Below are 56,027 nucleotides of genomic sequence, written 5' to 3' on the forward strand. Positions count from 1 at the left end.
GTACGGGACGCGCACGGAGGCGCGTACGGGCGGCCGGGCCGCCGTGGGTCAGTAGCCCTGGGCGGCGCCGTACTGCTGCGCGTACTGCTGCTGTCCCGGCGGCTGGGCGGACTGCTGAGGGACGGCGCGGCGGGCACCGCCCTGCTCGGTCAGGCTGATCTGCCCGGCCTTGATGGTCGCGAGGCGCGGTGCGCGGCGGGCGATGGACGAGTCGTGGGTGACCATGATGAAGGTCAGCCCGTACTCGTGCCACAGCCCTTCGAGCAGGCCCATGATGTCGTCGCGGGTGCCCTCGTCGAGGTTGCCGGTCGGCTCGTCGGCGAGCAGCACCTTCGGCTTCTTGACCAGGGCGCGGGCGATGGCGACCCGCTGCTGCTGACCGCCGGACAGCTCGGTCGGGACGTGCGTGAGCCGTTCGCCGAGACCGACCGAGCGAAGCGCCTCGGCGGCCCGCTCGCGCCGCTCGGCGGGCTTCACACCGAGGGGGACGAGGGCGGTCTCGACGTTCTCCTGCGCGGTCAGCGTCGGGATGAGGTTGAACGACTGGAAGATGATGCCGATCTTCTCGGCCCGCAGCCGGGTCAGCTTGGCCTCGCTGATGGAGGCGAGGTCCACGCCGTCCAGTTCGACGCTGCCGGAGGTCGGCCGGTCGAGACCGCCGATCATCTGGAGCAGCGTCGACTTGCCGCCGCCGGTGGGGCCCTGGATGACGAGCTGGTCGCCGTCCTCGATGGCGAGGTCGACGCCGCGCAGCGCCTCGACCGTCTCCTTGCCCCGCGTGTAGCGCTTGGTGACGCCGGTGAGCTTGTACATGAGGTTCTCCGAGGATGAAGGGGTGGGGCGCCGCGGCCCGGGGGAGTGGACGCGGCGCCCCGGCTCTGGGGGTGTGGCCCGGGGACGGGTTACGAGACGCTGCGGAGCGCGTCCGCCGGGCGCATCCGGGAGGCACGCCAGCCGCCCATGGCGCCGGCGATCAGACCGCCCGTGATGGCCAGGCCCGCGGCGAGCGCGATGGTGGTCACCGAGACCGGCGCGGTGAGCGCGATGTCGATGGTGTTCTTGGCCGCGGAGGCCGCCTGCCCGGGGCCGCCGCCACCGGGGCCGCCGCCCATGCCGCCACCGCCGCCGGTGGAGCCGAGCTCCGCCGTCAGCTTCGGGCTGATCGCGGTGACGGTGTAGGCCGCGCCGAGACCGAGGGCGATGCCGAGCACGCCGCCGAGCAGACCGTTCACGATGGACTCGCCGACGACCTGCCGGGTGACCTTGCGGGACGGCCAGCCGAGGGCCTTCAGGGTGCCGAACTCGCGCACCCGGCGGGAGACGGCGGAGGAGGTGAGCAGCGCCGCGACCAGGAACGCGGCGACGAGGACCGCGATGGACAGCCACTTGCCGACGCTGGTGGCGAGGTTCGAGGCGGTGGACAGGGAGCCGGAGACGGTGTCCGCGAGGTCGGCGGAGGTGGTGACCGTCGTCCCGGAGATGTTCTTCTGGATGGTCGCCTTGACCGTGTCGATCTGCTTCGAGTCGGTGGCCTTGACGTAGATCGTGGTGACCTTGTTCTTGGCGTCACCGAGCGTCTGGGCCTGCTTCAGGGGCAGGTAGACGTCGGTGGTCGACTCGCTGCTGTCGGGCGTCGCGATGCCGATGACCGTGTACTTGGTGCCGGAGATCTTGAAGGTCTTGCCGACCGTGTACTTGTTCTCCTTGGCGTACGACTTGCTGAGCACCGCGACCTTCGCGGAGGTCTGCGCGGCCGTGAACGTCTTGCCCGTGGTGATCTTCGAGGTGGCCAGCGGTCCGAGGTCCTGCTGGGTCACGTCGACGCCCGCGACGGAGTACGAGTTCACGTCGAAGGAGGCGCCGCCGCCCTGCACCTGCGGCGCAGCGGTGCTGCCGCCGCTCTGGCCGCCGGGTCCGCCCTGCTGGCCGGAGTCCGACGTCGAGGACTTCGCCTTGCCCTGGGTGAAGGAACCGTCGACCTTGGTGACGTTCAGGCTCAGCGCGCCCACCGCGCTCGACACGCCCTTCTGGGCCGCGACCTGGGTGACCAGCGAGGACTTCAGGGACTGTCCGCCCTGGGTCATCACCCGGTCCGAGCTCTGTGTCTTGCTGCTGTCCGACTTGGCGTCGAAGTCGAACTTCGGCCGGCCGGAGGAGTTGCCCGTCGGTGCCGTCTGGGCCTTGGTGACCGTCATGTCCGTGCCGAGCCCGTACAGCGACTTCAGGACCTTGTCCTGTGCCTGCTGCATGCCGGCCGACACCGAGTTGACGGTGATGACCAGCGCGATACCGAGCGCCAGACCCAGGGCGATCACCAGCGCCGCCTTCTTGCGCCGGCTCAGCTCACGCTTGAGATAGATGCCAAACATCCCGTTCCTCAAAGGTTCTTGGCGCCCGCTGTGGGCGCGGCCACAAGCTATGAAGGAACCTTTGAGTCGGGCTGAGTATGGGATGTGTGAGGGCTGAGAATCCGGACCCCGGAATCAGAATTGCGTCAGACAGCCGATTCCTAAGCTCTCAAGGGCTCATTGCCAGGAAATGCCTGTTGAGTGGCGCCTTGGTGGAGACGGGCGGGCCCGTTCTCCGGGCATCTCCCCGTGGGATCGCGGAGGGTGTCGAGGGGCGGGCCCGTGTCTTCGCGGGCCGTTTTACCGCCGCTTGAGACTCGGCGTTCCTTCTCTTTAGCACCCCGCTGTCGGGCTTCCCGGTCAGGCTTTGTACGGTCCCGGGATGCGTGATTCTTCCGGGCTTTCCCGCCGTGCCGCTCTGGGCCTCGCCGCCGCCGTACCCCTCGCCGCCGCGACGGCCACGACCGCGCACGCCGCGACGACGATCGGCGGGGCGCGGCTGGCCCGCTCCGGAGTCCAGGTGAGCGGCGCGTCGGGGCTGCCCAAGCGGCTAACCGCCCGCGCCTGGCTGGTCGCGGACCACACGAGCGGCGAGGTGCTCGCCTCGTACAACGCGCACCGGCGTCTCGCACCCGCCTCCACCCTCAAGATGCTCTTCGCGGACACCGTGCTGAAGAGGTTCGACCGCGCCCAGACGTACAAGGTGACCGACGCAGACCTCGCCGATGTCCCCGCGGGCTCCAGCCTCGTAGGCGTGAAGCCCGGCATCACCTACACCGTCGAGCAGCTGTGGCAGGGCGTCTTCCTGCGCTCCGGCAACGACGCGGTGCACGTGCTCAGCCACATGAACGGCGGTGTCGCGGCGACGGTCGCCGAGATGCAGGCCCTGGCGAAGGATCTGCAGGCCCTGGACACGCGGGTGGTCAGTCCCGACGGCTTCGACCACAAGGGCCAGCTGTCGTCCGCGTACGACCTGACCCTCTTCGCCCGTCACGGCCTCGCGAACCCCGACTTCCGCGGCTACTGCTCCACGAAGACCGCGGACTTCCCGGCCGGAGGCAAGAAGACCTTCCAGATCCAGAACACCGACCGTCTGCTGACGGGCGCGTGGGGCCTGGGGACGTACGACGGCCTCATAGGGGTGAAGAACGGTTACACCAGCCACGCCGGCAACACCTTCACCGGTGCGGCGACCCGCGGCGGACGGACCCTCCTCGTGACGGTGATGCACCCGAAGAGCGGTGGCAACGGCGTCTACGAGGAGACGGCCCAGCTGCTCGACTGGGGTTTCAAGAACGCGGCGGACGCCGAGCCGGTCGGCACGCTGGTCGATCCGCTCAGCGAGGGCGGCGCGAGCGCGGCGCCCACGCGGAAGGCGGCGAAGGCCGCGGCGGGAGCTCCGGCGGCGCCCGCGACGGCGGACGGCTCGTCGTGGGGGCTGGTCGGTGGGGCCGGGGGAGCGGTCGCGCTCCTCGTGGGCGGCGCGCTGGTGCTGCGCAACCGCAGGCGCCGGACGGCCGAGGAGCCGGTCGAGGAGCCCGTCGAGGAGTCGACCGAGTAGTCGGCCGAGGCGGAAGGCAGCCGTCGGCGGCGATGACGGGGGCAGCCTCTCCGCGGTCCGGTGCACACCCCGCGGTCCCGCGCGAGGTCCGCCCCCACCCGGGCCGCGGAGCGACTGCCACCTCCCCCCTCGGTGTGGACCGTGGTCGTACCGAAGTCTTGTGCTCCAAGTGTGAAGCTCTGATGGGGGAGATGCTGAGCATAAGCGCACTAACGGCTTATATGGTCCGGAGGGTCAGCTTCCGTTTGTGCAGGTTGAGCCGTTGACCAGTTCTTGGTGAACCACGGGGGCCCGCCGTACGTATGTCTCAGCCGCGCCCGACATAGGGCATGGCGGTCGCCAGTACGGTCGCGAACTGCACGTTCGCCTCCAGCGGCAGCTCGGCCATGTGCCGCACCGTGCGCGCCACATCGGCCACATCCATCACCGGTTCGACCGCCAGTTCGCCGTTCGCCTGGAGCGTTCCGGTCCGCATCCGCTCGGTCATCTCGGTGGCCGCGTTCCCGATGTCGATCTGGCCGCAGGCGATCCGGTACGGACGCCCGTCCAGGGACAGCGACTTGGTCAGGCCCGTCAGCGCGTGCTTGGTCGCGGTGTACGCGATCGACCGGGGGCGGGGCGTGTGGGCCGAGATCGAGCCGTTGTTGATGATCCGGCCGCCCTGCGGGTCCTGCTCCTTCATCTGCCGGTACGCCGCCTGCGCGCACAGGAACGCGCCGTTCAGGTTGGTGTCGACGACGTGCCGCCAGGCCTCGTACGGCAGGTCCTCGACCGGCACGCCGCCCGGCCCGAACGTCCCGGCGTTGTTGAACAGCAGGTCGAGCCGCCCGAACCGGTCGTGCGCGGCGGCGAAGAGGGCGGCCACCTCGTCGGGGCGCGAGACATCCGCGCGCACGGCGATCGAGGGCCCCTCGGGTACGAGGGCCGCCGTCTCCTCCAGGGTCTCGGTCCGGCGTCCGGCCAGCGCCACCGACCAGCCGGTGCGCAGTAGTTCGGCGGCCACCGCGCGGCCGATGCCGGAGCCCGCCCCGGTCACCACCGCGATCTTCGTCTGCAGGGGATGCATGGCGTTCATGGGCCCGCAGCGTACGGGAGGGGACCTCGGCGGATCCGGCGCGCGACCTCGGCGAGTCCGGCGTCCGGGCTCGGCGATCCGGCGTCCGTGCTCGACGGATTCGGGGTCCGGACCCGGCGGATCCGGCGTCCGGAACTCATCCATCCGTCATCAGAGTGTTGTGTACGCGCCAAGCTGGCGTCGACCCTGGCCACTCCAATGCCTCGTACGACCACCGTCAGGGGAGGGCCAGATGACACCCGCAGCCCACGACCATCCGTCGCAGCACGCCCCCGAACTCCGCGCCGTCGCCCGTCACATCGGGCGCCGCCGTTTTCTCACCGCCACCGGCGCGGCCGCCGCGCTCGCCTTCGCCGTCGACCTGCCGGCCGCGGGCGTGGCGAGCGCCGCCGAACTCGACGCGGCGAAGATCACCGACGACCCCTTCACGCTCGGCGTCGCGTCCGGCGACCCGCTGCCCGGCTCCGTGCTCCTGTGGACCCGGCTCGCGCCCGCCCCCTACCAGGCCGACAGCGGTCTGCCCGCCGAACGCGTCACCGTGCACTGGGAGCTGGCGCACGACGACCGCTTCCGCAAGGTCGTCAGACGCGGTACGGCCACCGCGCACCCCGAGTTCCACCACGCCGTGCACGTCGAGGTCGACCACCTCGACGCGGACCGGGTCTTCTACTACCGCTTCCGGGCGGGCAGTTGGGTCAGCGAGACGGGCCGTACGCGTACCGCGCCCACGCCGGGCGCCCGTGTGTCCGCCCTCAAGCTTGCCGCCGTCTCCTGCCAGGCCTACCACGACGGGTACTTCACGGCGTACGGCCATCTCGCCGAGGAGGACGTCGACATCGTCCTCCACCTCGGGGACTACCTGTACGAGTACGCCGTCAACTCGGTCGGCGGCGCCCGGAAGTACACCGACCGGACGCTTCCCGACCTCTTCAACCACGAGACGGTGACGCTGGAGGACTACCGGCTGCGGTACGCCCTCTACAAGTCCGACCCCGATCTGCGGGCCGCCCACGCCGCGCACCCCTTCGCCGTCACCTGGGACGACCACGAGACCGAGAACAACTACGCCGACGACATCGACGAGAACGGCGGCCCGCCCGAGGAGTTCCTGCTGCGCCGCGCCGCCGCCTACCGCGCGTACTGGGAGAACCAGCCGCTGCGCCGCCCGCAGCTCCCGCACGGACCGGACGCCCAGTTGTACCGCCGGCTGCGCTGGGGCCGGCTCGCGCAGTTCGACATCCTCGACACCCGCCAGTACCGCTCCAACCAGGCCTACGGCGACGGGTCGCACATCCCCGGGCCCGAGTCGGACGACCCGGCGCGCACCATCACCGGGCCGACACAGGAGCGCTGGCTGATCGACGGCTGGCGCCGCTCACGGGCGCTGTGGAACGTCGTACCGCAGCAAGTCACCTTCTCCCAGCGCAAGCTGGACCTGAACCCGGTCGCCAAGGTCTCCATGGACGCCTGGGACGGCTACCGGGCCTCGCGGCAACGCGTTCTGGCGGGCGCCAAGGCCACCGGGATCGAGAACCTGATGGTGCTCACCGGCGACGTGCACGTGGGGTACGCCTTCGACATCCTGGACGACTTCGACGACCCCGCGTCGGCCACGCTCGGCACGGAGATCGTCGCCACGTCCATCGCGAGCGGCAAGGACGGCGCCGACAAACCCGCGAACTGGGCCACCTACACGCAGGCCAACCCCCACCTGAAGTTCTACAACGGGCGGCGCGGCTATGTGACCGTCGACCTGGGGCGGGAGGCGGCCCGGGCCGACTTCAGGACGGTGTCCGCGGTGACGACCCCGGGGGCGCCCGTCACCACGGCCGCGTCCTTCGTGACCGAGGCCGGGAACCAGGGGCTCGAACCGGCCTGACGTCCTACGCGTCCGCCTCGCCGGGATAGCGGACGCCGATACGGTCCCGGATCGTGTCGAGCGTCCGCATCACGGCGAGGGTTCCGTCGAGCGGGACGAGCGGGGACTCTCTCTCGCCGGCGCGCAGGGCCCGCATCACCTCGGCGGCCTCGTGCTTGAGGCTGTTGCGGGCGCCCGACGCCGGGTCGGCGCGGAACGTCTCGGGCTCGCGGCCGTCGCGGTGCAGGACGAAGTGGTCCGGGAAGAAGAAGCCGTCGGGGATGTCGATGCGGCCCGCGGAGCCGGTGACGGAGGCGGCGACGGGGGTGCCGCCGTTGATGGAGCAGTGCACCGAAGCAAGAGCGCCGCTCTCGAAGGAGAGCAGCGCACCCGTCTGGAGATCGACGCCCTCGTCGGAGAGCACCGCTCTCGCGACGATGTCGGAGGGCTCCCCGAGCAGCAGTTGTGCGAACGACACCGGATAGACGCCGAGATCGAGCAGCGCACCGCCGCCCTGCGCCGGGTCCCGCAGCCGGTGCGAGGGCGGGAACGGCCCGGCGAGACCGAAGTCGGCCTGCACCGTGCGCACCTCACCGATCACGCCGTCGTCGACGAGCGCCTTCAGCCGCCCGACCAGCGGATTGCAGTACATCCACATGGCCTCCATCAGGAAGCGGTCGTGCCGACGCGCGAGCGCGACCAGCTCCTCGGCCTCCCGCGAGTTCAGCGTGAACGCCTTCTCGCACAGCACATGGCGCCCCGCCTCCAGGCACATCCCGGCCGCCACCCGGTGCGCCGAGTGCGGCGTGGCGACGTACACGATGTCGACGTCCTCGTCCGCGGCGAGCGACGCCCAGTCCCCGTACGCCCGTGCGATCCCGAACCGCTCCGCGAACGCCTTCGCCGAGGCCTCCGTCCGCGAGGCGACGGCCACCACCTCGGCGTCCGGCATGTCCACGAGATCCGCCGTGAACGCCGCGGCGATCCCGCCGGTCGCAAGAATTCCCCACCGCACGCGTTCGCGCTCGCCCGTCATACCTGCCCCTTGATCTGTGACCCGAACACGCTGTTCGAGCTGAGAGCATAGGGTGCGCATCTTTCGGAGAGGGGGGCACATGCCCGAGCGTGGCCGCACCACGCGGGACCAGGAAGGCCCGCGAGGGCACATACCGAACGCGGGAGCCGCGGACACCGCACCCGTGGTCGCCGAAGCCACGCCGCCGGCCGCCGAACCGGTGTCCGGCACCGCACCGCGACCGCCCGCCGGCCCCGGCGCCCCGGGCCGCACCGGACTCCTCGTCACGCTGATCCTCGGCGGGCTCACCGCAACACCCCCGCTCGCGATGGACATGTACCTCCCCTCGCTGCCGGAGGTCACCGGATCGCTGCACGCCTCCGCCGCCACCGTGCAGCTCACGCTCACCGCGTGCCTCGCCGGCATGGCGTTCGGACAGCTCGTCGTGGGGCCGATGAGCGACAAGTGGGGCCGCAGGCGCCCGTTGCTCGCCGGACTCGCCGTCTACGTCGTCGCGACCGTGCTGTGCGCCCTCGCGCCCACCGTCGAACTCCTCGTGGCCTTCCGCCTCGCGCAGGGCCTCGCGGGCGCGGCCGGGATCGTGATCGCCCGCGCCGTCGTCCGTGACCTGTACGACGGCGTGGCGATGGCCCGCTTCTTCTCCACCCTCATGCTGATCTCCGGTGTCGCCCCGGTCGTCGCGCCGCTCATCGGCGGACAGATCCTGCGCGTCACCGACTGGCGGGGCGTGTTCGTGGTCCTCACCGCGGTCGGTATCGCGCTGACCGTCGTCGTCTGGGCGAAGCTGCCCGAGACGCTCCGGCCCGCGCAACGGCACAGCGGCGGCGTCGGCGAGGCACTGCGCGCCATGCGCGGACTGCTCGCCGACCGGGTCTTCGCCGGTTACATGCTCGCGGGCGGCTTCTCCTTCGCGGCCCTGTTCGCCTACATCTCGGCCTCCCCGTTCGTGATCCAGGACCTTTACGGCGCCTCCCCGCAGACCTTCAGTCTGCTCTTCGGCGTGAACTCCGTCGGCCTGGTGATCGCCGGCCAGATCAACGGCAAGCTGCTGGTCGGCCGGGTCGCCCTCGAAAAGGTCCTCGCCACCGGCCTCACGCTCGTCGTCCTCGCCTCGACCGCGCTGCTGCTCATGTCCACCGGCGTCCTCGGCACGGTCGGGCTCGCTCCGGTGGCCGCCGCGCTGTTCGTGCTGATGTCCGCCATGGGCCTCGCCCTGCCCAACACCCAGGCGCTCGCCCTCATGCGCGTGCGGCACGCGGCCGGTTCCGCCTCCGCGCTGCTCGGCACCTCCTCCTTCCTCATCGGCGCGATCGCCTCGCCCCTCGTCGGTGTCGCCGGAGAGCACACCGCGGTCCCGATGGCCGTCGTCCAACTGGCGGCGGCACTGGTAGCCGTCGCCTGCTTCGTGGGACTGTGCCGTCCGCGGCGGACGGGACGCACATCGGACGGAAAGGCGGCGGACAGCTGAGCGCACCAAGACTGCGGACCGGCACACCGGAACGGGCCGGACTCGACACCGGAGAACTGCGGCGACTGGTCCACGAGGTCCGCGCCCTCACGCGCGGCGCCGACCCCTGGGCGGCGGGCGTGGTGCTGGTAGCGGGCCGGGGACCGGTCATCGCCGTCGAGGAGGCGGCGGGGTGGGCGGTGCGCTACGCGGCCTACGACCAGGAGACCGGCGCCGGTGCCGAGCTGCCGCCGGGCGCGCGTGTGCCGGCGAGCGTGCACACGCCCTTCGACCTGGCCTCCCTCACCAAGCTGTTCACGGCGGTCGCCGCGGTGCAGCAGCTGGAGCGCGGCACGCTGGGCGTCGACGCACGGGTCGGCGCGTATCTGCCGGAGTTCCGCGCGGCCCGCGAGCACGGCATCACCGTACGGCAGCTGCTCACCCACACCTCCGGGCTGCGCCCCGAACTCCCGCTGTACGACTGCCCGGACGACGCGGCCCGGCTGGCGCTGCTGCGGGCGGAGGCGCCCTCGTCAGAACCGGGCGTGTACCTGTACTCCGACGTCAACCTGCTCCTCCTGCAGTACGTGCTGGAACGCGTCACCGGCCGGGCGCTCGACGTCCTCGTCCGGGACGGCATCACCCGCCCGCTCGGGATGAACGCCACCACCTTCGGACCCTGCCCCGGCGCGGCGGCCACGGAGGACCAGCGGCGGCCGTGGGCCAAGGCGGACCGGGGCATGCTGCGGGGCGTGGTGCACGACGAGAACGCCTGGGCGCTCGGCGGGGTGGCCGGTCACGCCGGGCTCTTCTCCACCGCGCGCGATCTGGCCGTGTTCTGCCGCACCCTGCTCGCGGGCGGCTCGTACGGCCCCGCCCGCATCCTCGGCCCCGACTTCGTCGAACTCCTCCTCACCCCGCCCGGCCTCGGATTCGCCCTCGACCAGCCCTGGTTCATGGGCACCCTCGCGGGCCACGGGGCGGCCGGCCACACCGGGTTCACCGGCACCTCCCTGGTCCTGGACCCGGCGACGGACACGTTCCTGGTGCTGCTCGCCAACACGGTCCACCCGCGGCGCCGCCCGGCGGACAACGCGCCCCGGGCGGCAGCGGCCACCCGGCTGCGGCGGGCGGTGCGGGGTACGTGAGGGAACGCCTCGGCGGCGCGGGTGGTGCGGGGCACCTGAGAGAATCGGGCCGTGAACGCCCCCGTACCCCCCGCCGACACCCTGCGCGGCGCCCTCGCCGGGCTCCTCGACGGCCTGCCGCCGAAGGCCGCCGCGCAGGCGGTCGAGCGGCTGATCGTGAACTACCGGGGGACCACCCCGACCCATACGCCGATCCTCCGGGACCGCTCGGACGTGGCGGCGTACGCCGCGTACCGCATGCCCGCGACGTTCGAGGCGGTGCGCGCGGCGCTGGAGGCGTTCGCGGACGCGGTGCCCGGCTGGGTGCCGGGGAGCCATGTGGACGTCGGCGGTGGCACCGGCGCGGCCACCTGGGCGGTGAACGCGACCTGGGAGGGCGCCCGCCCGGTGACCGTGCTCGACTGGGCCGAGCCCGCCCTCGCACTCGGCCGGGAGATCGCCGCCGCCAACCCGGAGCTGAAGGACGCCGAGTGGCGCCGCTCTCGTATCGGAGCGGCGCTCACCATCGAGAGCACTGATCTCGTCACGGTCTCCTACGTCCTCGGCGAACTCACCGACGCCGACCGCGCCTCGGTCGTGGACGCCGCCGCGAGCGCCGCCCGGGCCGTCGTGATCATCGAGCCCGGTACCCCCGACGGCTACACCCGGGTCCTCGCCGCCCGCGACCGCCTGATCGGTGCCGGCTTCCACATCGCCGCGCCCTGCCCGCACAGCGCGGCCTGCCCCATCGTTCCCGGGCAGGACTGGTGCCACTTCTCCGCGCGCGTCGCCCGTTCCTCCCTGCACCGCCAGGTCAAGGGCGGATCCCTGCCCTACGAGGACGAGAAGTTCAGCTACGTCGCCGCGACCCGCTTCCCGCCCGCCCCGGCGCCCACCCGCATCGTGCGCAAGCCGCAGATCCGCAAGGGGCAGGTCCTTCTCGACCTGTGCGAGCCGGACGAGGCACTGCGCCGCGAGACGGTGACCAAGCGCCACGGCCCGCTGTACAGGGCGGCCCGCGACGCGGACTGGGGCGACGCCTGGCCGCCGCCCGAGGACAACCCCTAGGTCCCGGCTGTAGGTCCCGGCCCGGCCGCCCGTCAGGTCCCTGCCCGGCCGCGCAGCTCCTGCGTGCAGCACTTCACGCTTCCGCCGCCCTTCAGGAGCTCGCCGAGGTCGACGCCGACCGGCACGAAGCCGCGCTCCCGGAGCGGGTCGAACAGGCCCGTCGCCTCCTGCGGCAGCAGCACGTGCAGGCCGTCCGAGACCGCGTTGAGGCCCAGCGCCGCGGCGTCCTCGGCCGCGGCGGTCAGCGCGTCCGGGAACAGCCGGCGCAGCACCTCGCGGCTGCCGGGGGAGAACGCCGGCGGGTAGTACATGACCTCGTCCGCCGTGTCGTCGAGGACGGCGAGAGCCGTGTCCAGGTGGTAGTACCGCGGGTCGACCAGGTCCAGGCCGATCACCGGACGGCCGAAGAACTCCTGTGCCTCCCCGTGCGAGAGCGGGCTCGCGCGAAAGCCGCGGCCCGCGAGCAGGTACGACCCCGTGATCACGAAGTCGCCCTCTCCCTCGTTGATGTGCGCGGGTTCGCGGATCTCCGAGAACCCGCGGGCGCGGAACCACTCCAGGTGCGCCGTCGCCTCCGGCTCACGCTCCCGGTAGGCGAAACGGGCACCCAGTACCCGGCCGTCCACGACCGTCGCTCCGTTCGCCGCGAAGACCATGTCCGGCAGGCCCGGGCGGGGCGTGAGTTCCTCGACCGTGTGGCCGAGGGAGCGGTAGCGGTCGCGGAGGTCCTCCCACTGGGCGAGGGCGAGCGGCACGTCGACCGGCTTGGCGGGGTCCATCCACGGATTGATCGCGTACGTGACGTCGAAGTGCGCCGGCGGGCACATGAGGTAGCGACGGGGCGTGGCACGGCGGAGAGGGTGCAAGGAAGGCTCCTTACGCAACCGCAGGGGCAGTTGATGCTCATGGTGCGGTGCGCGGCGCCCCGGGAGCGGGAGGCGAACGGGCCGTGTCCACCGGAGGGACGGTGCCCCGACGGAGGCGAGACGCACCGTATCGCCGCCCTGGTAGGTTTCCCGCATGGCCGAGAAGCCCAGCTCCCTCCCCGATTCCAGCCGCCGCAGCGAGAAGTCCCGGCGCGCGATCCACACCGCGGCCCTCGCCCTCGTCGGCGAGGTCGGCTACCCGAGGACCACGATCGAGGGCATCGCCGCCCGGGCCGGAGTCGGGAAGCAGACGATCTACCGGTGGTGGTCGTCGAAGGCCGAGGTGCTGCTGGACGCCTTCATGGACCTCGGGGAGCAGGCCGCGCGGGCGGCGGGGCAGGAGCCCGATGAGATCCCGGACACGGGCGACCTGGCCGCCGATCTGAAGCTGGTGCTGCGCGCCACCGTCGACGAGCTGCTCGACCCCGCCTTCGAGGTGCCCGCCCGCGCGCTGGCCGCCGAGGGCCTCGTGAACGAGCGGCTCGGCGCCGAGTTCGTCGCCAGGCTGCTGGAACCCCAGCTCCAGCTGTACGTACGGCGGCTGCGTTCGGCGCAGACCAAGGGCGACGTACGCCGGGACGTCGACCCCCGGATCGCCCTGGAGCTGTTCGTCTCCCCGCTCGCCCAGCGCTGGCTCCAGCGCACGGCCCCGATCTCGTACGACTACACGGACACGCTCGTCGACTACGCCCTGCACGGTCTCGCTCCGCGCTGAGGGTGAAGAAATCTCCTCACATCATGCAATAACACCTGATCAGGGTCAGGGGAACGCATCGTCCCACCTACCCCGGTTGTCGGCTCCGGCCACCTGGGGCGCAGGATGGTGGGACCATGGGGCAAGGACGAGTGCACTACGGCGAGGCGAGGGGATAGATGAGCGCAGACTTCGGACGCCGCTCCGGCACGCAGGGCAGGATCTCCCGGTGGCTGCGCGGCCGCCGGCCGAAGGCCCCCGCGGAGACGTCCGAAAGCGGGCGTGAGGCCCTGCTGCTCGCCGCCGCCGCGGCCGGTCTGCCGCTCGCGCAGGCCGCGTACCCCTCCGGCTACCGCTGTTCCTGTGACCGCGTCGGCTGTCCCACCCCCGCGCGCCACCCCGTCTCCTTCGCCTGGCAGACGCAGTCGACGACCGACCGCGCGCAGATCGAGCGCTGGGCCCGGCACCAGCCGAAGGCGAACTTCATCACCGCGACCGGCCTGGTGCACGACGTCCTCGACGTGCCGCTGGACGCCGGGCGCGAGGCGCTGGAGCGGATGCTGGCCTCCGACATCGAGGTCGGACCGGTCGCGGAGACCGGTGACGGCCGCATGCTCTTCTTCACCCTCACCCGCGGTACGCCCGAGGAGGAGGACGAGTGGTGGCCCTGTGAGCTGGACTGCCACCCCGAGACGATGGACGAGCACCCCGGTTTCCGCTGGCACTGCCGCGGCTCGTACGTCCTCGTGCCGCCGGCCCAGCTGCCCGGCGGTCTGAGCGTGGACTGGGTGCGCGGCCCCGAGCACCCGCTGCCGGACCCGCTCACCCTCCTGGAGATCCTCACCGACGAGTGCGCCATCTACGCCGGGGAGAACGGCGCGGACCAGCTCGCCGCCTGGCCCCACCGGGGCTGACAACCCGCCCGGCCGCGGCCCGAGCGGCCGGTGTGGGTGCGTGCCGGAGCAGGTGCGCGCCCGTGTGGGTGCGCGCGCCGGACTACTCGCCCTCCGCTCCCGTCAGCCCTTCGATCCGTCCGAGGACGGACACCTTCCGGGCCGAACCCTTCGCCGGGTCCAGGACGGCCTGGTTGGAGACGAACTCCAGGGTGAGGGACTGCTTGATCTCACCGGTCGTCAGGGCCCGGACGTCCGCGGCGGGGGTGGGAATCCCGGTGCCCGCCGCGGCGGTCTGCTTCTCGAAGCGGTGCGTGGCGAAGAAGACCAGCGCCCCGCCGTCCGCGGTGCGCAGACCCACCGGCGCGTAGTCGCCCGAGTTCAGCGGCTCGTCGATGTACTGCCTGGCGAGGCCCGGCTTGCTGGCGAACTTCTCGCGCTGGGCCCGCCACTGCGAAGTGTGGACGCCCGCGGCGAAGGTGGTGCCGCCGGCTTTCAGATAGGTCGCGTACGACCGGCCGAGCTTCGCCGGCTCGATCGCGAGCGCCGCGTCGTCGGCCGTGACCGGCCGTGCCCAGCCGCCCTCGTCCTTCGCGAACTCCGGTACGTCACCGGCCCCGAGAACCGTCAGATACGAGGCCTGCCAGACCTCGTCGGCGCTGCCCCGGGTGAAGACCAGCAGCCAACGGCTGCCCGGCACACCCTTGTTGGCCGCCGTGTTCGCCACGAACCAGCGCGGCCAGGCCGCCTTCGCGGGGATCGAGAACTCGGGGTCGCTGAACTCCAGCGGTGAATGCGCGGGATTCCCGGCCGGGTGGTTCGTGTGCCCGGCCTTCAGCTTGGCGCCGTCGATGTCCGCGAGCGGACCGGTCACCCGGTCCGCGTCCTGCGAACGGTCGTACGTCTTGTCGGCCTTGTTGTAGGAGGCGGTGAAGTCCTTGAGCGCGCGGGCGGCTTCGGCGCGGGTCGCCGACGGCACGACCTCTCGCTCGCCGTGCACGACCACGCAGCCGCTCACCGCCAGGGACAGGACGGTCATCGTCCCCGTCGCCAGCGTGAAACGGCCGAGACTACGAGGCCTTCGTGGGCTGCGACCCGTGTGATCCCTGCTCATCAGGTGCCTTCACCTTCCCCTTCCCGGAGGCGAACCCTACCGGGGCGAGGAAGATCGTGAGCGTCGGGACCAAGTACAGCGCCCACACCGTGACCTGAAGGACGGTCGGGTCGGGCTGGAAGTTGAAGACGCCCTTCAGCAGGGTGCCGTACCAACTGGTGGGGTCGATCGTGTTGCTGATGTCGAAGGCGAGGTTCGTCAGGCCGGGGACGAAGTCGGCTTCCTGGAGGTCGTGGACGCCGTACGCGAGGACGCCCGCGGCGACGACGACCAGCATGCCGCCGGTCCAGGTGAAGAACTTGGCGAGGTTGATCTTCAGGGCGCCGCGGTAGAAGAGCCAGCCGAGGAGGACCGCGCTGGCCAGGCCCAGCGCCACGCCGATCAGCGGGCGGGGCGTGCCGTCGCTGGCCGCGTGCACCGACGCCCAGACGAACAGGGCCGTCTCCAGGCCTTCGCGGCCGACCGCCAGGAACGCCGTCGCGACCAGCGCGCCGGTTCCCATGGCGAGGGCCGCGTCCAGCCTGCCGTGCAGCTCGGACTTCAGGTGCCGGGCGGTGCGCCGCATCCAGAAGACCATCCAGGTGACCAGGCCCACGGCGAGGACCGACAGCGAACCGCCGAGCGCCTCCTGCGCCTGGAACGTCATCTCCTGGGAGCCGAATTCGAGCGCGCAGCCGAAACCGAGTGCCACGGCGATCGCGACGCCGATGCCGATCCAGATCGGCCTCAGGGCGTCCCTGCGGTCCGTCTTCACCAGGTAGGCGATGAGGATGCAGACGACGAGGCTGGCTTCGAGGCCCTCGCGCAGACCGATCAGGTAGTTGCTGAACACGGCTACGCCTCCTTGGAGAACAGCGCGCGGCCCCACCAGTCGTCCTTGTCGCGGACGCCGGGCGGTACGGCGAAGACCGCCGAACTCACGTGCTGGATGTACTCGTTGAGCGCGTCGGTACGCGACAGGTTGCGCTGCACGGGGATGAACCCCTTGCGCACGTCACGCTGGTAGGCGAGGAAGAACAGGCCCGCTTCGAGACGGCCGAGACCGTCCGTGCCGTCCGTGAAGGAGTAGCCGCGGCGCAGGATCGTCACCCCGTGGTTGGCGTCGGGGTGCGCGAGCCGGACGTGGGCGTCGGGCTTCATCGCCTTCAGGAACGGCTCGTCGCGCTCCTTGGCCTTGCCGACGGGGGCGCCCTCGCCCTTGTCGCGGCCGAAGATGTCCTCCTGCTCCTGCAGGGGAGTGCGGTCCCACGTCTCGATGTTCATCCGGATGCGCCGGGCGACGAGGTAGGAACCGCCGGTCATCCAGGACGAGTTCCCGTCGACGTCCTTGCCGTCGACCCACACGAACTTCTTGAGCCGCGCGGTCTCGGTGCCCGCGATGTTGCGGGTGCCGTCCTTGAAGCCCATCAGGTTGCGCGGGGTCTGCGCGTCCGGTGTCGTCGACGACGTCTTGCCGAAGCCGAGCTGCGACCAGCGGACGGCGACCTTGCCGAAGCCGATCCGGGCCAGGTTGCGGATGGCGTGCACCGCGACCTGGGGGTCGTCCGCGCAGGCCTGGATGCACAGGTCGCCGTTGCTGCGGGCCTGGTCCAGGTTGTCGCCCGGGAACTTCGGCAGGTCGACGAGCGCCTCCGGCCGCCGGTCCGCCAGGTCGAACTTCTCGAACAGCGAGGGCCCGAAGCCGATCGTCAGCGTCAGCCGGGAGGGCTTGAGCCCCAGGGCCTCTCCGGTGTCGTCCGGCGGCGCCTCGGCCAGACCGCCGTACGCGCCCTCACCGACCGGGTGTCCGGCGGTCATCCGGGCGGCCGCCTGCGTCCAGTCCTTGAGCAGCTGGACGAACGCGGCCCGGTCGTCGGTCTTCACGTCGAACGCGGCGAAGTGCAGCCGGTCCTGCACCGCTGTCGCGATGCCCGCCTGGTGCGTGCCGTGGAAGGCGACAGCGGCGCCGGTCTCGGCCGCGGCCGGGTCGACGTCGTTTCCGGTACGGGTCATCGCGACGCCGCCGCCGGCCGCGGCGGCACCGAGCGCGAGCCCGGCACCGCCCCAGCCGATCAACGAACGCCGGGACGGCGCGGAGCCGGTGCCGGAGGGCTTGGCGGCCTGCGTGCCGTCGGTGCTGTCCGTACCCACGGTGCTGTCCGTGGCGTGCGTGGTGTCCGTGGTGTCCTGGGATTCCGTCATGGCGTTGCTCCTACTTCACGACGGCGGCGGCGAGCTTGGACAGGGGCTCGGCGAGCGCGTTGACCGCGTCGCTGAGCTCCTTGCGGTCGGCCTTGCCGACCTTGTCGTACGAGGTGAACTCGTACGAGGTCTTGTCCGTGCGGTACTTGTCGAGCAGCGTGTTCAGCGCGGCGAACTCCTTGTCGAGCTCCGTCGTCAGCGCGGCGTCGTTCTCCGCGGCGACCGGCTTGAGCAGCTCGTACGCCTTCTGCGCGCCCTCGACGTTGCCCTTGAAGTCACTGAGGTCGGTGTGCGAGTAACGGTCCTCCTCGCCGGTGACCTTGCCGCTTGCGACCTCGTCCAGCAGTTCCTTGGCGCCGTTGGCCATGGAGGTCGGGGTGATCTCGGCCTTGCCGACGCGCTCCTGCCAGTCGGTCAGGTCGGTGATCAGCTGGTCGGCGAGCTGCTTCTCGCGGTCGCCGATCTTCTTGTCCTGCCAGAGGGACTTCTCCAGGCGGTGCCAGCCGGTCCAGTCCGTGGCCGGGTCCTGGCCGTCCTCCAGGCCGTCCTCGCGGACGTCGACCTTCGGGTCGATGTCGCCGAAGGACTCGGCGACGGGCTCGGTGCGCTCCCAGCCGAGCCGCGAGTCCGCGAACTCCTTCTTCGCGGCCTCGATGTCGCCGGCCTTCACGGCCTTGGCGAACGCCTCGGCCTTCGGCAGCGTGGCGTCGGCCTGCTCCTGCGCGTACTCGCGGTAGGCGGCGACGGCCTTGTCGAGGCGCGGGTCGCGCTTGGCGACCTTGCCACCGGTCACGGTGAGCTTCTGGCGGATGCCGTGGCCCTTCATGCCCGGGCGGCAGGCGATCTCGTACGAGCCGGCCTTCACCTCGGCGGTCAGCGTGTACTTGGTGCCGGGGCCGATGTTCTCCTTCTCGGAGACGATCCGGTCGTCGGGGAAGACGATCTCGACCTCGGTGGCCTTCGAGCCCTTGTTCTCGATCTTCAGCGTGACGTGGCCGGCCGGAACGGTCTTGGCCGAGGTGTCGCACTTGGAGTCGGCGGCGGTCACCTGAATGGCGTCACCGTTCTTCGCGTCGCTCTTCTGGGTGCAACCCGTGACGGCGGCCAGGGCGGCCGCGGTGGCGGCTGCGGTGACAACAGAGAGTCGGACGGCTCGCATTCAGGCTCCAAGAGAAGTCGGACAAACCGCACGGTGGGGCCCGTTCGGCATGGTGAGGCTGGCCTAACTTATCTGAGGCTTGCCTCACTGATACCCAGTCGTACGGTGATTCAGCTCTCACAGGTGCAGTACAGGAACGGCTTGATCACGGTGACTCAAATCAGACCCCATGAAATGGTCAAGGGAGAGTCAAGCGTCGCGTCTCGGTGCGACCAGGGCGGCGCCGGTCCTGGGGTGCGGGAACACCTCGACCGGCTGCCGGTAGACGTCGGTCAGAAGCCCGTCGGTGAAGACCTCCGCCGGCCGGCCGCGGGCCGCGATACGACCGGCGCACAGAATCGCGACCCGGTGCGCGTAGGCCGCCGCCAGCCCCAGGTCGTGCAACACCACGACCACCGCGTCCCCGGCGTGCGCCCTTTCCCGGCACACCCGCAGCACCAACTCCTGGTGCCGCAGGTCGAGTGCGGCCGTCGGTTCGTCGAGCAGCAGCAGCGGGGCGCGCTGCGCGAGCACCCGCGCGAGCGCCACCCGCGCGCGCTCCCCGCCGCTCAGCGCGGCGAACGAGCGTGGCGCGAAAGAGGTGACCTCGGTGGCCGCTATGGCGGCGGCGACCGCCGTGTCGTCGTCCCGCGGAGTGTGGGCCCAGGGCGCCCGCCCCATCCGGACGACCTCCTCGACGGTGAACGGGAAGGAGAGCGCCGCCGACTGGGGGAGCACGGCCCGGCGCAGGGCGAGTTCGGGCGCGGTCCAGTGCGCCGCCGGACGCCCGTGGAGACGTACCACTCCTTGCGCGGCGCGCAGATCGGCGGCCAGCGCGGACAGAAGGGTTGATTTTCCCGCACCGTTGGGCCCGACCAGCGCGAGCACCTCGCCCGCGCGGGCCGCCACGTCGACGCCGCGCAGCACCTCGCGGTCGCCGAGCCGGACATGGAGGCCCTCGGCCTCGGCGAGCACGTCGCCGGGGGCGGGCGGGGGAGGAGGTGCGGGCCGCGCCGTACGCGGAAGCCGCAGGTTCACGGCCGTACGCGGGAACCTCATGGGCGTGCGCCCGGTGTCGCTTCGAGGGGATCTCACGCCCAACCTCCTTGCTTGCGGCGGGTCCTGCGCAGCAGCCAGAGGAAGAACGGGCTGCCCGGCAGGGCGGTGAGGACGCCGAGGGGGAGTTCGGCGGGCTGCGCGATCGTCCGGGCGGCGAGATCGGCCGCGAGCAGGACGGCGGCGCCGCCGAGCGCGCTGCCCGGGACGGGCACCACCGGCGGCGCCGGGACGACCGGGTCCACGACGGGCGGCGTGAGCGGTGCGCTCGCCTCCACCGGGTCAAAGGTCCCGGCGGCGCGCTCGGCGCGGCTGCCGCGGTCCGGCGCCGGTGTCGTGGTCGCGATGCGCAGGCGGCGTACGGCGTAATCAGTGGGACGAGGCCGGGCCGCCCGCCCGGTGCGGTCCGGCCAGGGAGGCGCTCGCCGCTCGGATGATGTTTGAATGCCGGAGTGACTGACTACGACGTGCTGCGGGTCTTCTGCGGACCTGGCGGCGGGTACGGCAATGAACTCGGTGTCGTGCGCGAGGGCTCGGTGATGCCGGACCGCGCGGAGCGGCAGGAGTTCGCCGCCAAGCTCGGCTTCAGCGAGACCGTGTTCGTCGACGACCCCGAGCGCGGGGTCATCGACATCTACACGCCGACCCTGCGGCTGCCGTTCGCGGGGCACCCGTGCGTCGGGGTGGGCTGGCTGCTCGACGTGCCCGAACTGGTCACGCCCGCCGGAGTGGTGGGGGTCCGGCTGGACGGCGAGTTCAGCTGGATCGAGGCACGGTCCGAATGGGCGCCGCCCCGGACGCTGCGGCGGTACGCGTCCGCGGCCGAGGTCGACGCGCTGGCGGTGCCGCCGTCGGGAGAGTGGATCTACGCCTGGGCCTGGGAGGACGAGGCGGGCGGCCGGGTGCGGGCCCGCGCTTTCCCCGGCCGGAACGACGGCATCGAGGAGGACGAGGCCACCGGAGCGGCGGCGCTGCTGCTGACCCAGCAACTGGGCCGGGCCCTCAACATCACCCAGGGCACAGGCTCCCAGATCCTCACGGCCCCCCAGCCGAACGACTGGGTCGAGGTGGGCGGCCGGGTCCACCTGGAACGCTGAGACCCCGGTCGACGGGTCAGGGGCCCAGGGGAACCAGGGGCCCCCGGAGCCGACGGTCACGCGGTCAGCGGGAACTCCTCGCCGAGGGCCCGGAACACCCCGGTGTTCAGGGCGAACGCCCGCTTGCACTCGGCCACGATCCGCTGCTTCTCCAGGTCGTCGGCCGGGACTCCGTCCAGCAGCTCGCGATAACTCCGCTTGAACGCGGCCGGGTTGGAGATGTCCTCGAAGACGTAGAAGCGCACGCCGTCGCCCTTGCGGGTGAAGCCCCAGGTCTGTTCCGCCTTGCCGCGGATGATCTGGCCACCGGAGAGGTCGCCCAGGTACCGGGTGTAGTGGTGGGCGACATACCCTCCCGGCCACTCACGGGCGCACTGGGAGACACGGTCCGCGTACGCGCGGGTCGCGGGCAGCGCGGTGAGCGTGCCGCGCCAGTCGGGGCCCCGGAGATGGGCGAGGTCGCGCTCCAGAGCGGTGCGGCGCAGCAGCTCGGGCCGCAGGAACGGCCCGGCCACCGGATCGGCGGACAGTCGCTCGGCGTCCGCCTCCAGCGCCTCGTACACGAACCACAGTTGCTCGGTGTAGCGCGCGTACGCCTCGACGCCGAGCCGGCCGCCGAGCAGGTCGCTCATGAACGTCGAGGTCTCCGCCTCGATGTGCTGCTCGTGCGACGCGGTGCGGATGAGCGTCGAGAAGGGTGTGCCCGCCGTGCTCGTGGTGTCCGGTGTGCTGATCGTGTCCGACGTGTCCGACGCGTTCATGGGGCCTCCGGAGCCGCTGAGCAAGGGCGAGAGCTGGTGCAAGGTCATGCGCATCTTTTATGGTTAGGCTTACCTAAGTCAACAGCTTTCCCGACGTCCTGTCGGTAAAACCGTACCCCGATTCCCGGTCGCTTCCACAGGAGAAAGCCCGCCCTGTGGACAGGGCGGGCTCAGTGGGCTCGGGAACTCCGGACGGCTACGGCAGGGTGAGGATCTCCGCACCGCTCTCGGTGACGACGAGGGTGTGCTCGAACTGCGCCGTCCGCTTCCGGTCCTTCGTCACGACGGTCCACCCGTCGTCCCACATGTCGTACTCGTGCGAGCCGAGCGTGAGCATGGGCTCGATGGTGAAGGTCATCCCGGGCTGGATGACGGTGGTCGCGTGCGGGCTGTCGTAGTGCGGGACGATCAGCCCGGAGTGGAACGACGAGTTGATCCCGTGCCCGGTGAAGTCCCGGACGACCCCGTACCCGAACCGCTTCGCGTACGACTCGATGACGCGCCCGATGATGTTGATCTGGCGTCCCGGCCTGACCGCCTTGATCGCGCGGTCGAGGGACTCCCGGGTCCGCTCGACGAGGAGCCGCGACTCCTCGTCGACGGCGCCGACCAGGTAGGTCGCGTTGTTGTCGCCGTGCACGCCGCCGATGTACGCCGTCACGTCGAGGTTGATGATGTCGCCGTCGCGCAGGACGGTGGAGTCGGGGATGCCGTGGCAGATGACCTCGTTGACCGAGGTGCACAGCGACTTGGGGTAGCCGCGGTAGCCGAGGGTCGACGGGTAGGCGCCGTGGTCGCACATGTACGCGTGTGCCACCCGGTCCAGCTCATCGGTCGTCACGCCCGGCGCGATGAGCTTCGCGGCCTCGGCCATCGCCTGCGCGGCGATCCGCCCGGCGGTCCGCATCGCCTCGATCGTCTCGGGCGTCTGCACCTCCGGTCCGGTGTACGGCGTGGGTGCGGGCTTTCCCACGTACTCGGGACGCCTGATGTTTCCCGGTACGGGACGGGTGGGAGAAAGCTCCCCTGGTACGAGCAGCGACTGGCCAGACATGGCAGCGAGTCTAACCAGCGGGCATGGGGGAACATGTCTCTGGCGAAAGGAGCTGGTGATGGCCCTGTTCAAGAAGCGGACGGTCGGCAAGCCCGGCGAGTGGTTCTACTGCCTGGAGCACAAGAAGGTCGAGGAGGGCCCCGAGTGCCCGGGCAAGGACCGCTTCGGCCCGTACACCACCCGCGAGGAGGCCGAACACGCGATGGACATCGCGCGGGAGCGGAACCTCGAATGGGAGACGGACCCGAAGTGGCACGACGCGTCGGGCAAGGCACCGGACTCCGACGACGACTGAGGCACGGAATTCCGGGGCGACGGTGGGCGCCCGGCCCGGGCTCCGGCGCGTGACCGTACGTGTCGTGTCAGGACGCGGTCACCGGCGGCGCGGGCGGGAACTCCTCCGCTCGTGCGGAGCGCATCCGGAGCGCGTGCTCGTTCGTGCGGTCGTCGTACGACATCAGCTTCGGGAGACCGACCGCCAGCAGCCCCACCGCTCCGACGCAGAGCGCGCCGCCGGCCCAGACCGACGCCCGTACGCTCGTCAGCGCGGCCATGCCGCCGGAGCGCACCTGGCCCAGCTGGGGCCCGACGGAGTACGACAGCAGTTCGATCCCGGCGAGCCGTCCGCGCAGCTCGTCCGGGATCGTCTGGTTCCAGATGGCGGCACGGAAGATTCCGCTGACCATGTCGCAGGCACCCGCGAGGACGAGGAGGAGCAGCACCAGCCAGACGCTGTGCACCAGACCCGCGCCGGCCACCGCGAGCCCCCAGCAGGCCGCCGCGAGCGCCACCATCCGCCCGTGCCGGTGCACGCGCGAGGTCCACCCGCTGGTGAGGCTGACGAGCAGCGAACCGGCGGGAATGGCCGCGTACAGCAACCCCAGCGACCAGGCGGCCTGCAGGTCGTCCGCGAGGAACGGCAGCACCGCGAGCGGCATCGCGAAGAACATCGCCGCGAGGTCGATCGCGTAGGTACCCAGGAGTTCCTTGCGGCTCCACGCGTAGCGCGCGCCCTCGGCGATGGACCGCACCGACGGTTTCGCCGCCGCGTGCGAGGCGGGCGACGCGGCGATCCCCACCATCATGGCCACCGAGACCGCGAAGGTCACCAGGTCGACGGCGTAGGCCCAGCCCAGTCCGGCGTACGCCACGACGACTCCCGCCAGCGCCGGGCCGGCGACACCTCCCACCGTCCAGCGCAGCGAGTTGAGCGCTCCCGCGGCCGTCAGGTGTTCGTGCGCCACGATCCGCGGAGTGAGCGAATCCATCGCGGGACGCTGGACCGAGCCGAGCGCGGCGGAGAGCGCGGCGACCACGTACAGCGGCCACACGGCGGGGTGCGGCAGCGTCGCGTTGACGAGCAGGGCGGCGCACAGCAGGCCCTGCCCGGCCTCCGTCCAGACGATCAGCTTGCGCTTGTCCAAGGCGTCGGCGAGCGCCCCGCCGTACAGCCCGAAGACCACGAGCGGGATCAGTTCCACGGCGCCGATCGCACCGACCGCCGCCGCCGACCCGGTGAGCACCTTCATCTGCACCGGCAGTGCGACGAAGGTCAGAAAGCTCCCGAAGTTGGTGACGAGACCGGCCACCCACAGCCGCCGGAAGTCGGCGGAGGTCCGCCAGGGCGCGAGATCGGGCAGCAGGGCATGCGCACGGGAGGAGGGAACGTCATCACTCACGACGGGCCATGGTCGGCGGCGCGAGCGTGCGGGGCAACTGCTTTACGGCCCCGGCGCCCGCACCGGGAGCCGGTTCCGGCCACCGACGGCGGGGAAACCCGGCTCCGCCGGCGGGAGGCCGGCCGGCCTTCGCCGGTGGGTGGTGGCCCCCGCTACCACCGGTACGACGGAGGGGCCGTCAACTGGTCGGCGAAGCGGGACAGACGGTCGCGGAAGCGGCGCCGGCCCCGGGGCGAGGGCAGCGCGTTCTCCCCGGCCGCCGCGCTGACAAGGTGCTGCACGGTGTCGAGGTCGAGCTCGGGATCCGGCGGCACGGCGAGCGACTCGTGGGCCAGCGCCGGCAGCTCACCGCCCCCCGGGGACAGGGCCAGTACCGTCGCCCCGGCCCGCCGGGCGTCGTGCACCCGCTCCAGCAGCGCGGCACCGGGCGCGTCCGGCGCCACCACCAGCAGCGTCTCTCCGCGCCGGGCCGCCTCGATCCGCCCGAGCCCCACCGCCAGGTGCGCCGGATCGGACTCCCGCGCCCCGTGCCGCACCAGGGTCGGCGACAGCTCCGGCGTCCCCGACCACGCGGCCTCGTCCACCAGGTGCGCCGCGAGGTGCCAGGGCTCGTACTCCTCGGAACCGACGAGCAGCAACCCGCCGCCGTACGACACCACGGATCCCCGCAGCGTCCCCCCGAACCGTCGCGTCGCCCCCAGCCATTCGGTCCCGGCAAGCACTTCGCGCAGCAACGCGACCCGTACGGCATCCATGGCCGCATCCTGCCGTAACCGGCCACTCGTGACCCGGAGTTCACCACGAATTCGCCCAAGTTGGGCAGAAGTCCGCACCACCGACCCCACGAGCAACCGCACGAGGGAGCCCGACCATGACAGAGCCGAGCGCCGAACCCACCACCGGTACGGGCACGGAGACGGACACGAGCACGAGTACCGACGCGGGCGCGGCCACGGAGACGAGTGCCGGGGCCGGCGTTCCGTTCCGCGGCGGGCGTGAGGGCTACGCCAGCTTCCGGATCCCCGCCGTCGTCGCCACCGGAACCGGCACGCTGCTGGCCTTCTGCGAGGGCAGGGTCGGCTCCGCGCACGACCACGGCGACATCGACATCGTGCTCAAGCGGTCCATGGACGGCGGCCGCACCTGGGGCCCGCTCCAGGCCGTCGCCAAGAACGGAGCCAACCTCGCCGGCAACCCCGCGCCCGTCGTCCTCGACACCGGCCGTGTCCTGCTCGTCCACGTCCGCAGCGCGGCCTCCGCGTCCGAGGATGCCCTGTTGCGCGGCAAGGTGAAGGCCGCCGACGGACGGCGCGTGTGGGTGCAGCACAGCGACGACGACGGGCTCACCTGGGCGGCCGCGAAGGAGATCACCGCGCAGGTGAAGAAGGCGGGTTGGCGGTGGTACGCCACCACGCCCGGGCACGCCGTCCAGCTCGGCTCCGGCCGGGTGGTGGTCCCCGGCAACCACACCCTGCCGCCCACCGGTACGGACAACGGCACGGAGGCGAAGTACAACAGCGGCCACTGCCTGCTCAGTGACGACCGCGGCGCGACCTGGTACCTCGGCTATCTCGACGAGAACACCAACGGCTACGTCAACGTCAACGAGACCACCGCCGCCGAACTCACCGACGGCCGCGTCTACTTCAACTCCCGCAACGACTCCCCGTCGCCCGGCAACCGTGCCGACGCGCACTCCCGCGACGGCGGCAGAACGCTGGTCAGACCGTTCCGCCCGCAGGCCGGCCTCGTCACCCCCGTGGTCCAGGGCAGCCTTCTCCAGCTCCGCGACCCCGACCTGCTCCTGTACTCCGGGCCCGCGGATCCGGAGTTCCGCGCCCTGATGACGGTCCGTGCCTCGACCGACGGCGGCACCACCTGGCGGTCCGTGTACACGGTGGACGGGCTGCCCGCCGCGTACTCCGATCTCGTCCGCGTCGACGCCGCGACCGTCGGACTCCTCTACGAGACGGGCGACTTCGGCGCCTACGAGACGATCACTTTCCGGCGTATTCCGCTGACCGCGCTCGGGTGACGGTACTCACCCGGGGTGCTCGGCCACCTGAGGCGCGTGGCCACGACCCGCGCACGTAAAGTCGGCCCATGACCTCTACTGACAGTGCACAGAAGGCCCCCGCCAAGGACCCCTGGGACCTGCCCGACGTGTCCGGGCTCGTCGTCGGCGTGCTCGGTGGCACCGGTCCGCAGGGCAAGGGCCTCGCCTACCGGCTCGCCAAGGCCGGGCAGAAGGTGATCATTGGTTCGCGCGCCGCCGACCGTGCGCGGAGCGCGGCCGAGGAGCTCGGCAACGGTGTGGAGGGTGCCGACAACGCGGAGACCGCGCGCCGCAGCGACATCGTGATCGTCGCCGTGCCGTGGGAGGGTCACGGCAAGACCCTTGAGTCGCTGCGCGAGGAACTGGCCGGAAAGCTCGTCGTCGACTGCGTCAACCCGCTCGGCTTCGACAAGCAGGGTGCGTACGCGCTGAAGCCGGAGGAGGGCAGCGCCGCCGAACAGGCCGCCGCCCTCCTGCCCGGCTCCCGGGTCACCGCCGCTTTCCACCACCTCTCCGCCGTGCTGCTCGCGGACCCGGAGATCGAGGAGATCGACACCGATGTGATGGTCCTCGGCGAGGAGCGGGCCGACGTCGAGATCGTCCAGGCCCTCGCCGGCCGCATCCCCGGTATGCGCGGCGTCTTCTCCGGCCGTCTGCGCAACGCCCACCAGGTCGAGGCCCTGGTCGCCAACCTGATCTCGGTGAACCGGCGCTACAAGGCACACGCGGGTCTGCGGGTGACGGACGTCTAGGTCGCCCGTCGCGTGGGGGACACTGGTGGCAAGCAGTGTCCCCCCGACAGGAGCCGACCCATGCCCCGCCTCGCTCTCTACGCCCTCGCCGTCTGTGTCCTCTCCGTGGCCGCGGCCGTCGTCTCGTTCGTCCAGGGCAGCTGGCTCGGCGTCGTGTGGCTGCTGCTGGCGGGCCTGTCGTCGAACATGACCTGGTACTACGCGCGCCGGGGCAGGGCGTAGCAGCCGGTCAGGACATCGGGCCGCCCAGGAAGCCAGGCCGGTCAGGACTTCAGGCAGATGTCGTTGTTCGCCTGCCAGAAGCGGTAGAGCCACTGTCCGCAGTCGGCTTCGCCCGGGCCGATGCCCAGGCCGCGCAGGATGGCATCGATGATGTCGAAGAACTCGCGGTTCACCGACGGGATCCACAGCACCGCGAACACCGCGAGCAGACCGAACGGCGCGAACGGCTCGACCTGACGGCGGACGCCGTACGACAGCCAGGGCTCGATCACGCCATAGCCGTCCAGGCCCGGGACCGGCAGGAAGTTCAGGATCGCGGCCGTCACCTGGAGCAGCGCGAGGAACGCCAGCGCGTAGCGGAAGGCGGGCGGGACGCCGTCCAGGGCGTGCAGCCAGAACGGTGCCGTGCACACGACGGCGAACAGGACGTTCGTCAGCGGGCCCGCCGCCGAGATCAGGCTGTGCTTCCAGCGGCCCTGGATACGGCCCCGCTCGATGAAGACCGCGCCGCCCGGCAGACCGATCCCGCCCATGATCACGAAGATCACTGGCAGCACGATGCTCAGCAGCGCGTGCGTGTACTTCAGCGGGTTCAGGGTCAGATAGCCCTTGGCACCGATCGAGATGTCGCCGCTGTGCAGGGCGGTGCGGGCGTGCGCGTACTCGTGGAGGCAGAGCGAGACGACCCAGGCGGCCGTCACGAACAGGAAAACGCCCACGCCGGGCTGTTCGGCGAACCCGGTCCAGGTCGCCCAGCCGGTCACCGCCATGACGGCCACGATCCCGACGAAGACGGGGCTGATCCTCCGGTCGCTGCGGCGGGTCGCGGCGGTGGTCATGGGGCTCCCTGGACTGGCTGGGCTGATATCCGTGTGCGTGGGCCTGCCCGACCGTACCGGGCTCATGCCGAAAACGTCTCGCCATCGGGCATTGGTTCCGGGGAAGGTGGGGGGATGGGGGATGGCGGGTCGTGGAACAAATGCGGGACGAGGACGGGGTGATCCGGCCGCTGCGCGTGGACGACGGTCGGGCCGCGGCGCCGCACGACGGATCCGGGGGCGGCCCCGGACCCGGCCCCGGACCCGGCCCCGGCCGACAGGTCGAGAGAACCGGTCCGCTCACCGTCGAGCGGCACGGTGCCCAGTGGCCGGAGACGACCAATACGGTCCGTACGATCCACCTGGTGCACCAGGATTTCGCGGAGACCGTCCCCGGCTCGCGCACCTGGGAACCGGTGCCCGCGTCGCGGTCGCCGGAGGCCGTCGACAGCAGCCCCACGTGGTTCGGCGAGCGCCGGGCCGGAGTCCTCGCCGAACCCGCCCCGTCCGACCCCCGCACCTGACGCCACCAGAGACAATGGACCCCGTGCGCTATCGCATCCTCGGTACCACCCAGGCACTCCGCCCCGACGGCACGCGCGTCCCGGTCGGCGGGGCGCGGCTGCGTGCCCTGCTGACCGTCCTCGCGCTGCGGCCCGGACGGACCGTCTCCACGGCCGTCCTGGTCGACGAGGTGTGGGACGGCGACCCGCCCGCGGACGCGCCCGGGGCACTGCAGGCGCTGGTCGGGCGGCTGCGCAGGGCGATCGGGGCGGACGCGGTGGAGTCGGTGGAGGGCGGCTACCGGCTGGCGGCCTCGTCCGACGACGTCGACCTGCACCGTTTCGAGCGGCTCGCGGGCGAGGGCACCCGCGCCCTCGCCGACGGCGACCCCGCCAAGGCGGCCGCCGTCCTGGAGGACGCCCTCGCCCTGTGGCACGGCCCGGCCCTCGCCGACCTCCCGGACCGCACCGCCGAGTCGGCCCGCTGGGAGACCCGCCGTGTCGACGTCCGCCGCGCCCGTCTCGCCGCGGCCCTCGCCCTCGGCCAGGCCGAACAGGTCCTGCCCGAGCTCACCGCCCTCTGCGATGTGCACCCGCTCGACGAGCCGCTGCACGTCCTGCGGCTGCGTGCCCTCCGCGACGCGGGCCGGCCCGCCGAGGCCCTCGCCGCCTACGAATCCGTACGCACGCTCCTCGCCGACCGCCTGGGCTCGGACCCGGGTCCGGAACTGCGTTCCCTGCACGCGGAGCTCCTGGCCGGACCCCGGGAGCGGTTCGGCCCCGGGGAGGGTTCCGGCGCTCGCGGCCGGACCGGTGTCCGTTCCGGCGCCGGTTCACCCGCCTCCGTCACCGCCGCCTCCGTCTCAGCCGAGGGTGCCCTCACCGCTGCCGCGGACACCGCGGCCCCGGCCGAGGGGACCGGCACCGGCACAGGTGTCGGCACCGGCGCCCCAGGCACCGCGGTCGTAGGCGTAGGCGTAGGGGCAGGGGCAGGCGCCGGGCACCTGGCCCCGGACACCGGGCATCCTGCCCCGGACGCCCCCGGCACCATCGCGGGCGAAGCCGCCCACGCCCCGGAACCGGCGTTCACCTCCCGTATCCATCCCGCGTCACCGCCGACCGGCAACCTCCGTGCCCGGCTCACGTCCTTCGTGGGGCGGGAGACAGACATCGATGCCATCCGGGGCGATCTCGCCGGGGCCCGGCTCGTGACGCTGCTGGGCCCGGGCGGGGCGGGCAAGACGCGGTTGTCGCAGGAGGCGGCCGAGGCACTGGCCCCGACGCTGCGGGACGGGGTGTGGCTGGCCGAACTGGCCCCGGTGGACGACCCGAAGGCCGTGCCCGAGGCCGTGCTGACCGCCGTCGGCGCCCGCGAGACCGTGCTGCGCGGCGCCGGTGCCGAGGAGATGCGGGCCGTGGCCGACCGGCACGACGACCCGCTCACCCGGCTCGCCGAACACTGCGCCAAGCGCCGCATGCTGATCGTCCTCGACAACTGCGAGCATGTCGTCGACGCCGCCGCGCGTCTCGCCGAGGCGTTGCTGGAGCGCTGCCCGGGAGTGACCGTGCTCGCCACCAGCCGTGAACCCCTCGGCGTACCGGGGGAGTTGCTGCGCCCCGTGGACCCGCTGCCGGAGCCCGTCGCGCTGCGGCTGCTCGCCGACCGGGGCGCCGCCGCCCGGCCGGGCTTCCGTGTCGAGGACGACCCCGAGGCGGCCGCGGAGATCTGCCGGCGCCTCGACGGCCTCCCGCTCGCCATCGAACTCGCCGCCGCCCGGCTGCGGATGCTCACCCCGCGCCAGATCGCCGACCGGCTCGACGACCGGTTCCGGCTGCTGACCTCGGGCAGCCGCACCGTGCTGCCCCGGCAGCAGACCCTGCGGGCCGTCGTCGACTGGTCCTGGGACCTGCTCGACGAGGCCGAACGGGACGCCCTGCGACGGCTGTCCGTGTTCGCGGGCGGCTGCGACCTCGCCGCCGCCGAGGCCGTCTGCGGTCCGGCCGCGCTGGACGTCCTCGGCTCGCTCGTCGACAAGTCCCTTGTCGTCGCGGCCCCTTCGGGCGAAGGGGAGACGGAGATGCGCTACCGGCTCCTGGAGACCGTCGCCGAGTACGCGGGCGAACGCCTCGACGAGTACGGCGCCCGCCACGCCACCGAGCGCGCCCACCTCACGTACTACCGCGAACTCGCCCGCACCACCGACCCCGTCCTGCGCGGCCCCGGCCAGCGTTCCGCGATCGACCTCGTCGAGCGCGAGTACGAGAACCTGCGCACCGCGCTGCGGCACGCGGTCGCCGAACGCGACGAGCAGGAGGCGCTGTGCATGGTCCTCTCGCTGGCCTGGTACTGGCAGATCCGCGACCAGCGCGTCGACGCCCGCGCCTGGTCCCGTGAGGTGATGGCCCTCGGTCCCGACCCCTTCGTACCGCCCGCGCGCCCGGCCGCGCCGCTGTACGAGCGCTGTACGGACTTCCCGCCGCCGATGCGCGAGGAGGTCCTCGAAGAGGCCCGGCGCGGTGTCCACCTCGTCCATCTCGCCTATATGGACATGGACATGGGGGCCTGGCAGACCCCGGAGGCGCAGGAGAAGCTGCGCATCATCAGCGCGACCTACGAGCCCGGCATGCCGCAGACCTGCCGTACCCCCGGCTACCTCTGGTTCTACGCCGTGCTGCTCACCGGCACGATGGAACGGTTCACCGAGGTGATCAACAAGACGGTCAGCACCTGCCGCGAACTCGGCTACGAATGGGAGCTGGCCACCGCCCTCCAGATGCGCGCCAACATCCTCGCCAACCGCGCCGACATGGCGGGCGACGCCACCGTGGACGCCGACGAGGCACTGGAACTCTTCGTCCGGATCGGCGACGCGTGGGGCGCTGCCGAATCGCTCTCCGCACGCGGCGAGGCCCATGAACGCAAGGGCGACTACCAGGCCGCCGCCGCGGACTACGCCGAGGCGGAGAAGTACGCCGAACGGCTGGGCGCGCGCGCCCAGACGGCGGTGCTCAACGTCCGGCTCGGCAGCATGTACATCGAGTTGGGGGACCCCGAGCGGGGCGAGCGCATGATCCGCGAGGTCCTGGCGACCGGACACGGAGCTCACAACGAGGCCATGCCCGCGGCCCACCTCTTCCTCTCGACCTGGCTCGGCCGCAGCGGCCGGGTCGCGGAGGCGCGCGAGCAGATACGGCTGCTCCGTCAGGACTTCGGGGCCGGCTCCTTCGTCGTCTTCGACGGGTTCATGCTCGGCATCGAAGCCTGGCTGGACGCGATCGACGGGCAGAGCGAGAGCGCCCTGGACAAGGCGCGCCTGGCGATGGCACGGTCCAGCGACCGGCTGTCGATGATGATCGCGCCGCACATGCCCTCCGCCCATCTGACCACCGCCGCCATCGCCCTCACCGGTCTGGACGGCGGCCACCGCGCCCGTGACGCGGCCCGGATCCTGGGCGCCGCCGACGCTCTGCTGCCGCCGGGCCACTTCGCCGGTGCCATGGAGGCCGAGGTGCGCAAGCGGGCCGAGGCGGGCGTGCGGGACCTGCTCGACGACGCGGCGTACGAGACCGCGTACGCGGAGGGCGGCGGCCTCTCCGTGGAGGAGGCCGCCGCCCTCATCTGAGGCGCGGACGCGAACCGGTGCGCCATGGTCCTCGTGGTCAGGACCCGGGCCGAACGTCAGTCCTTGGTACGGAACTTGTGGATGGCGACTGGCGCCATCACCAGGGTGAGGGCCAGCGACCAGCCGAGCGTCACCCACAGGCCGTGCGCGACCGGACCGCCCACCATCAGCCCGCGTGCCGCGTCCGCGAGGGAGGACAGCGGGTTGTACTCGGTGAAGTTCTGCAGCCAGCCCGGCATCGACTTGGTAGGCGCGAAGATCGACGAGCCGAACTGGAGCGGCATCAGCACCAGGAAGCCCATTGCCTGCACGGACTGCGCGCTCTTCATGATCACGCCGAGGGTGAGGAACACCCACATCAGGGCTGAGCCGAAGACGGCCGACAGGCCCACGGAGGCGAACAGACCGGGCCAGTTGGTGATGTGGAAGCCGACCAGGACGCCGACGATCATGAGGATCGCGGTCGCGATCAGCATCCGCATCACCTCCACCGCGATCTTGGCGAACAGCACCGAGCCGCGCCCGATCGGCAGGGACCGGAACCGGTCCATGACACCGGAGTTGAAGTCGGTGTTGAAGCCGGTGCCCACTCCCTGGGCCATGTTCATGCCCATCATGGCCATCAGGCCGGGCACGACGTACTGGACGTACGCCTCCTGTCCGCCGCCGAGCGACTGCCCGATGGAGCCGCCGAAGACGTAGACGAACAGCAGCGTGAAGATGACCGGGAACAGGATCGCGTCGAACATCGACTCCGGGTCCTGGCGGATCCACAGCAGGTTGCGGCGGATCAGCGCGCCGGTGTGGCGGGCGTGCGCGCGGAGCGAGATGCGAGGGTCGGCCTCGACCCGGAGGGGGGCTTCGACAACGGCGGTGCTCATGCGGAGACCTCCTCGTAGGCGCGGGCGGGGGTCTCGTCCTGCGGGGCACCGGCCTTGTGGCCGGTGAGGGACAGGAACACCTCGTCCAGACTGGGCAGTTCGGTGGAGATGGCGGCGATGGTGATGCCGCGCGCGGTGACCGCGCCGATCACGGCGGTGAGTTGCTCGTCGCTGAGGATCGGGACCAGCACGCTGCCGGTCTCGCTGTCCACGGCCGTCGTGGCGAGGCCGGTGAGCCCCAGGTCGTCGAACATGGCGGCCAGCGGGCGCAGTTGCAGGGGATCCAGCGGGCGGATCCGCAGCGTCCGGCCGCCGACGCGTGCCTTCAGCTCGTCGATCCGGCCGCCGGCGATGACCTTGCCGCGGTCGATGACCGTCAGCTCGGAGGCCAGCTGCTCGGCCTCCTCCATGTACTGGGTGGTGAGCAGCACGGTGACGCCGTCGGCGACCATGCGCTTGACCTCCTGCCACACCTCGTTGCGGGTACGCGGGTCGAGGCCGGTCGTCGGCTCGTCCAGGTACAGCACGGACGGGCTGCCGATCATCGAGGCGGCGAGGTCCAGCCGGCGGCGCATACCGCCGGAGTACGTCGACGCCGGGCGCTTGGCGGCCTCGGTGAGGGAGAAGCGCTCCAGGAGCTCGTCGGCCCGCCGGCGGGCGTCCTTGCGGGGCAGGTCGAGCAGCCGCCCGATCATGTAGAGGTTCTCCCAGCCCGGGAGCTTCTCGTCGACCGAGGCGTACTGGCCGGTCAGCCCTATCACCCGGCGGAGCTGCCGGGGCTGCTTCAGCACGTCGTAACCGGCGACCGTGGCCTGGCCGGCGTCAGGGGTGATGAGGGTGGACAGGCAGCGGACGAGGGTGGTCTTGCCGGCGCCGTTTGGACCCAGCACTCCGAGGACGGTGCCCTCGCGTACATCCAGGTCGACCCCGTCCAGCGCCTTGGTCTCGCCGTAGTGCTTGACCAGCCCCCGTACGGTGACGGCGCTGCGGCCGGTCGCAGCTTGTCGGGGCGTGTTGTCGATTCGCGTCATGTCCATCAAGGTGCCAGCCGCCACCGACAAACGACCGACAGGCCGCCTACAGGTCCGGGCCGCTACCGATAGGTCGCCGACAGTCGGCCGACAGGGTGCGGAAAGGCGACAACCCGCCGACGGGGGAAGATCGGCGGGCTGTCTTGGTGCCGCAGTGGCTCAGGTGCCGCAGTGGCGCAGGGGTCCTCGGCGGTCGCGAGCCCCCGGAGGGTCTCGGCGGGCGCGAGGTGTCAGTGGACGGAGTGCTCCTCCAGCGGGAACGTCCCGCCGACCACGTCCTCGGCGAACGCCTTCGCCGCGTCGCCCATGACCCGGCGCAGGTCGGCGTACTGCTTGACGAACTTCGGCATCTTGCCGCCGGTCAGGCCGAGCATGTCGGTCCACACGAGAACCTGCGCGTCGGTCTCGGCGCCCGCGCCGATGCCGACGGTCGGGATGTGCAGGGTGCGCGTGACCTCGGCGGCGAGCTCCGCCGGGACCAGTTCGAGGACGACGGCGAACGCGCCCGCGTCCTGGACCGCCTTGGCGTCCCGGAGCAGCTGCTGCGCGGCTTCCTCGCCCCGGCCCTGGACGCGGTAGCCCATGGAGTTCACGGACTGCGGGGTCAGGCCGATGTGCGCCATCACCGGGATGCCGGACTCCACCAGCAGCTCGATCTGGCGGTGCGAGCGCTCGCCGCCCTCCAGCTTGACCGCGCCCACCCCGGCCTCCTTGACCAGGCGGGTCGCCGAGCGCAGCGCCTGCACCGGACCCTCCTGGTAGGACCCGAAGGGCAGGTCGCCGACGATCAGGGCACGGCTGGTGCCCCGTACGACCGCCGCGGACAGCATGGTCATCTCGTCCATGGTGACGGGGACGGTCGTCTCGTACCCCAGGTGGCAGTTGCCCGCCGAGTCGCCGACGAGCATGACCGGGATGCCGGCCTCGTCGAAGACGGACGCCGTCATCGCGTCGTAGGCGGTGAGCATGGGCCACTTCTCGCCGCGCTCCTTGGCGGCGGTGATGTCGCGCACCGTGATACGGCGGGTGGTCTTGCCTCCGTACAGCGCCTTGCTGCTGTCGGTGGCTTTGAGGCCACCCTCCGCAGGCTGCTTCTGGGCAGCCGAAAGCTGCGTCATCGCAACGGCTCCTTCTGTCATCTCGAGGCACCCTGACGGCGTCCCCGGATCACATACATGGTGGCACCTCGTGCTACGCGAGGCTAGACCGGGCCCGGTGACCACCGTGTCGTCCTCGCCACGCCCGCTCTCTCCGGCCGGAGAGAGCGGGCGTCTCCGACCGGAGACCTAGGTCGCTTCGTAAGTTCTGCGTAAAGCCTTTCCGATACGAGACGGTGCCGTATCGAATAGCCTCTAGGGTGGTTGCCATGACAACTTCCGCTCCCCCCGCCGATCGACGCGTGCCCGAGGCGGTGCACCGGCGCCGCTGGGCGATCCTCGGCGTGCTCATGCTGAGCCTGCTGATCGTGGTGCTCGACAACTCCATCCTGAACGTCGCGATCAAGACGATCTCGACCCCGGCACCCGTCGGACTCGGCGCCACGCAAGGTGAGCTGGAGTGGGCCATCAACGCCTACACCCTGGTCTTCGCCGGGCTCCTGTTCACCGCGGGCCTCCTCGGTGACCGGCTCGGCCGCAAGAAGGTACTGCTCGGCGGTCTCGCCGTGTTCGGCCTCGGGTCCGCGCTGGCCGCCGAGTCCGGCTCGTCGGTCCAGCTCATCGTGTTCCGCGCGGTGATGGGCCTCGGCGCCGCCTTCGTGATGCCGGCCACCCTCGCCGTCCTGATGAACGTCTTCGAGCGCGACGAGCAGCCCAAGGCCATCGGCATCTGGGCCGGCGGCGTCGGCCTCGCCATCGCGATCGGCCCGATCACCGGCGGCATCCTGCTCGACCACTTCTGGTGGGGTTCGGTCTTCCTCATCAACGTGCCGATCGTGCTGCTCGCGATCGCCCTGATGATCTGGCTGGTCCCCGACTCGCGCGACCCGAACCCGGGCCGTCTCGACCCGATCGGTGTCGTCCTCTCCATCATCGGCCTCGTCCTGCTCGTCTACGGCATCATCAAGGGCGGCCAGCTCGCCGACTTCACCGACCCGAAGGTCCTCGCGACGATCGGCGCCGGTCTCGTCGTCCTCATCGGCTTCGTGCTGTTCGAGAAGCGCAGCGACCACCCGTCCATCGACGTCACGTACTTCAAGAACAAGGTCTTCTCGGCGGCGATGTCGGCCATCGCGCTGGTCTTCTTCGCGCTGATGGGCGTGACCTTCTTCTCCGTCTTCTACACGCAGAGCGTGCGGGGCTACTCGCCGCTGCAGACCGGCCTGTTGATGCTGCCGCTGGCCGCCGCCCAGATCATCTTCGCGCCGCGCGCCCGGCTGGTCGTGGACCGCTTCGGCAACCGCGCCACCTGCACGGCCGGCCTGGTGATCATCGCGGCGATGCTGGCCGCGTTCGCCACGCTGGAGGCGGACACCCCGATCTGGCTTCTCGAGGTCATCTTCTTCCTGATGGGCACCGGCATGGCGCACATCATGACCCCGACCAGCGTCGTCATCATGCAGGCGCTGCCGCGCGAGAAAGCCGGCTCCGCCTCCGCGCTCAGCAACACCTTCCGCCAGGTCGGCGGCGCCCTCGGCATCGCCGTCCTCGGTTCCGTGCTCTCCACGGCCTACCGCAACGGCATAGAGGACAAGCTCGGCCTCGTCCCGGCCCCCCTGCGGCACACCGCGGGCGAGTCCATCGAGGCCACCCTCGGTGTCGCCGCCAAGCTCGGCCCGCAGGGCAAGGCCCTCGTCACCCCGGCGAACGACGCCTTCCTGCACGCCATGCACGTCACCGCCCTGTGCGGCGCGGGTGTCGCGGTCATCGGCGCGGTCGTCGTCGCCCTGTTCCTGCCGGGCCGTCCGGCGGCCCCGCACCAGGGCAAGGACGAGGCCGAGTTGGTGACGGCGGACCTCGGACAGGACTGACAGCGGCGTCCGGGACCGCGGGCACCCCTCACCGGGTGCCCGCCATCGCCGTACATCGGGGAGAATGACACCAGGTCAACGACGGGAACGGAGTTCGACGTGAGCCTCGCGGAAAGCCGAGACAGGCAGGGGTGCCCCGCCCGGGGACGTCCTCGGAGCGAGGCGGTGGAGCGCGCCATCGTCGAGGGCGTGATGAAGCTCCTGGAGGACGGAGTTCCGCTCGCGGACATCTCCATCGAGCGCCTCGCGCGCACCGCCGGCGTCGGCAAGGCGACGATCTACCGCCGCTGGAGCGGCAAGGAAGAGCTCTTCGTCGACGTGCTGCGCGGTGCCGAGCCCGCGGACCCCGAACTCCCCGGCGTCTCCATGCGCGACGACCTCGTCGTCCTGCTGGAGTCGCTGCGCCGGCGCGGCCTGGTCAGCCGCTCGTCGGCGATCCTGCACAACGTCTACGCGCAGATGAAGAGCAGCCCCAAACTGTGGGCCGCGTACGACGCCACGGTCATCGCACCGAGACGCCAACTGGGTTACGAGGTGCTGCGCCGCGGCCAGGAGAACGGCGAACTCCGCGACGACGTCGACGTCGAACTGCTCAACGACATGTTCGTCGGCCCGATGCTCGTCCGGACCGTCATGCGCCCGGACACCGAACTCTCCGAGGGTCTCGCCGAGCAGATCGTCGACACGCTGCTGGAGGGCCTGCGCCCCGCCCGGCCGTGACGTGCCCTGTTTCTGACGGGGCGAATGTGCGCGTTTCGTCACAGAGGGCGCACCGCAGGCCCGTACACGGAACTCCGGACACGAAGTTGAACGTCCCCTTGCCTGTACGGCCGTCCCGGACGGCGAGAACGACACCGAACATCCCCTAGGGTCGTAGTCGAGGGACAGACGGTGCGCACGGCAGTTTGTGAGGCGACGGTATGGCGCAGGCGTATATGACGGAGACGGGCAGCGACGGCCAGGAGCCGGACCGCAGAGAGTCCCGGTTCCGGCGCCTGCTCGACGGCTGGCGCGGCGACCGCGGCATCTGGCGGCGCGGGCTGATCCTCGCCGCGGTCGCGCTCCTGCTCGCCCTGGTGATGCTGACGCACGCGCAGATCCCCAACCGGATCGGCAACCTCGGCAGCCTCACAGAGACGTTCCTGCCGTGGCTCGGGGTGTTCATCCCGGTCCTGCTGGTCCTCGCCTTCGTGCGGAAGTCCGCCAGTGCCCTGATCGCCGTGCTGCTCACCGGCGTGGTCTGGCTGAACCTCTTCGGCGGACTGCTCGGTGACAAGACCGGCGCCGGCGGCGACCTGACCGTCGCCACCCACAACGTCAACGCCGACAACCCGGACCCGTCCGGCACCGCCCGCGACGTGGCCGCCTCCGGCGCCGACGTGCTGGCCCTGGAGGAGCTGACCGCCTCGGCGGTGCCGGTGTACGAGAAGGCGCTCGCCTCGACGTACAAGTACCACTCGGTGCAGGGCACCGTCGGGCTGTGGAGCAAATACCCGCTCGGCGGCGCGCGGCCCGTGGACATCAAGCTGGGCTGGACCCGCGCCATGCGGGCGACCGTGACGGCGCCGGCCGGGCAGGTCGCGGTGTACGTGGCCCATCTGCCCTCGGTGCGGGTGAAGATGGAGGCCGGGTTCACCGCCCGGCAGCGCGACAAGAGCGCGGACGCGCTGGGCGAGGCGATCGCCGGCGACCCCCTGGAGCAGGTCGTCCTGCTCGGTGACCTCAACGGCACGATGAACGACCGGGCGCTGAACGCCGTCACCGCGCAGATGCGCTCGGCGCAGGGCGCCGCGGGCAGCGGCTTCGGGTTCAGCTGGCCGGCGTCGTTCCCGATGGCCCGGATCGACCAGATCATGGTCAAGGGCATCGAGCCGGTGACCTCGTGGACCCTGCCCGAGACCGGCAGCGACCACCTTCCGATCGCCGCCCGCGTCAAGGTGGACGCAACCGCCTCTTAACCCTCTGGAGCACCTCCCGGACCACTCCGCCGGGCAGGATTTGTTCAGCGACTAAACTTAGTGGTCTGATCGACCCGTGACCCGCGCACATCGCTGTGCGCGGGCGCGTCCGTGCGCACCCGTTCCCGCAGGCCGCCCGCGCCCGCACGGAGCCCCGCTCGTCCCCGCTCCCTGGAAAGGCCTCTCATGCCTCTGGCCCTGCTCGCCCTCGCCGTGGGCGCCTTCGGCATCGGCACCACCGAGTTCGCCATGATGGGCCTGCTGCCCGACGTCGCGGACGACCTGCACCTGTCCATCCCGACCGCCGGACACCTGGTCTCCGCGTACGCGCTCGGCGTCGTCATCGGCGCCCCGCTGCTCGCCGCGGCCACCGCCCGGATGTCCCGCCGCAAGGTCCTCATCGCCCTGATGGGCCTCTTCGTGGCGGGCAACGCGCTCTCCGCCCTCGCCCCCGACCAGCACTGGCTGCTCGCCGCACGCTTCCTGAGCGGTCTGCCGCACGGAGCCTTCTTCGGCGTCGGCGCCGTCGTAGCCACAAGCCTGGTCGCGCCCGAGCGCAAGGCCCGCTCCGTGTCGTTGATGTTCCTCGGACTGACCGTCGCGAACATCGCCGGTGTCCCGGCCGCCACCCTCGTGGGGCAGCACCTGGGCTGGCGGGCAGCCTTCCTCGGGGTGAGCGTGATCGGCGTGGCCGCCATCGCCTCGCTGTTCCTGCTGATCCCGCAGGCCCCCGCGCACACCCCCTCCGGCGGTCTGCGCGGTGAGCTCGCCGCCCTGCGCTCGCTGCCCGTCTGGCTCGCCCTCGGGACGACGGTCGCGGGCTTCGGGGCGCTCTTCTCCGCGTACAGCTACATCGCGCCCATGCTCACGGACGCCGCCGGATACGCCGAGGGCAGCGTGACACTGCTGCTGGCGCTCTTCGGGGTCGGCGCGACGGTGGGCAACCTGCTCGGCGGCCGCCTCGCGGACCACTCCCTGCGCGGCACTCTCTTCGGCGGCCTGGCGTCCCTCGTCGCCGTCCTCGCGCTCTTTCCGGTCCTCATGGGCGCCCAGTGGAGCGCCGCCCTCGCGGTCACCCTCCTCGGCACGGCCGCCTTCGTCACCGGCTCGCCCCTCCAGCTGATGGTCATGGAGAAGGCCTCCGCCGCGCCCTCCCTCGCGTCCTCCGCCAACCAGGCCGCCTTCAACCTCGCCAACGCGGGCGGCGCGTGGATCGGCGGGCTCGCCCTGGCGGCGGGCTTCGGCGCGACGGCGCCGGCGGTCGCCGGGGCGGGGCTCGCGGTGGTGGGGATCGGGGTGGCGGGTACGGCGTACGCGGTGGACCTGAGCCGCACGGAGCGGCCGGCCCGGCGCGCGCGTGTGGTCGCCACCCGCGTACCCGACCGGCCGGAGGCGCTGCGCCGCTGAACGGTCAGCCCTGCGTCTCCGGGAGGTCGAAGCGGGCCAGGTCGCGCAGCCAGATGCGGGCCGAACTGTCGGACGGCGCGCGCCAGTCGCCGCGCGGTGAGAGCGAACCACCGGCCGAGACCTTCGGCCCGTTCGGCATGGCCGAGCGCTTGAACTGCGCGAACCCGAAGAAGCGGCGGCAGAACACGTCCAGCCAGCGCCGGATCTCCGGCAGGTCGTACGCGACCCGCTCGGCCGCGGGGAAGCCCGGCGGCCAGGCACCCGCGTCCGGGTCGTGCCACGCGTGCCAGGCCAGGAAGGCGATCTTCGAGGGCCTGAAGCCGTAGCGCAGCACGTGGAAGAGGGTGAAGTCGTGCAGGGCGTACGGGCCGATCTTCGACTCGGTGGACTGCATCTCCTCGCCCGGTACGAGTTCCGGGCTGATCTCCGTGTCGAGGATCGCGGCGAGCGTCCGGTCGGTGTCCTCGCCGAACTGGTGGCTGCCGATGACCCAGCGGATCAGATGCTGGATCAGCGTCTTCGGCACACCCGAGTTGACGTTGTAGTGACTCATCTGGTCGCCCACGCCGTACGTGGACCAGCCGAGCGCCAGCTCCGACAGGTCACCGGTGCCGAGCACGATGCCGCCCCGCTGGTTGGCGAGCCGGAACAGATAGTCGGTGCGCAGTCCGGCCTGCACGTTCTCGAAGGTGACGTCGTACAACGGCTCGCCGGAGGCGAAGGGATGGCCCATCTCCTCCAGCATCAGCCGGGCGGTCGGCGTGATGTCCAGCTCGGCCGCGGTGACGCCGAGGGAGCGCATCAGCTCGTGCGCGTTGCCCTTGGTGTGGTCGCTGGTGGCGAAGCCGGGCAGGGTGAAGGCGAGGATGTCGCTGCGCGGGCGGCCCGCCCGGTCCATCGCGCGGGCGGCGACGATCAGCGCGTGCGTGGAGTCGAGACCGCCGGACACCCCGATGACCACCTTCGGGCCACCGATCGCCGCGAGCCGCTGCTGGAGCCCCGCGACCTGGATGTTGTACGCCTCGTAGCAGTCCTGGGCCAGCCGGTCGGGGTCCGCGGGCACGAACGGGAAGCGCTCGATACGGCGCCGCAGGCCCAGGTCGCCGGTCGGCGGGTCGAGTCGGAACGACAGTGTCCGGAAATCGGCGGTGCGGGCGGCGTGGGTGCGCCGGTTGTCGTCGAAGCTGCCGGTCCTGAGCCGCTCCTGCCGCAGCAGGTCGAGGTCGATGTCCGCCACGGAGAACTGGTCGTCGAGCGGGAAGCGGTCGGACTCGGCCAGCAGCGCCCCGTTCTCGTAGATCATGGTCTGGCCGTCCCAGGACAGGTCGGTGGTCGACTCGCCCAGTCCGGCCGCCGCGTAGACGTACGCGGCGATACCGCGTGAGGACGCCGAGCGGCACATCAGCTTGCGGTCCTCGGCCCGGCCGACGGTGATCGGGCTGCCGGAGAGGTTGGCGAGGACGGTGGCGCCCGCGAGGGCCGCCTCGGCGCTCGGCGGCACCGGCACCCACATGTCCTCGCAGATCTCCGTGTGCAGCACCAGGCCCGGGACGTCGTCGGCGGCGAACAGCAGGTCCACGCCGAACGGCACGGACTCACCGCCGACCCGGATCGTGCCGCCGCGCTCGTCGTCGCCCGCGGCGATCTGCCGACGTTCGTAGAACTCCCGGTAGTTCGGCGGGTACGACTTGGGTACGACCCCGAGGACCCGGCCGCGGTGCACGATCACCGCACAGTTGTAGAGGCGGTTGCGGTGGCGCAGCGGGGCGCCCACGACCAGGACCGGCAGGAGTCCCGCCGACCCCGTCACCACCGCTTGCAGCGCCTCCTCGACCTGGTCGAGCAGCGCGTCCTGGAGCAGCAGGTCCTCGATCGAGTAGCCGCACAACCCCATCTCCGGGAAGACGGCGACGGCGACACCCTCCCCGGCGCACCTCCGCGCCTGGCGCAGGACCGCCTCGGCGTTGGCGTGCGGGTCCGCGATGACGGTGTGGCCCGTGCAGGCGGCGACACGTGCGAAGCCGTGCTGATAGAGCGACCGGAAGTTCAGAGGAGACACCCGGCCAGTGTAATCGTCAGAGCGACGCGATGGGGTGGGGGCGGGTGTGTGGCGGACCACCTTCCACGGCGGACGTCAGGTGCCGGGGGTGCCGGGCGCGGATCGCGGAGAACGCGCGATGCGCCCGCCTCCACTGGAGAGGCGGGCGCATCGTCCGTGAACGCCGGTCAGCGACGGGTGTACGAGTCGACGTAGCCCGGGGCGGGGGAGCCCACGCCGGTGACGTCGTCGTAGCCCTTCACGGCCTTCAGGGAGCTGTCCTTGCCGAGGCTGCGGACGGAGATGAGCACACCGTCCGCCGCGTCGAAGCCGTTCGCGAAGTCGGCACGCGCCACGGCGAGTCCGGACCCCGTGGGGTTGTCCGTGACGTCGTGGTACGCCTTCGAGCCGAACTTGGAGTAGATCGACGGGTTGGCGAAACCGATCGCCTTGCCGCCGCGCGCCTCCTGTGCGAGCGCCTGGACGGCCGCGATCACCGGCGCGGCGAGCGAGGTGCCGCCGATCCGGTACTCGCTGTACTGCTCCGTCCCGTCCGGGAAGGTCTGCGTCTGGCCGACCTTGAAACCGGTGTTGGGGTCGGCGATCGCCGAGATGTCCGGGACGACCCGGTTACCCGCCGCGTTGTTCGCCTTGGCCAGCGCGTTCGGGACGACACCCTTCTGGTAGAAGGGCTCCGCCACGGTCTTGCTGGTGCCACCGCCCGCACCCGAGGTGAACGCGCCCGGGAACCCGGTCCAGCTCTTGCCGTCCGTGGACAGCGCGGCCTTCTCGGTGCCCCAGCCGGTCTCCCACAGGTACTTGTCGCCCTTGCCGACCGCCAGCGAGGTACCGCCGACCGCCGTCACCCACGCCGAGTTGGCCGGGGTGTCGACCTGCTTCGTCCCGGTGTTGGCGACCTCGTCGCCGTTGTCACCGGAGGAGAAGTAGAAGCCGATGCCCTCGACCGCGCCGAACTGGAAGACCTGGTCGTAGGCGGCGGCGAGGTCCGGGGTCTGGTTGGCCTCGATGTCGCCCCACGAGTTGGAGACGATGTCGGCCAGGTGCCCGTCGACGATCTTGTTGAGCGAGTCGAGCAGATCGTCGTCGTAGCAGGAGGCGGCACCCACGTACGTGATGCTCGCGCCCGGCGCGACCGCGTGCACGGCCTCGACGTCGAGGGTCTCCTCGCCGTACCAGCCGGCCGCCCCGCACTCCTCGGTCTTCGTGTACTTCTTGGGCAGCACCTGACGCAGCTGACCGCTGGTGTACGCGGCGTCGCCGTGCTTCCCGGCGTAGGTGGCCGCGTCGAACGCGATGGTCGGCGAGGCGTACGCGTCGGTGATGGCGACCCGCACGTGCTTGCCGGTGCGCGTGCCCGCGCCGTAGGCGGCGCGCAGCTGCTTGCCCGTGTAGCCCTGGACCGCGTACGGGATCTTCGTTCCGTACGCGTCCGGCAGGGTGCTCGCGATGTTCGAGCCGTAGTACGAGGAGAACGGCCCGGAGTTCTTGAACACCGCGTCCGGAGGCGGCAGTTGATCGGCGTGCGTCGCCTTGTGCGGGGCGTTGTCCAGGCCGGTGACGGTCAGGACGGCGCCGTTCAGGGCGGCCGGCGCGGAGGCCGTCTTCGACGGCGCCCGGTAGGTCTTCTTGCCCTTGGTGTAGTTGTGCAGCTGGGTGCCGAACGCCTTCTCGGCGGCGGCCACGTCGCCGGTCACCGAGACATAGTGCTGCGTCGTTCCCGTGACCTTCAGGCCCGCCGACTTCAGCCACGAAGTCACCGCGGTGACCTGGGCCTTGGTGGCGCCGAAACGTGCCTGCGCCTTCTTGTTGCTCAGGTATTTCCCGTACGAAGCCGAGTGCGGGTCGGACACGGCCCTGGCGTAAGCCGCCAGTCCGCTGGCGTCACGGCCGGCGAAGTACACCCGGGCCGAGACCTGGGAGCTGTCGGAGGCCGCTCCCTTGTCCGCCTTGGCTGTCGCCCACGCGGGCTTGGTGCCCGCGAGGGTGTCCCGGCTCGGGCCGTCCGCGGCGTGGGCCGCGGGTATGCCGAGCGCCAGCGCGCCGGCGAGCAGAGGCAGTGTCGCCGCCATGCTCACTCCGGCGCGCGCGATGGCGCGGTTGGATCTCATAGAACCCCCTGCGATGCGGTTCGTCGCATGTAGTGGTTGGTCGGTGACCCACGCGAAACCCTCACGCCCCGACAGGGAGTGGGGAATGGATCACAGATGGGGGCCACTCTTTCGATGAACCGTTCATGCCAGGGGAATGAATAAGCCAAGGAAAGCCCAAGTGGCCGCGATTGGCGATCATTTGGGATGGTTTGAAGTGGGTCGTTGCCCAAAATCGAGGGTTTTCCCTCTATCTCGTCCCGGGCTCTGTAAAGAGGTGCCCGTCTTCTGTAAGCGGATCGAGTCCCCGGGGCGTGTTGGTGGTGTGAAGCAGCTGGAGTTCGAAGAGTTCTACCGGTGCGGCCGGGACGTCTGCCTGCGGGCGGTCCTCGCCGCGGTGGGCGACCGGCAGCTGGCCGAGGACCTCGTGGCCGAGGCGTTCGCCCGGGCCTTTGCCGCCTGGCCCCGGGTCCGTGGTCATCCCGCGCCCCGCGCGTGGATCGTCCGTACGGCGCTCAACACCCGCATCTCGTGGTGGCGTCGGCGCCGGCACGAGGTCGCGCTCGGCGACCACGACGGCCGGGACACCGCGGCCGCGGAGTCCGGCGGCGCCGGGCTCGACCCCGCGCTGCTGGCCCTGCTGCGCGAACTGCCGCGCAGGCAGCGGGAGGTCGTGGCCCTGCGGGTCTTCCTCGACCTCGACACGGCGACCACGGCGAAGACGCTCGGGATCGCCCCCGGAACCGTCACCGCCCATCTGGCCCGGGCCGTCGGAACACTCCGCGGCCACCTCGTCACCCTCGACACACCGGAGGCAGGATCATGAACGGAACCGAAGACGACAGGGACGTCCTGGACGCCCTGAGGGGCTCCCTCGACGACATCACCATGGCCGTGCCCGTGGAGCGGATCGTGGCCGAGGGCCGCGCCGTCCGGCGGAGGCGCCGGCGGCTGGCCGTCGCGGCCGTGGGTGTCACGGCGGCGGCGGGCCTCGCGCTCGGCGTGCCGGGCTACGGACACCCGTCCACGGCGCCGCCTGCGGGCGGGGACGCCCAGGCCGTCGCGTTCACCGTCGCCAAGCGGTCGGACGGCACGGTCGCGGTGACCTGGACCAAGGAGCAGTACTTCAAGAACCCGGCGGGACTCCAGAAGGCGCTGCGCGCGGCGGGATTCCCCGTCCTCGTGAAGACCGGCGTGTTCTGCAAGGGGCCGGACGACCACACGCAGGTCGACGAACACGGCTCGGGAGCGGGGGTCGAGGACGTCGTACAGCGGGAGAGGCGGGGCGACGGCAGCGTCGTCTTCATCTACGACCCCGCGGCCATGCCCGCCCACACCCAGCTCTTCATCGGCTACCTGAACCGGGCCCAGCTCGCCGTCACCCAGGGCCGGCCTGGCTCGGTGGAGCGGCTCGTACCGACCGGCGTCGCCCTGAAGTGCGGTACGGACTGGCGCAGTTGACCATGCGGCGGAGGGGGTGAACGGGTCCGGGGCACCGCCCCGGACCCGTTCCACGTACCCGGCCGTCGGACGGAACCGCCCTGGCCAGGACGGTTCCGTAAAGTCCCGTCGTCCGCCCGAAGAGGGCAGACGAGAAGGTGCGGACACGCCCTAGTCGCGCGCCTTCGCGTCCCGTTCGCCGAGCATGTCGGCCATCAGCTTGATCTCCGACTGCTGGGCGTCGACCATGCCCTGCGCCAGCCGCTTCTCCACCCCGACGGTGCACTTGGCGACACAGCCCTCGGCCATGTGGATACCGCCCTTGTGGTGGTCGGTCATCAACTGGAGATAGAAGACCTCGGCCTGCTTCCCACTGAGCGTGCCGAGCCGCTTCATCTCGGTGTTGGTGGCCATGCCCGGCATCAGCGAGCCGTCCTTGCCGGACGCCATGTCCCCCATGCCCATCCAGGTCATCGGCGCGTCCGCGGACACCTTCGGCAGCTCCCACAGGTCGAGCCAGCCGAGCAGCATGCCGCGCTGATTGGCCTGCGTCTGCGCGATGTCGTACGCGAGACGCCGTACCTCCACGTCCTTGGTGCGGTCCCGCACGATGTACGACATCTCCACGGCCTGCTGGTGGTGGACCGCCATGTCCCGCGCGAAGCCCGCGTCCGCGGAGTCGGCGGCGGGTGCCCGCGTCCCGGAGTCGTCGCCGTCGGCGACCGCGTACGTGATCGCCCCGGCCGCGACGAGCACGGTCGCCGCGGCACCCGCGATCCACCCGACGTGCCTCACTGGGACAGGCCGTTGGTGCAGGCCGCACCCGGCTCGGGGGTCTGCTTGCCCTGGACGAACTGCGAGAAGAACGCGTCGACGTTCTTGTCGCTCGCGCCGGTCACGCTGCGCTGCTTGCCCCAGGCGCTCAGCATGATCGGGTCCTTCTGGTCCTCGACCGGGCTCATCAGCGTGTACGGGGTCTTCTTGACCTTCGCCGCGAGCGCCTTCACATCGGCGTCGGACGCCTTGTCGTTGTACGTCACCCAGACCGCGCCGTGCTCCAGGGAATGCACGGCGTTCATGTTGTTGACCGCCTTGGTGTAGACGTCGCCGTTGCAGTTCATCCAGACCTGGTTGTGGTCACCGCCGACCGGCGGCTCCATCGGGTACGTCACGGTCTTCGTGACGTGGTTGCGCGCTAGCGTGCCCTTCCAGGTCTTCACGCCGTCCGTGCCCGTGACGAAGTGCCCCGAGGCCGTCTTCGAGTCGCTCGGCGTGTCCTTCTTGTCCGACTGGGACCGGACGAGCACGACACCACCGACGACGAGACCGGCCACGACGACCGCGCTGGTCGCGATCACGAGGATCCGGTTGCGCCGCTCACGGGCACGCTCGGCACGGCGCAGCTCCTCGATGCGCGCCTTGCGCGATCCGGTGCTGGTGTTCTTGGCGGAACCCATGGTGAGTCCTTATGGGGATGGGACGGTCGGGTTCGCCGATCGTAATCGGGAAGGGAGTGGCGTCGGCAGGGCGGGGCCCAGGATTGGCCGAAGAAATGTGGGCCGGGGCCGCGGCGGGGCGTGCGCGGTGGCGCGGGGGGCCGCCGGACGAGAGAAAATTTGAACCGGAGATGCGCATTACCTACGCTGTCGGGTATGCGGTTGCTGCGATCCACCGACCTGGCCCTGCGTGTCCTGATGCGACTGGCCGTCGTCGGCGACTCGACGCCCACGACGCGCGAGGTCGCGGCCGGCATGCAGGTCCCCTACACGCACGCCGCCAAGGTCGTCGCCGAACTCCAGCACCTCGGGCTGCTCGATGCCCGGCGCGGCAGGGGAGGCGGTCTCGCGCTCACCGAGAAGGGGCGCGGCGCGTCCGTCGGCGCGATCGTGCGCGAGTTCGAGGGAGACGGCGATGTCGTCGAGTGCGAGGGCGCCACGCCGTGCCCGCTCGTCTCCGCCTGCCGACTGCGGGGGGCCCTGCGGCGGGCCCAGGAGGCCTTCTTCGCCTCCCTGGACCCGCTGACCATCGCCGACGTCGTCGCCGAGCCGACCGGTCCCCTCCTGCTCGGCATCACCCGGAGGCCGTAGAACCCCCGGCACCGGCTCCAACCGCCGACCGGCGGGCTCCCTGCCTGGCTCCTCCGGCAGCCCGGCAGCTCGGCGGGCCCTGCCCGGCTCCACCTCCGTGCCGGTCCCGCCCGGCTCCACCTCCGCGTCGGTCCGCGCCCGGTACCGCCTCCGTGCCCGGCCGGGCTCTGGGCCTGGCCGGGCACGGCGTCCGACGCGTACGGCGTCCGACGTGGACGCCGTACGCGTCCGACGCGTAAAGCGCCGCCCGGTGAACCGCCTGTGGCTAGGCCTGGGCCAGCCAGAGGTCCGGACCGAACACCTCGTAGTGGATGTCGGAGGCGGGTACGCCCTTCTCCAAGAGCTGGGTCCGTACCGCGCGCATGAAGGGCAGCGGACCGCACAGGTAGGCGTGCGTGCCCGGCCGTACGGTCACTCCGGAGAGGTCGGCCAGACCGGTCAGGTCGGCGGGGTGGCCCGGCTCCGGGTGCTCGTAGAAGAAGTGGACCTCCGCGTCGGCGAGCTTGCCCGCGAACGCCTCGTGGTCGGCGCGCAGCGCGTGCTCGGCGGGGGAGCGGTCGGCGTGCACCACGGTGACGGGGGCCTTGTGGCCGGCGACCGCGAGCTGCTCCAGCATGGCGATCATCGGGGTGACGCCGATGCCCGCGGAGGCGAGGAGGACGGGGGCGTCCGTGTCGTCGAGGACCAGGTCGCCGTACGGCGCGGACACCTGGAGGACGCTGCCCTCGCGGACGTGCTCGTACAGATGGTTGGAGACCTCGCCCTCGGGGCTAGACGGGCCGCCGGGGTTCTCGTCCGCGCGCACCCGCTTGACGCTGATCTGGCGTACCGGTGAACCGGGCGCGCTGGAGAGGCTGTACTGACGTATCTGACGGGCCCCGTCCGGGAGCTCGACGCCGACGGAGACGTACTGGCCCGCCCGGAAGTCCGGCAGGGGGCCGCCGTCGGCCGGACGGAGCCGGAAGGTGGCGACGTCGGCGGTCTCCTCGACGCGCTCGGTGACCACCCAGGGGCGCAGGGCCCCGTCGTCCGCCTGCTCGTCGTACAGGCGCTTCTCGATGGCGATCAGGGCGTTCGCCATGAGCCAGTAGACCTCGTCCCAGGCGGCGGCGACCTCCGCGGTGACCGCGTCGCCCAGCACCTCGACGATGGCGGCGAAGAGGTGCTCGTGCACGACCTTGTACTGCTCGGGCGCGACGCCCAGGGAGGCGTGCTTGTGCGCGATGCGGTTCAGCATCGCGTCGGGCCGCTCGTCGGGGTGTTCGACCAGATAGGTGGCGAAGGCGGCGATGGATCCCGCCAGGGCCTGACGCTGGGTGCCCGCGGCCTGGTTGCCGCGGTTGAACAGGTCACGGAGCAGCTCGGGGTGGGCGGTGAACAGCCCGGCGTAGAAGCGCTCGGTGATCTCGCCGATGGCGGCGCCGACCACGGGAAGGGTGGCGCGCACGGTGGTGGCGGACGGTTCGGACAGCATCAGGACTCCTCAAAGCCAGGGCGGAAACGGTGGGTTGCGGCCCTCCTGTACGCACCGCAGATTAGTAAAAGTTGCATCTGAGATGCAAATTAAAGTCCGTGTGGCGAGAGAGTGTGAGGGTCCGCCCTTACCGGGGCGCGTGTGAGCAGGCAGTATGTGCAGCAGAGCAGGACACCTGCCGTACGCGAGGCGTTCAGACCGAGGTCGCCCGGCCGATCATGGTCGGCAACGCGCACGAAATGGTGTTGTGGTGGGATGCTCAGGTGCGCCGATCGTCTTCGAGGCGTGGGAGCAGGCGGCCTGACCAGCAAGGATGGGTGGAAGCGGAAGATGGACAAGCAGCAGGAGTTCGTGCTCCGGACGCTGGAGGAGCGTGACATCCGGTTCGTACGTCTGTGGTTCACGGACGTACTCGGCTTCCTCAAGTCGGTGGCCGTGGCCCCGGCCGAGCTGGAACAGGCCTTCGACGAGGGCATCGGCTTCGACGGCTCGGCCATCGAGGGCTTCGCCCGTGTCTACGAATCGGACATGATCGCCAAGCCGGACCCGTCCACCTTCCAGGTGCTGCCCTGGCGCGCCGAGGCCCCCGGCACGGCCCGTATGTTCTGCGACATCCTCATGCCGGACGGCTCCCCGTCCTTCGCGGACCCGCGCTATGTCCTCAAGCGCGCCCTCAACAAGACCTCGGACCTGGGTTTCACCTTCTACACCCACCCCGAGATCGAGTTCTTCCTGCTGAAGAACCGCCCGCTGGACGGCTCGCGGCCCACCCCCGCCGACAACTCCGGCTACTTCGACCACACCCCGCAGAACGTCGGCCAGGACTTCCGGCGCCAGGCCATCACGATGCTGGAATCGATGGGCATCTCGGTCGAGTTCAGCCACCACGAGGGCGCCCCCGGCCAGCAGGAGATCGACCTGCGCTACGCCGACGCGCTCTCCACGGCCGACAACATCATGACGTTCCGGCTGATCATGAAGCAGGTCGCGCTGGAGCAGGGCGTCCAGGCCACCTTCATGCCGAAGCCGTTCTCGGAGTACCCGGGCAGCGGTATGCACACGCACCTCTCGCTGTTCGAGGGTGACCGCAACGCGTTCTACGAGTCCGGCTCGGAGTACCAGCTCTCCAAGGTCGGCCGCTCCTTCATCGCCGGCCTCCTGAAGCACGCCGGGGAGATCTCCGCCGTCACCAACCAGTGGGTCAACTCCTACAAGCGCATCTGGGGCGGCTCGGAGCGCACCGCGGGCGCCGGCGGCGAGGCTCCCTCGTACATCTGCTGGGGCCACAACAACCGCTCGGCCCTCGTCCGGGTGCCGATGTACAAGCCCGGCAAGACCGGCTCGGCGCGGGTCGAGGTCCGTTCGATCGACTCGGGCGCGAACCCCTACCTGGCGTACGCGCTGCTCCTGGCCGCGGGCCTGAAGGGCATCGAGGAGGGCTACGAGCTCCCGCCGGGCGCCGACGACGACGTCTGGGCCCTCTCAGACGCCGAACGCCGCGCCATGGGCATCGAGCCCCTCCCGCAGAACCTCGGCGAGGCACTCGCCCTCATGCAGCGCAGCGAACTCGTCGCCGAGACCCTCGGCGAGCACGTCTTCGACTTCTTCCTCCGCAACAAGAAGGCGGAGTGGGAGGAGTACCGCTCCGAGGTCACCGCCTTCGAGCTGCGGAAGAACCTGCCGGTGCTGTAAGCGCGGGTCAGCGGCGCTTTTCGTGACGCAGTACGTGGGGCCCTCGGTCGATGACCGAGGGCCCCACGGCTGTCCTCACTGCCCCTGGGCCGTCTGTGGGGCGTCCGCCCCGGAAACGCCGCCCTCGTACATGCTGTCCACGGCCCGCCGGGCGCGGCCTTCGCTGCTCGACAGCAGGTGCGTGTAGACCCGGAGCGTGAAGCCAGGGTCCGTGTGCCCCAGGTAGGTGCTCAGCGCCTTGACGTTCTCCCCGGCATCCAGGAGCACCGACGCGTAGAAGTGCCTCAGCGCGTGCATCCCGTGCTCTCGCGCCGCCTGGAAGCGCTCACCCGGTCGGGGCGCCGGGATGACGCCGGCGGCGACGAGCGCGGGCTTCCAGTAGCGGACATTGAAGTCCGTGCGCCGGACAGCGCCGTTCCCGTCGGTGCGGAGGAACAGCAAACGCTTCGTGACGGGGGCGCCGTCCGGGCGTAGCCACGGCAGGGTGACCTCTGCCGGCGGCTGCGCCCTCTCGCCTGGGGAGGGCGTCAGCTGCTTGTCTCCGGACCCCAGCGCTCCGGCCCCACTTCGCGCCAGTCGATCCACGGCGCCCCCGCAACCTCCGCCGGGTCGATCTCCAGGCCGGCTCGGCGGAGGAACTCGGCGACGTCGGCCACGTTGTGGGCCAGACCGAGGATCTCGCCGTCCACGCGCACGCGCCGGCCACCGGTGGGCGACGGCGGATGCACGATCACGCGAATCGGTCCGGACACGCCTTCAGCATCATCCGAGATGCACGGCCCCGCATTCCAGCGCGTCATTCGAGGACCCTCAGCCGCCGGACGGCAGAGCGCGTCATGTTGAAGCCGCAGCTAGATCCGGTGATGAATCCACTCAGCTCACGTCCCGGTCCGACCGTCCCAGCTCACGCAGTTCCCACCACTCCGCGGCGCTTGGTCGCCGTTGCCGCCAGTAGGGGTGGAAGAGCAGCTGCGCCGACAGCCGGTACAGATGTCGGCGCAACTCGGTTCTGCCGGGCTGCTCCGCTAGCTGCCGGTAGGTGGCGCTCCACTCCTGCTGCGCCTGGGCGAGGTCGGCGGGAAACGGTCGCATGCACAAATTCAAGCACGTGTTCGATTTATGGGTCCAGCGAGGAGGGGAGGGACCTCCTCGCCTGCGATGTTGTGATTCGGCTCCCGCCCACAGCTCGCGTCAGCTGGCCCTGTTCAGGTGGCCATCTGTCGGTGAGCGAACACACTCGCGCCCCCTTTGCACCGCGCTCTCGCCCTGGCTGCGGTCGAGGGAGGAACATAGGAGTTGAGCGAGCAAGGGAGGCCCGCCATGAAGACCGGAGCCTCGGACTACGACCGCTGGCTGTACTCTCACACGCCCTCCCAGGCCGAGGGCGAGCGTGACGAACCGGCCGAGAGAGCAGCCATGGAACAGCACCCCGACGTCCCCAGGACGGAGCCGTCCCAGGCGGAAGGCGAACGGGTGGACGACACCAGGACCACCTAACCGTCGATAAGCGATCAATGGACGGCGCCTGAGTGTCTAACTGCGTGACAACGCCAACGTACGACGGCGGACAACGGCGCACGCCTGCGGACAGCCGCGGCAGGTGAGCAACCCACCGTCCTAAGTGGAGCATGCACTCAGGTTGCTTCGGGACGAAGAGGTCGGGTTGCAATTCGACGCAGCTCTACAGTCGCGTTCCGTTAGGGCGCGCCACGTGATCAGCGATGTCCCAGCCTGTCCTGAGTGCAGCCAGCCGATGAGGTCTGGTGGCCTCGTGCTCTCCAGGCGCGAGGGCGACGGCCGGCGGACCTGCCGATCGCTGTGGCGGTGCGCCAGTCGGCACATCTGGTGGAACTGGGCGGATCGGCCAGGCGATCCCTTGGAGATCTGCCCCGTTCCGGATTTGTTCCGCTGACATCCAACGCTGACCTCAACGCCCACGGACCGCTGCGACATTGGGCGGCTCAGATGACACTCGTGCGCGCGGCTGGGCCACGCCAAGGGCGAGTTGGAGCGAACTTACAAGGCGGCTGTCTCCCTCAACGTACGAGCGCCCTTCCGGGCCGTCCTGGGGCCGTGGAAGGGCGCTCGCTGGTGACCAACGTCGACAACTACCGACAGTTCAGCAGCAGGTCAGAGTGTTGATCGAGTAGGCGGCCGCAGGTCACGGACTCATGTTCACGAGGCGACCGCTGCCGCTTTCAGCGGCCAGCGCTCTGGCCGCCGTCCACATGCAGGATCTCGCCCGTGACGAAGGAGGCCTGCTCCAGATACCGGATGGCCTGGACGACGTCGTCGACCTCTTCCATCCGCCCGAGCGGGTGGCGGGCGGCGAGCTCGGGCGTCGCGTCGGAGTTCATCGGGGTGCGCACCACGCCCAGCGAGACGGCGTTGACCCGGATGCCGTGCGCCGCGTACTCGATCGCCAGTTCCCTGGTGACGGCGTTCAGCCCGCCTTTGGTGAGTGACGCCAGCGCGCAGGGTACCTGCGAATTCGGCTGGTCGACCAGGGAAGTGGAGATGTTCACCAGGTGACCGCCTCCCTCACGGCGGGAGAGCATGGCGCCGAGGGCGCTGCGCGAGACGCTGAAGAAGCCGCGCAGGTTCACGCCGACCATCAGGTCGAAATCTGCGTCCGTGTATTCGGTGAACGGCTTGCCGATGTAGACGCCGGCGCTGTTGACCACGGTGTCGATCCGGCCGAACCCGTCCATCGCCGCCGCCACGATCCGCGCGCCCGCGCCGGACTCAGCCAGATCGTCGTGGAAGGCGAGCACCTGCGGGTCCTGGGACTGCGGCATGGAACGGCTGGTGGCCACGACCGCGTACCCGAGGCTGCGGTAGGCGGTGACGATGGCAGAGCCGATGCCCCCGTTGGCACCGGTGATGATCGCGACCTTCTGGGCGGTGCCCGCACCCGTCGTGTCGTTCATGCTTCACTTCCTTCGCCTGATCAGTATGGATCAGGCGAGTGACGGTTCTGGTACGCCCAGGGACCCGGCCCCCTCGGCCATGGCTCACTCGACAGGTGACCGATCCCTGTCCCACCACGCCCCGGGACGGGGTCACTTGAGGATTTCCAGCATCCGCTTTCCCAGGACCGCGGCCGAAGCCGGGTTCTGCCCGGTGACCAGGTTGCGGTCCTGGACCATGTACGGCTCCCACATCGGGCCGCGGCTGAAGTTGACCCCGACCTTCTCCTGGACGTCGGTCTCCAGCAACCACGTCGCCCTGGAGGCCAGCCCGACGCCCTCTTCTTCCTCGTTGGTGAAGCAGGTGATGTTGTAGTCCTTGAACGGCGACTCGCCGTGGATCCTGGTGGCCAGCAATGAGGCGGGGCCGTGACAGACGATGAACAGCGGGTTGCCCGAGGTAAGCTGCTGCGTCAGCAGCCGCCCCACGTCGGCGTCGAACGCCAGGTCCGACATAGGACCGTGACCGCCCGGCACGTACACCGCGTCGTAGTCCTCCAGGCGCACGTCCGACAGCTGCAGTGGCCGGCGCATCGCCTCCGCGGAACGGATGATGGCCTCCAGCTCAAGGGCACTGTCGTTGCCGCCGGCCATCTCGGGGCGCAGGCTCATCATGTCGACGGTCGGGGTCACGCCGTTCGGCGTCGCGACGGCTACCTCGTGACCGGCTTCCGTGAGGATCTTGTACGGGTTCGCGAACTCCTCGGCCCAGTATCCCGTCGCGTACCTCGTGCCGTCCTTCAGTACCCAGTAGGCGGCTCCGCTGACGATGAACAGCACTGTCGCCATGGCAAGGATTTCCTCTCGGATACGCACGATGGTTCGGCGGGATGACCCATGAAACCGGCCCGCTCCGCCGAGTTGCTCCCTTCTGGGACCTTATGCACGTCTGCCGACCGGCGCACCCGGACGCTCTCTCCACTACGGCTGCCCGCCTGGTGGGAAGTGCTGAACCTTGGCAGCCGAGGCAATCCGGCCAGATGGAGCTGGATCCGGGCCGCGGGGCGCGTTCACCCGTTCGAATGAGTCCGGACGCAGACGGTGCGTGCCTTGCCCAGGATCCAGAAGACGGTCCCGGTCGCGGCGCCGTAAGCCAGGTGGGGGCCAAGGTCGTCCGCGAGGGTCTTGCGGTCGTACTTCCAGATGGGCTCGTAGAGCCCCGCGATCGGCAAGCTGATGTAGTCACTGATCCAAACGACCGCGCCGAACGGTACGCCGTAGAACCCAGAGGGCGGCTTGCGCGCCGAGCCGGCGACTACGCCGTACAGCGCCCCGCAGACCGCGCCGTACGACCAGTGCATGAACGTGCTGACCGGCCAGGCCGCGGCATCCGGGAGTTCGCGCTGGGTGAAGCCCTCGATCAGACGCTTGCCGACCTGCCCGGGATCCGGAGCCTCCTTCCAGGTGCGGACGGGAGCGAACTCCCACCGCAGGGGATTGCGCTCACCACCGGACCGGCGCTGCCGCAGGAACCGAACCGTGTCCATGCACGCGGTGCCGACCAGGCCGGCGGCCAGACCCGACGCGATCGCGCTGAGCGGAGTCAACTGCTTCGGAGTGCGCATTGCGCAACGCTCCTGCTGGTCTTGGCGATACGGGGCCGGTAAACGCGACGTCCCGCGACCCGGCGACGCCGACATCTCCTCCTAGGCATGCTTACACGCACACCGTCCCGGCACGATTCGGGGTGGGAAGGCCGCGGGGTGGCGGCCGCGTTGTGTCGTGACCCCGAGGATCGCCACTGACTCGCCGCTGTGCGTTTGCGTCCGGCGGTGCGCGGTTCGAGTGTTGAGCCGAAAGAGCCGCACGCGGGCGTTGTTGTTGCGTGAGCGGCCCGCGGCCCTGCTCCAGTGCACGTCAGGAGACTTGATCATGGCTGCTGTGTCC

Annotated in this window: 51 protein-coding genes and 2 pseudogenes; 23 read left to right on the forward strand and 30 right to left on the reverse strand. The window is 71.0% G+C overall.

What is annotated here, in order from left to right:
• Positions 1–48: 48 nt before the first annotated feature.
• The gene (locus ABZX90_RS24270; protein WP_351121944.1) at positions 49–813 is read right to left on the reverse strand and encodes an ABC transporter ATP-binding protein; all 765 of its coding nucleotides are present in this window, start codon (positions 811–813) and stop codon (positions 49–51) included.
• A gap of 89 nt (positions 814–902) precedes the next feature.
• Positions 903–2,369, reverse strand: coding sequence for an ABC transporter permease (locus ABZX90_RS24275; RefSeq protein WP_355207909.1), 1,467 nt, complete (start codon positions 2,367–2,369; stop codon positions 903–905).
• A gap of 361 nt (positions 2,370–2,730) precedes the next feature.
• Between ABZX90_RS24275 and ABZX90_RS24280 the strand changes: the two genes are divergently transcribed.
• Positions 2,731–3,909, forward strand: a complete 1,179-nt coding sequence (locus ABZX90_RS24280; RefSeq protein ID WP_355207912.1) for a serine hydrolase — start codon at positions 2,731–2,733, stop codon at positions 3,907–3,909.
• Positions 3,910–4,216: 307 nt separating this feature from the next.
• On the opposite strand, the gene ABZX90_RS24285 is transcribed toward ABZX90_RS24280, so the two are convergent.
• Positions 4,217–4,975 (reverse strand): SDR family oxidoreductase, encoded by a 759-nt coding sequence (locus tag ABZX90_RS24285; protein ID WP_355208104.1) that lies wholly within the window; start codon positions 4,973–4,975, stop codon positions 4,217–4,219.
• Positions 4,976–5,216: 241 nt separating this feature from the next.
• On the opposite strand from ABZX90_RS24285, the gene ABZX90_RS24290 reads away from it, so the two are divergent.
• On the forward strand, positions 5,217–6,863 hold the full coding sequence (locus ABZX90_RS24290) for an alkaline phosphatase D family protein (protein ID WP_355207915.1): 1,647 nt from the start codon (positions 5,217–5,219) through the stop codon (positions 6,861–6,863).
• Between the two features lie 4 nt (positions 6,864–6,867).
• On the opposite strand, the gene ABZX90_RS24295 is transcribed toward ABZX90_RS24290, so the two are convergent.
• Positions 6,868–7,878, reverse strand: coding sequence for a Gfo/Idh/MocA family oxidoreductase (locus tag ABZX90_RS24295; RefSeq protein WP_351121956.1), 1,011 nt, complete (start codon positions 7,876–7,878; stop codon positions 6,868–6,870).
• Between the two features lie 79 nt (positions 7,879–7,957).
• Between ABZX90_RS24295 and ABZX90_RS24300 the strand changes: the two genes are divergently transcribed.
• From ABZX90_RS24300 to ABZX90_RS24310, 3 genes are read left to right on the forward strand one after another with little or no spacing between them, the layout of a single operon-like run.
• A complete protein-coding gene (locus tag ABZX90_RS24300; RefSeq protein WP_351121959.1) occupies positions 7,958–9,346 on the forward strand; it encodes a multidrug effflux MFS transporter in 1,389 nt (462 codons plus the stop codon).
• Complete coding sequence (locus ABZX90_RS24305) at positions 9,292–10,473, forward strand: serine hydrolase domain-containing protein (protein ID WP_355207919.1); 1,182 nt, start codon at positions 9,292–9,294, stop codon at positions 10,471–10,473. The genes ABZX90_RS24300 and ABZX90_RS24305 overlap by 55 nt, the downstream gene beginning before the upstream one ends.
• Before the next feature lie 51 nt (positions 10,474–10,524).
• Positions 10,525–11,520 (forward strand): small ribosomal subunit Rsm22 family protein, encoded by a 996-nt coding sequence (locus ABZX90_RS24310; protein ID WP_355207922.1) that lies wholly within the window; start codon positions 10,525–10,527, stop codon positions 11,518–11,520.
• A 32-nt stretch (positions 11,521–11,552) separates the two neighbouring features.
• Here ABZX90_RS24310 and ddaH read toward each other — a convergent pair whose 3' ends face one another.
• Positions 11,553–12,386, reverse strand: a complete 834-nt coding sequence (gene ddaH / locus ABZX90_RS24315) for a dimethylargininase (RefSeq protein WP_355207924.1) — start codon at positions 12,384–12,386, stop codon at positions 11,553–11,555.
• A 154-nt stretch (positions 12,387–12,540) separates the two neighbouring features.
• Between ddaH and ABZX90_RS24320 the strand changes: the two genes are divergently transcribed.
• Both ABZX90_RS24320 and ABZX90_RS24325 read left to right on the forward strand, forming a co-directional pair.
• Complete coding sequence (locus tag ABZX90_RS24320) at positions 12,541–13,161, forward strand: TetR/AcrR family transcriptional regulator (protein WP_355207927.1); 621 nt, start codon at positions 12,541–12,543, stop codon at positions 13,159–13,161.
• 158 nt (positions 13,162–13,319) lie between these two features.
• Entirely contained in the window at positions 13,320–14,054 is a 735-nt protein-coding gene (locus ABZX90_RS24325; RefSeq protein ID WP_351121973.1) for a bifunctional DNA primase/polymerase, read from the forward strand.
• An 82-nt stretch (positions 14,055–14,136) separates the two neighbouring features.
• On the opposite strand, the gene ABZX90_RS24330 is transcribed toward ABZX90_RS24325, so the two are convergent.
• The 6 genes and pseudogenes from ABZX90_RS24330 to ABZX90_RS24355 all read right to left on the reverse strand — a co-directional run.
• Positions 14,137–15,147: a hypothetical protein gene (locus ABZX90_RS24330; RefSeq protein WP_355207930.1), complete on the reverse strand. Its 1,011-nt coding sequence runs from the start codon at positions 15,145–15,147 to the stop codon at positions 14,137–14,139.
• Entirely contained in the window at positions 15,104–15,979 is an 876-nt protein-coding gene (efeU, locus tag ABZX90_RS24335) for an iron uptake transporter permease EfeU (protein WP_351121978.1), read from the reverse strand. Before efeU ends, ABZX90_RS24330 begins: the two co-directional genes overlap by 44 nt.
• 2 nt (positions 15,980–15,981) lie before the next feature.
• Complete coding sequence (efeB, locus tag ABZX90_RS24340) at positions 15,982–17,328, reverse strand: iron uptake transporter deferrochelatase/peroxidase subunit (protein ID WP_351121981.1); 1,347 nt, start codon at positions 17,326–17,328, stop codon at positions 15,982–15,984.
• 10 nt (positions 17,329–17,338) lie between these two features.
• The gene (gene efeO, locus ABZX90_RS24345; protein WP_355207935.1) at positions 17,339–18,487 is read right to left on the reverse strand and encodes an iron uptake system protein EfeO; all 1,149 of its coding nucleotides are present in this window, start codon (positions 18,485–18,487) and stop codon (positions 17,339–17,341) included.
• Between the two features lie 189 nt (positions 18,488–18,676).
• Entirely contained in the window at positions 18,677–19,525 is an 849-nt protein-coding gene (locus ABZX90_RS24350; protein ID WP_355208107.1) for a heme ABC transporter ATP-binding protein, read from the reverse strand.
• 32 nt (positions 19,526–19,557) lie between these two features.
• Positions 19,558–19,731: pseudogene (locus ABZX90_RS24355) on the reverse strand (iron chelate uptake ABC transporter family permease subunit); the annotation flags it as partial.
• Positions 19,732–19,974: 243 nt separating this feature from the next.
• Here ABZX90_RS24355 and ABZX90_RS24360 point away from each other — a divergent pair.
• Positions 19,975–20,619 (forward strand): PhzF family phenazine biosynthesis protein, encoded by a 645-nt coding sequence (locus tag ABZX90_RS24360; RefSeq protein WP_355207938.1) that lies wholly within the window; start codon positions 19,975–19,977, stop codon positions 20,617–20,619.
• Between the two features lie 56 nt (positions 20,620–20,675).
• On the opposite strand, the gene ABZX90_RS24365 is transcribed toward ABZX90_RS24360, so the two are convergent.
• Positions 20,676–21,428 carry a biliverdin-producing heme oxygenase gene (locus ABZX90_RS24365; RefSeq protein ID WP_355207941.1) on the reverse strand — a complete coding sequence of 251 codons (753 nt, stop codon included), beginning with the start codon at positions 21,426–21,428 and terminating at the stop codon, positions 20,676–20,678.
• A 148-nt stretch (positions 21,429–21,576) separates the two neighbouring features.
• The gene (gene map, locus ABZX90_RS24370; protein WP_355207944.1) at positions 21,577–22,434 is read right to left on the reverse strand and encodes a type I methionyl aminopeptidase; all 858 of its coding nucleotides are present in this window, start codon (positions 22,432–22,434) and stop codon (positions 21,577–21,579) included.
• A gap of 58 nt (positions 22,435–22,492) precedes the next feature.
• On the opposite strand from map, the gene ABZX90_RS24375 reads away from it, so the two are divergent.
• Positions 22,493–22,729, forward strand: a complete 237-nt coding sequence (locus ABZX90_RS24375) for a hypothetical protein (RefSeq protein ID WP_351121993.1) — start codon at positions 22,493–22,495, stop codon at positions 22,727–22,729.
• A 67-nt stretch (positions 22,730–22,796) separates the two neighbouring features.
• Here ABZX90_RS24375 and ABZX90_RS24380 read toward each other — a convergent pair whose 3' ends face one another.
• Positions 22,797–24,113, reverse strand: coding sequence for an MFS transporter (locus tag ABZX90_RS24380; RefSeq protein WP_355207947.1), 1,317 nt, complete (start codon positions 24,111–24,113; stop codon positions 22,797–22,799).
• A gap of 152 nt (positions 24,114–24,265) precedes the next feature.
• Entirely contained in the window at positions 24,266–24,868 is a 603-nt protein-coding gene (locus ABZX90_RS24385) for a hypothetical protein (RefSeq protein ID WP_351121997.1), read from the reverse strand.
• A gap of 116 nt (positions 24,869–24,984) precedes the next feature.
• On the opposite strand from ABZX90_RS24385, the gene ABZX90_RS24390 reads away from it, so the two are divergent.
• From ABZX90_RS24390 to ABZX90_RS24400, 3 genes are all read left to right on the forward strand, one after another.
• Entirely contained in the window at positions 24,985–26,148 is a 1,164-nt protein-coding gene (locus ABZX90_RS24390) for a sialidase family protein (protein WP_351122000.1), read from the forward strand.
• A 68-nt stretch (positions 26,149–26,216) separates the two neighbouring features.
• Positions 26,217–26,921: an NADPH-dependent F420 reductase gene (gene npdG, locus ABZX90_RS24395; RefSeq protein WP_261709335.1), complete on the forward strand. Its 705-nt coding sequence runs from the start codon at positions 26,217–26,219 to the stop codon at positions 26,919–26,921.
• A gap of 60 nt (positions 26,922–26,981) precedes the next feature.
• The gene (locus tag ABZX90_RS24400) at positions 26,982–27,143 is read left to right on the forward strand and encodes a hypothetical protein (protein WP_351122004.1); all 162 of its coding nucleotides are present in this window, start codon (positions 26,982–26,984) and stop codon (positions 27,141–27,143) included.
• A 41-nt stretch (positions 27,144–27,184) separates the two neighbouring features.
• On the opposite strand, the gene ABZX90_RS24405 is transcribed toward ABZX90_RS24400, so the two are convergent.
• Complete coding sequence (locus ABZX90_RS24405; RefSeq protein ID WP_351122006.1) at positions 27,185–27,982, reverse strand: site-2 protease family protein; 798 nt, start codon at positions 27,980–27,982, stop codon at positions 27,185–27,187.
• Between the two features lie 140 nt (positions 27,983–28,122).
• On the opposite strand from ABZX90_RS24405, the gene ABZX90_RS24410 reads away from it, so the two are divergent.
• Together ABZX90_RS24410 and ABZX90_RS24415 are read left to right on the forward strand one after the other, a co-directional pair.
• Positions 28,123–28,485 (forward strand): DUF6578 domain-containing protein, encoded by a 363-nt coding sequence (locus ABZX90_RS24410; RefSeq protein ID WP_355208110.1) that lies wholly within the window; start codon positions 28,123–28,125, stop codon positions 28,483–28,485.
• Between the two features lie 14 nt (positions 28,486–28,499).
• Complete coding sequence (locus tag ABZX90_RS24415; protein WP_355207953.1) at positions 28,500–32,087, forward strand: BTAD domain-containing putative transcriptional regulator; 3,588 nt, start codon at positions 28,500–28,502, stop codon at positions 32,085–32,087.
• Between the two features lie 56 nt (positions 32,088–32,143).
• Here the strand turns inward: ABZX90_RS24415 and ABZX90_RS24420 are convergent, their stop codons facing one another.
• The 3 genes from ABZX90_RS24420 to panB all read right to left on the reverse strand — a co-directional run bounded on the left by ABZX90_RS24420 (position 32,144) and on the right by panB (position 35,117).
• Positions 32,144–32,968, reverse strand: coding sequence for an ABC transporter permease (locus ABZX90_RS24420; protein ID WP_351122014.1), 825 nt, complete (start codon positions 32,966–32,968; stop codon positions 32,144–32,146).
• A complete protein-coding gene (locus tag ABZX90_RS24425) occupies positions 32,965–33,999 on the reverse strand; it encodes an ATP-binding cassette domain-containing protein (protein ID WP_355207956.1) in 1,035 nt (344 codons plus the stop codon). Before ABZX90_RS24425 ends, ABZX90_RS24420 begins: the two co-directional genes overlap by 4 nt.
• Before the next feature lie 230 nt (positions 34,000–34,229).
• Positions 34,230–35,117 (reverse strand): 3-methyl-2-oxobutanoate hydroxymethyltransferase, encoded by an 888-nt coding sequence (gene panB / locus ABZX90_RS24430; RefSeq protein WP_351122020.1) that lies wholly within the window; start codon positions 35,115–35,117, stop codon positions 34,230–34,232.
• 248 nt (positions 35,118–35,365) lie between these two features.
• On the opposite strand from panB, the gene ABZX90_RS24435 reads away from it, so the two are divergent.
• The 4 genes from ABZX90_RS24435 (at position 35,366) to ABZX90_RS24450 (ending at position 40,332) form a co-directional block, all read left to right on the forward strand.
• Positions 35,366–36,967 (forward strand): MFS transporter, encoded by a 1,602-nt coding sequence (locus tag ABZX90_RS24435; RefSeq protein WP_351122022.1) that lies wholly within the window; start codon positions 35,366–35,368, stop codon positions 36,965–36,967.
• 99 nt (positions 36,968–37,066) lie between these two features.
• Positions 37,067–37,687 carry a TetR/AcrR family transcriptional regulator gene (locus tag ABZX90_RS24440; RefSeq protein WP_355207960.1) on the forward strand — a complete coding sequence of 207 codons (621 nt, stop codon included), beginning with the start codon at positions 37,067–37,069 and terminating at the stop codon, positions 37,685–37,687.
• A 200-nt stretch (positions 37,688–37,887) separates the two neighbouring features.
• Positions 37,888–38,925: an endonuclease/exonuclease/phosphatase family protein gene (locus ABZX90_RS24445; protein WP_355207963.1), complete on the forward strand. Its 1,038-nt coding sequence runs from the start codon at positions 37,888–37,890 to the stop codon at positions 38,923–38,925.
• 186 nt (positions 38,926–39,111) lie between these two features.
• On the forward strand, positions 39,112–40,332 hold the full coding sequence (locus ABZX90_RS24450; protein WP_355207966.1) for an MFS transporter: 1,221 nt from the start codon (positions 39,112–39,114) through the stop codon (positions 40,330–40,332).
• A 4-nt stretch (positions 40,333–40,336) separates the two neighbouring features.
• Here the strand turns inward: ABZX90_RS24450 and ABZX90_RS24455 are convergent, their stop codons facing one another.
• A complete protein-coding gene (locus ABZX90_RS24455) occupies positions 40,337–42,391 on the reverse strand; it encodes an NAD(+) synthase (protein ID WP_355207969.1) in 2,055 nt (684 codons plus the stop codon).
• Between the two features lie 167 nt (positions 42,392–42,558).
• The gene (locus ABZX90_RS24460; protein ID WP_355207972.1) at positions 42,559–44,499 is read right to left on the reverse strand and encodes a S53 family peptidase; all 1,941 of its coding nucleotides are present in this window, start codon (positions 44,497–44,499) and stop codon (positions 42,559–42,561) included.
• Positions 44,500–44,803: 304 nt separating this feature from the next.
• On the opposite strand from ABZX90_RS24460, the gene ABZX90_RS24465 reads away from it, so the two are divergent.
• Together ABZX90_RS24465 and ABZX90_RS24470 are read left to right on the forward strand one after the other, a co-directional pair.
• A complete protein-coding gene (locus ABZX90_RS24465; RefSeq protein ID WP_351122037.1) occupies positions 44,804–45,304 on the forward strand; it encodes a sigma-70 family RNA polymerase sigma factor in 501 nt (166 codons plus the stop codon).
• Positions 45,301–45,939: a hypothetical protein gene (locus ABZX90_RS24470; RefSeq protein WP_351122039.1), complete on the forward strand. Its 639-nt coding sequence runs from the start codon at positions 45,301–45,303 to the stop codon at positions 45,937–45,939. The genes ABZX90_RS24465 and ABZX90_RS24470 overlap by 4 nt, the downstream gene beginning before the upstream one ends.
• A 150-nt stretch (positions 45,940–46,089) precedes the next feature.
• Here ABZX90_RS24470 and ABZX90_RS24475 read toward each other — a convergent pair whose 3' ends face one another.
• Together ABZX90_RS24475 and ABZX90_RS24480 are read right to left on the reverse strand one after the other, a co-directional pair.
• Positions 46,090–46,713, reverse strand: a complete 624-nt coding sequence (locus ABZX90_RS24475; RefSeq protein ID WP_351122042.1) for a DUF305 domain-containing protein — start codon at positions 46,711–46,713, stop codon at positions 46,090–46,092.
• The gene (locus tag ABZX90_RS24480) at positions 46,710–47,375 is read right to left on the reverse strand and encodes a DUF3105 domain-containing protein (protein WP_351122044.1); all 666 of its coding nucleotides are present in this window, start codon (positions 47,373–47,375) and stop codon (positions 46,710–46,712) included. The genes ABZX90_RS24475 and ABZX90_RS24480 overlap by 4 nt, the downstream gene beginning before the upstream one ends.
• Before the next feature lie 195 nt (positions 47,376–47,570).
• Between ABZX90_RS24480 and ABZX90_RS24485 the strand changes: the two genes are divergently transcribed.
• Positions 47,571–48,005, forward strand: a complete 435-nt coding sequence (locus ABZX90_RS24485; RefSeq protein ID WP_351122047.1) for an Rrf2 family transcriptional regulator — start codon at positions 47,571–47,573, stop codon at positions 48,003–48,005.
• A gap of 265 nt (positions 48,006–48,270) precedes the next feature.
• Here the strand turns inward: ABZX90_RS24485 and ABZX90_RS24490 are convergent, their stop codons facing one another.
• Positions 48,271–49,479: a globin domain-containing protein gene (locus ABZX90_RS24490; RefSeq protein WP_355207977.1), complete on the reverse strand. Its 1,209-nt coding sequence runs from the start codon at positions 49,477–49,479 to the stop codon at positions 48,271–48,273.
• Between the two features lie 330 nt (positions 49,480–49,809).
• Here ABZX90_RS24490 and glnA point away from each other — a divergent pair, with 330 nt between their 5' ends.
• The gene (glnA, locus tag ABZX90_RS24495) at positions 49,810–51,171 is read left to right on the forward strand and encodes a type I glutamate--ammonia ligase (RefSeq protein ID WP_355207980.1); all 1,362 of its coding nucleotides are present in this window, start codon (positions 49,810–49,812) and stop codon (positions 51,169–51,171) included.
• Between the two features lie 75 nt (positions 51,172–51,246).
• On the opposite strand, the pseudogene ABZX90_RS24500 reads toward glnA, so the two are convergent.
• From ABZX90_RS24500 to ABZX90_RS24510, 3 genes and pseudogenes are all read right to left on the reverse strand, one after another.
• Positions 51,247–51,672, reverse strand: a pseudogene (locus ABZX90_RS24500) (tyrosine-type recombinase/integrase); the annotation flags it as partial.
• Positions 51,673–51,698: 26 nt separating this feature from the next.
• Positions 51,699–51,923, reverse strand: a complete 225-nt coding sequence (locus ABZX90_RS24505; RefSeq protein ID WP_351122054.1) for a hypothetical protein — start codon at positions 51,921–51,923, stop codon at positions 51,699–51,701.
• Positions 51,924–52,044: 121 nt separating this feature from the next.
• Entirely contained in the window at positions 52,045–52,263 is a 219-nt protein-coding gene (locus ABZX90_RS24510; RefSeq protein WP_355207983.1) for a hypothetical protein, read from the reverse strand.
• A 228-nt stretch (positions 52,264–52,491) separates the two neighbouring features.
• Here ABZX90_RS24510 and ABZX90_RS24515 point away from each other — a divergent pair, with 228 nt between their 5' ends.
• Complete coding sequence (locus tag ABZX90_RS24515; protein ID WP_351122059.1) at positions 52,492–52,668, forward strand: hypothetical protein; 177 nt, start codon at positions 52,492–52,494, stop codon at positions 52,666–52,668.
• A gap of 701 nt (positions 52,669–53,369) precedes the next feature.
• Here ABZX90_RS24515 and ABZX90_RS24520 read toward each other — a convergent pair.
• From ABZX90_RS24520 to ABZX90_RS24530, 3 genes are all read right to left on the reverse strand, one after another.
• Entirely contained in the window at positions 53,370–54,101 is a 732-nt protein-coding gene (locus ABZX90_RS24520) for an SDR family oxidoreductase (protein ID WP_351122061.1), read from the reverse strand.
• A gap of 132 nt (positions 54,102–54,233) precedes the next feature.
• Positions 54,234–54,929: a type 1 glutamine amidotransferase domain-containing protein gene (locus ABZX90_RS24525; protein WP_351122064.1), complete on the reverse strand. Its 696-nt coding sequence runs from the start codon at positions 54,927–54,929 to the stop codon at positions 54,234–54,236.
• A gap of 221 nt (positions 54,930–55,150) precedes the next feature.
• Complete coding sequence (locus ABZX90_RS24530; protein WP_351122067.1) at positions 55,151–55,705, reverse strand: hypothetical protein; 555 nt, start codon at positions 55,703–55,705, stop codon at positions 55,151–55,153.
• Positions 55,706–56,027: the final 322 nt, after the last annotated feature.

Source organism: Streptomyces sp. NPDC002935, from assembly GCF_040611295.1.
Taxonomy (GTDB): Bacteria; Actinomycetota; Actinomycetes; order Streptomycetales; family Streptomycetaceae; genus Streptomyces.

Bases quoted from the DNA above. Each gene is read 5' to 3' on its own strand.
- ABZX90_RS24485 (WP_351122047.1), top strand. From the start codon at position 47,571: ATGCGGTTGCTGCGATCCACCGACCTGGCCCTGCGTGTCCTGATGCGA.
- ABZX90_RS24385 (WP_351121997.1), bottom strand. From the start codon at position 24,868: ATGGATGCCGTACGGGTCGCGTTGCTGCGCGAAGTGCTTGCCGGGACC.
- ABZX90_RS24400 (WP_351122004.1), top strand. From the start codon at position 26,982: ATGCCCCGCCTCGCTCTCTACGCCCTCGCCGTCTGTGTCCTCTCCGTG.
- ABZX90_RS24350 (WP_355208107.1), bottom strand. From the start codon at position 19,525: ATGAGGTTCCCGCGTACGGCCGTGAACCTGCGGCTTCCGCGTACGGCG.
- ABZX90_RS24530 (WP_351122067.1), bottom strand. From the start codon at position 55,705: ATGCGCACTCCGAAGCAGTTGACTCCGCTCAGCGCGATCGCGTCGGGT.
- ABZX90_RS24415 (WP_355207953.1), top strand. From the start codon at position 28,500: ATGGACCCCGTGCGCTATCGCATCCTCGGTACCACCCAGGCACTCCGC.
- ABZX90_RS24280 (WP_355207912.1), top strand. From the start codon at position 2,731: ATGCGTGATTCTTCCGGGCTTTCCCGCCGTGCCGCTCTGGGCCTCGCC.
- efeO (WP_355207935.1), bottom strand. From the start codon at position 18,487: ATGCGAGCCGTCCGACTCTCTGTTGTCACCGCAGCCGCCACCGCGGCC.
- efeB (WP_351121981.1), bottom strand. From the start codon at position 17,328: ATGACGGAATCCCAGGACACCACGGACACCACGCACGCCACGGACAGC.
- ABZX90_RS24320 (WP_355207927.1), top strand. From the start codon at position 12,541: ATGGCCGAGAAGCCCAGCTCCCTCCCCGATTCCAGCCGCCGCAGCGAG.
- ABZX90_RS24285 (WP_355208104.1), bottom strand. From the start codon at position 4,975: ATGCATCCCCTGCAGACGAAGATCGCGGTGGTGACCGGGGCGGGCTCC.
- ABZX90_RS24460 (WP_355207972.1), bottom strand. From the start codon at position 44,499: ATGAGATCCAACCGCGCCATCGCGCGCGCCGGAGTGAGCATGGCGGCG.
- ABZX90_RS24420 (WP_351122014.1), bottom strand. From the start codon at position 32,968: ATGAGCACCGCCGTTGTCGAAGCCCCCCTCCGGGTCGAGGCCGACCCT.
- ABZX90_RS24295 (WP_351121956.1), bottom strand. From the start codon at position 7,878: ATGACGGGCGAGCGCGAACGCGTGCGGTGGGGAATTCTTGCGACCGGC.
- ABZX90_RS24365 (WP_355207941.1), bottom strand. From the start codon at position 21,428: ATGACCTTGCACCAGCTCTCGCCCTTGCTCAGCGGCTCCGGAGGCCCC.
- ABZX90_RS24515 (WP_351122059.1), top strand. From the start codon at position 52,492: ATGAAGACCGGAGCCTCGGACTACGACCGCTGGCTGTACTCTCACACG.
- ABZX90_RS24510 (WP_355207983.1), bottom strand. From the start codon at position 52,263: ATGCGACCGTTTCCCGCCGACCTCGCCCAGGCGCAGCAGGAGTGGAGC.
- ABZX90_RS24490 (WP_355207977.1), bottom strand. From the start codon at position 49,479: ATGCTGTCCGAACCGTCCGCCACCACCGTGCGCGCCACCCTTCCCGTG.
- ABZX90_RS24520 (WP_351122061.1), bottom strand. From the start codon at position 54,101: ATGAACGACACGACGGGTGCGGGCACCGCCCAGAAGGTCGCGATCATC.
- npdG (WP_261709335.1), top strand. From the start codon at position 26,217: ATGACCTCTACTGACAGTGCACAGAAGGCCCCCGCCAAGGACCCCTGG.
- ABZX90_RS24330 (WP_355207930.1), bottom strand. From the start codon at position 15,147: ATGAGCAGGGATCACACGGGTCGCAGCCCACGAAGGCCTCGTAGTCTC.
- ABZX90_RS24290 (WP_355207915.1), top strand. From the start codon at position 5,217: ATGACACCCGCAGCCCACGACCATCCGTCGCAGCACGCCCCCGAACTC.
- ABZX90_RS24435 (WP_351122022.1), top strand. From the start codon at position 35,366: ATGACAACTTCCGCTCCCCCCGCCGATCGACGCGTGCCCGAGGCGGTG.
- ABZX90_RS24470 (WP_351122039.1), top strand. From the start codon at position 45,301: ATGAACGGAACCGAAGACGACAGGGACGTCCTGGACGCCCTGAGGGGC.
- ABZX90_RS24325 (WP_351121973.1), top strand. From the start codon at position 13,320: ATGAGCGCAGACTTCGGACGCCGCTCCGGCACGCAGGGCAGGATCTCC.
- ABZX90_RS24480 (WP_351122044.1), bottom strand. From the start codon at position 47,375: ATGGGTTCCGCCAAGAACACCAGCACCGGATCGCGCAAGGCGCGCATC.
- ABZX90_RS24445 (WP_355207963.1), top strand. From the start codon at position 37,888: ATGGCGCAGGCGTATATGACGGAGACGGGCAGCGACGGCCAGGAGCCG.
- map (WP_355207944.1), bottom strand. From the start codon at position 22,434: ATGTCTGGCCAGTCGCTGCTCGTACCAGGGGAGCTTTCTCCCACCCGT.
- ABZX90_RS24390 (WP_351122000.1), top strand. From the start codon at position 24,985: ATGACAGAGCCGAGCGCCGAACCCACCACCGGTACGGGCACGGAGACG.
- ABZX90_RS24405 (WP_351122006.1), bottom strand. From the start codon at position 27,982: ATGACCACCGCCGCGACCCGCCGCAGCGACCGGAGGATCAGCCCCGTC.
- ABZX90_RS24525 (WP_351122064.1), bottom strand. From the start codon at position 54,929: ATGGCGACAGTGCTGTTCATCGTCAGCGGAGCCGCCTACTGGGTACTG.
- ABZX90_RS24425 (WP_355207956.1), bottom strand. From the start codon at position 33,999: ATGACGCGAATCGACAACACGCCCCGACAAGCTGCGACCGGCCGCAGC.
- ABZX90_RS24375 (WP_351121993.1), top strand. From the start codon at position 22,493: ATGGCCCTGTTCAAGAAGCGGACGGTCGGCAAGCCCGGCGAGTGGTTC.
- ABZX90_RS24450 (WP_355207966.1), top strand. From the start codon at position 39,112: ATGCCTCTGGCCCTGCTCGCCCTCGCCGTGGGCGCCTTCGGCATCGGC.
- ABZX90_RS24410 (WP_355208110.1), top strand. From the start codon at position 28,123: ATGCGGGACGAGGACGGGGTGATCCGGCCGCTGCGCGTGGACGACGGT.
- ABZX90_RS24300 (WP_351121959.1), top strand. From the start codon at position 7,958: ATGCCCGAGCGTGGCCGCACCACGCGGGACCAGGAAGGCCCGCGAGGG.
- glnA (WP_355207980.1), top strand. From the start codon at position 49,810: ATGGACAAGCAGCAGGAGTTCGTGCTCCGGACGCTGGAGGAGCGTGAC.
- panB (WP_351122020.1), bottom strand. From the start codon at position 35,117: ATGACGCAGCTTTCGGCTGCCCAGAAGCAGCCTGCGGAGGGTGGCCTC.
- ABZX90_RS24275 (WP_355207909.1), bottom strand. From the start codon at position 2,369: ATGTTTGGCATCTATCTCAAGCGTGAGCTGAGCCGGCGCAAGAAGGCG.
- ABZX90_RS24270 (WP_351121944.1), bottom strand. From the start codon at position 813: ATGTACAAGCTCACCGGCGTCACCAAGCGCTACACGCGGGGCAAGGAG.